The organism is Pseudomonas sp. BN607 (genome assembly GCF_029871175.1).
In the GTDB taxonomy this organism is placed as follows: Bacteria; Pseudomonadota; Gammaproteobacteria; order Pseudomonadales; family Pseudomonadaceae; genus Aquipseudomonas.
Window position 1 is genome coordinate 1 of the sequence record NZ_SSOE01000018.1, and the last position, 55,938, is coordinate 55,938.

51 protein-coding genes and 2 pseudogenes (1 of these 53 only partly in view) are annotated in these 55,938 nt (G+C 61.6%); 25 read left to right on the forward strand and 28 right to left on the reverse strand.

The features are described from left to right. Positions 1-213 precede the first annotated feature (213 nt). From E8E68_RS01330 to mfd, 3 genes are read right to left on the reverse strand one after another with little or no spacing between them, the layout of a single operon-like run. Positions 214-3,531: a DEAD/DEAH box helicase gene (locus tag E8E68_RS01330; protein WP_266030853.1), complete on the reverse strand. Its 3,318-nt coding sequence runs from the start codon at positions 3,529-3,531 to the stop codon at positions 214-216. A gap of 4 nt (positions 3,532-3,535) precedes the next feature. Continuing rightward, the gene (locus tag E8E68_RS01335) at positions 3,536-4,108 is read right to left on the reverse strand and encodes a CsiV family protein (protein WP_266030851.1); all 573 of its coding nucleotides are present in this window, start codon (positions 4,106-4,108) and stop codon (positions 3,536-3,538) included. Between the two features lie 9 nt (positions 4,109-4,117). Continuing rightward, positions 4,118-7,567 (reverse strand): transcription-repair coupling factor, encoded by a 3,450-nt coding sequence (gene mfd, locus E8E68_RS01340; protein WP_280339282.1) that lies wholly within the window; start codon positions 7,565-7,567, stop codon positions 4,118-4,120. A 167-nt stretch (positions 7,568-7,734) separates the two neighbouring features. Here mfd and E8E68_RS01345 point away from each other — a divergent pair, with 167 nt between their 5' ends. From E8E68_RS01345 to sthA, 3 genes are all read left to right on the forward strand, one after another. Then, positions 7,735-9,198: a glyceraldehyde-3-phosphate dehydrogenase gene (locus E8E68_RS01345; protein ID WP_201206559.1), complete on the forward strand. Its 1,464-nt coding sequence runs from the start codon at positions 7,735-7,737 to the stop codon at positions 9,196-9,198. A 157-nt stretch (positions 9,199-9,355) separates the two neighbouring features. After that, a complete protein-coding gene (locus tag E8E68_RS01350) occupies positions 9,356-10,354 on the forward strand; it encodes an FAD:protein FMN transferase (protein ID WP_266030846.1) in 999 nt (332 codons plus the stop codon). A 204-nt stretch (positions 10,355-10,558) separates the two neighbouring features. Beyond that, on the forward strand, positions 10,559-11,953 hold the full coding sequence (gene sthA / locus E8E68_RS01355; RefSeq protein ID WP_110745786.1) for a Si-specific NAD(P)(+) transhydrogenase: 1,395 nt from the start codon (positions 10,559-10,561) through the stop codon (positions 11,951-11,953). 42 nt (positions 11,954-11,995) lie between these two features. Here sthA and E8E68_RS01360 read toward each other — a convergent pair whose 3' ends face one another. Next, the gene (locus tag E8E68_RS01360; RefSeq protein WP_266030843.1) at positions 11,996-12,718 is read right to left on the reverse strand and encodes a glycerophosphodiester phosphodiesterase; all 723 of its coding nucleotides are present in this window, start codon (positions 12,716-12,718) and stop codon (positions 11,996-11,998) included. A gap of 31 nt (positions 12,719-12,749) precedes the next feature. Further along, positions 12,750-13,334 carry a PilZ domain-containing protein gene (locus E8E68_RS01365; RefSeq protein ID WP_266030842.1) on the reverse strand — a complete coding sequence of 195 codons (585 nt, stop codon included), beginning with the start codon at positions 13,332-13,334 and terminating at the stop codon, positions 12,750-12,752. 93 nt (positions 13,335-13,427) lie between these two features. On the opposite strand from E8E68_RS01365, the gene E8E68_RS01370 reads away from it, so the two are divergent. The 3 genes from E8E68_RS01370 to E8E68_RS01380 all read left to right on the forward strand — a co-directional run bounded on the left by E8E68_RS01370 (position 13,428) and on the right by E8E68_RS01380 (position 16,672). Further along, positions 13,428-14,678, forward strand: coding sequence for a lipoprotein-releasing ABC transporter permease subunit (locus tag E8E68_RS01370; RefSeq protein WP_266030840.1), 1,251 nt, complete (start codon positions 13,428-13,430; stop codon positions 14,676-14,678). A gap of 7 nt (positions 14,679-14,685) precedes the next feature. Then, positions 14,686-15,369, forward strand: a complete 684-nt coding sequence (gene lolD / locus E8E68_RS01375; RefSeq protein WP_266030839.1) for a lipoprotein-releasing ABC transporter ATP-binding protein LolD — start codon at positions 14,686-14,688, stop codon at positions 15,367-15,369. Positions 15,370-15,430: 61 nt separating this feature from the next. After that, positions 15,431-16,672 (forward strand): lipoprotein-releasing ABC transporter permease subunit, encoded by a 1,242-nt coding sequence (locus E8E68_RS01380; protein ID WP_266030838.1) that lies wholly within the window; start codon positions 15,431-15,433, stop codon positions 16,670-16,672. Between the two features lie 85 nt (positions 16,673-16,757). Here E8E68_RS01380 and E8E68_RS01385 read toward each other — a convergent pair whose 3' ends face one another. Together E8E68_RS01385 and cinR are read right to left on the reverse strand one after the other, a co-directional pair. Next, complete coding sequence (locus tag E8E68_RS01385) at positions 16,758-18,110, reverse strand: heavy metal sensor histidine kinase (RefSeq protein ID WP_280339290.1); 1,353 nt, start codon at positions 18,108-18,110, stop codon at positions 16,758-16,760. After that, the gene (gene cinR, locus E8E68_RS01390; protein ID WP_266030836.1) at positions 18,107-18,787 is read right to left on the reverse strand and encodes a two-component system response regulator CinR; all 681 of its coding nucleotides are present in this window, start codon (positions 18,785-18,787) and stop codon (positions 18,107-18,109) included. The genes E8E68_RS01385 and cinR overlap by 4 nt, the downstream gene beginning before the upstream one ends. 159 nt (positions 18,788-18,946) lie before the next feature. Between cinR and E8E68_RS01395 the strand changes: the two genes are divergently transcribed. Together E8E68_RS01395 and queF are read left to right on the forward strand one after the other, a co-directional pair. Next, positions 18,947-19,474 (forward strand): cupredoxin family protein, encoded by a 528-nt coding sequence (locus E8E68_RS01395; protein ID WP_280339292.1) that lies wholly within the window; start codon positions 18,947-18,949, stop codon positions 19,472-19,474. 68 nt (positions 19,475-19,542) lie between these two features. After that, positions 19,543-20,373 carry an NADPH-dependent 7-cyano-7-deazaguanine reductase QueF gene (gene queF / locus E8E68_RS01400; RefSeq protein ID WP_266030833.1) on the forward strand — a complete coding sequence of 277 codons (831 nt, stop codon included), beginning with the start codon at positions 19,543-19,545 and terminating at the stop codon, positions 20,371-20,373. Between the two features lie 58 nt (positions 20,374-20,431). Here queF and E8E68_RS01405 read toward each other — a convergent pair whose 3' ends face one another. Next, positions 20,432-20,695: a DUF4404 family protein gene (locus E8E68_RS01405; RefSeq protein WP_019471256.1), complete on the reverse strand. Its 264-nt coding sequence runs from the start codon at positions 20,693-20,695 to the stop codon at positions 20,432-20,434. Between the two features lie 122 nt (positions 20,696-20,817). Then, positions 20,818-21,384 carry a phosphonoacetaldehyde phosphonohydrolase-related protein gene (locus tag E8E68_RS01410; protein WP_266030832.1) on the reverse strand — a complete coding sequence of 189 codons (567 nt, stop codon included), beginning with the start codon at positions 21,382-21,384 and terminating at the stop codon, positions 20,818-20,820. Between the two features lie 200 nt (positions 21,385-21,584). On the opposite strand from E8E68_RS01410, the gene E8E68_RS01415 reads away from it, so the two are divergent. Then, on the forward strand, positions 21,585-22,292 hold the full coding sequence (locus E8E68_RS01415; RefSeq protein ID WP_110748563.1) for a VacJ family lipoprotein: 708 nt from the start codon (positions 21,585-21,587) through the stop codon (positions 22,290-22,292). Between the two features lie 33 nt (positions 22,293-22,325). Here E8E68_RS01415 and E8E68_RS01420 read toward each other — a convergent pair whose 3' ends face one another. Then, positions 22,326-22,625, reverse strand: coding sequence for a PilZ domain-containing protein (locus E8E68_RS01420; RefSeq protein WP_266030831.1), 300 nt, complete (start codon positions 22,623-22,625; stop codon positions 22,326-22,328). A gap of 270 nt (positions 22,626-22,895) precedes the next feature. On the opposite strand from E8E68_RS01420, the gene rssB reads away from it, so the two are divergent. Beyond that, positions 22,896-24,077, forward strand: a complete 1,182-nt coding sequence (gene rssB, locus E8E68_RS01425) for a two-component system response regulator RssB (RefSeq protein WP_110748556.1) — start codon at positions 22,896-22,898, stop codon at positions 24,075-24,077. Next, entirely contained in the window at positions 24,074-24,556 is a 483-nt protein-coding gene (gene rssC, locus E8E68_RS01430; protein ID WP_019096598.1) for an anti-sigma factor antagonist RssC, read from the forward strand. The genes rssB and rssC overlap by 4 nt, the downstream gene beginning before the upstream one ends. A 75-nt stretch (positions 24,557-24,631) precedes the next feature. Here the strand turns inward: rssC and E8E68_RS01435 are convergent, their stop codons facing one another. From E8E68_RS01435 to dusA, 3 genes are all read right to left on the reverse strand, one after another. Next, positions 24,632-26,482: an alkaline phosphatase D family protein gene (locus tag E8E68_RS01435; protein WP_280339301.1), complete on the reverse strand. Its 1,851-nt coding sequence runs from the start codon at positions 26,480-26,482 to the stop codon at positions 24,632-24,634. Between the two features lie 206 nt (positions 26,483-26,688). Next, complete coding sequence (tal, locus tag E8E68_RS01440) at positions 26,689-27,615, reverse strand: transaldolase (RefSeq protein WP_280339303.1); 927 nt, start codon at positions 27,613-27,615, stop codon at positions 26,689-26,691. Positions 27,616-27,816: 201 nt separating this feature from the next. Continuing rightward, on the reverse strand, positions 27,817-28,827 hold the full coding sequence (gene dusA, locus E8E68_RS01445; RefSeq protein ID WP_266030828.1) for a tRNA dihydrouridine(20/20a) synthase DusA: 1,011 nt from the start codon (positions 28,825-28,827) through the stop codon (positions 27,817-27,819). 100 nt (positions 28,828-28,927) lie between these two features. On the opposite strand from dusA, the pseudogene E8E68_RS01450 reads away from it, so the two are divergent. Further along, a pseudogene (locus tag E8E68_RS01450) lies at positions 28,928-29,096 on the forward strand (site-specific integrase); the annotation flags it as partial. Between the two features lie 402 nt (positions 29,097-29,498). Here E8E68_RS01450 and E8E68_RS01455 read toward each other — a convergent pair. Continuing rightward, positions 29,499-29,927, reverse strand: a complete 429-nt coding sequence (locus E8E68_RS01455; RefSeq protein ID WP_259135877.1) for a cupin domain-containing protein — start codon at positions 29,925-29,927, stop codon at positions 29,499-29,501. A gap of 138 nt (positions 29,928-30,065) precedes the next feature. Here E8E68_RS01455 and E8E68_RS01460 point away from each other — a divergent pair, with 138 nt between their 5' ends. After that, a complete protein-coding gene (locus E8E68_RS01460) occupies positions 30,066-30,965 on the forward strand; it encodes a LysR family transcriptional regulator (protein ID WP_280339306.1) in 900 nt (299 codons plus the stop codon). 63 nt (positions 30,966-31,028) lie between these two features. Here the strand turns inward: E8E68_RS01460 and E8E68_RS01465 are convergent, their stop codons facing one another. The 4 genes from E8E68_RS01465 to E8E68_RS01480 all read right to left on the reverse strand — a co-directional run bounded on the left by E8E68_RS01465 (position 31,029) and on the right by E8E68_RS01480 (position 36,053). After that, positions 31,029-31,442, reverse strand: coding sequence for a putative quinol monooxygenase (locus E8E68_RS01465; RefSeq protein ID WP_259135875.1), 414 nt, complete (start codon positions 31,440-31,442; stop codon positions 31,029-31,031). Between the two features lie 59 nt (positions 31,443-31,501). Continuing rightward, positions 31,502-33,880: a membrane-bound PQQ-dependent dehydrogenase, glucose/quinate/shikimate family gene (locus E8E68_RS01470; RefSeq protein ID WP_280339309.1), complete on the reverse strand. Its 2,379-nt coding sequence runs from the start codon at positions 33,878-33,880 to the stop codon at positions 31,502-31,504. Between the two features lie 118 nt (positions 33,881-33,998). Beyond that, positions 33,999-34,784 carry a glucose 1-dehydrogenase gene (locus tag E8E68_RS01475; protein WP_280339311.1) on the reverse strand — a complete coding sequence of 262 codons (786 nt, stop codon included), beginning with the start codon at positions 34,782-34,784 and terminating at the stop codon, positions 33,999-34,001. Positions 34,785-34,805: 21 nt separating this feature from the next. Then, positions 34,806-36,053, reverse strand: coding sequence for a multidrug effflux MFS transporter (locus tag E8E68_RS01480; protein ID WP_266030821.1), 1,248 nt, complete (start codon positions 36,051-36,053; stop codon positions 34,806-34,808). A 323-nt stretch (positions 36,054-36,376) separates the two neighbouring features. Between E8E68_RS01480 and E8E68_RS01485 the strand changes: the two genes are divergently transcribed. The 3 genes from E8E68_RS01485 to E8E68_RS01495 all read left to right on the forward strand — a co-directional run bounded on the left by E8E68_RS01485 (position 36,377) and on the right by E8E68_RS01495 (position 38,869). Further along, the gene (locus tag E8E68_RS01485) at positions 36,377-36,868 is read left to right on the forward strand and encodes a cupin domain-containing protein (RefSeq protein ID WP_259135871.1); all 492 of its coding nucleotides are present in this window, start codon (positions 36,377-36,379) and stop codon (positions 36,866-36,868) included. Further along, a complete protein-coding gene (locus E8E68_RS01490; protein WP_266030819.1) occupies positions 36,865-37,653 on the forward strand; it encodes a carboxymuconolactone decarboxylase family protein in 789 nt (262 codons plus the stop codon). The genes E8E68_RS01485 and E8E68_RS01490 overlap by 4 nt, the downstream gene beginning before the upstream one ends. 217 nt (positions 37,654-37,870) lie before the next feature. Further along, positions 37,871-38,869: an NAD(P)-dependent alcohol dehydrogenase gene (locus E8E68_RS01495; protein WP_280339374.1), complete on the forward strand. Its 999-nt coding sequence runs from the start codon at positions 37,871-37,873 to the stop codon at positions 38,867-38,869. A gap of 30 nt (positions 38,870-38,899) precedes the next feature. On the opposite strand, the gene E8E68_RS01500 is transcribed toward E8E68_RS01495, so the two are convergent. After that, on the reverse strand, positions 38,900-39,817 hold the full coding sequence (locus tag E8E68_RS01500; protein WP_259135869.1) for a LysR family transcriptional regulator: 918 nt from the start codon (positions 39,815-39,817) through the stop codon (positions 38,900-38,902). A 630-nt stretch (positions 39,818-40,447) separates the two neighbouring features. On the opposite strand from E8E68_RS01500, the gene E8E68_RS01505 reads away from it, so the two are divergent. Both E8E68_RS01505 and E8E68_RS01510 read left to right on the forward strand, forming a co-directional pair. Next, complete coding sequence (locus E8E68_RS01505) at positions 40,448-40,921, forward strand: OsmC family protein (RefSeq protein ID WP_280339318.1); 474 nt, start codon at positions 40,448-40,450, stop codon at positions 40,919-40,921. Between the two features lie 458 nt (positions 40,922-41,379). Continuing rightward, positions 41,380-42,417 (forward strand): sensor domain-containing diguanylate cyclase, encoded by a 1,038-nt coding sequence (locus tag E8E68_RS01510; protein WP_266030815.1) that lies wholly within the window; start codon positions 41,380-41,382, stop codon positions 42,415-42,417. A gap of 93 nt (positions 42,418-42,510) precedes the next feature. Here E8E68_RS01510 and arsH read toward each other — a convergent pair whose 3' ends face one another. The 5 genes from arsH to chrA all read right to left on the reverse strand — a co-directional run bounded on the left by arsH (position 42,511) and on the right by chrA (position 46,739). Continuing rightward, positions 42,511-43,212 (reverse strand): arsenical resistance protein ArsH, encoded by a 702-nt coding sequence (arsH, locus tag E8E68_RS01515; RefSeq protein ID WP_110747509.1) that lies wholly within the window; start codon positions 43,210-43,212, stop codon positions 42,511-42,513. 13 nt (positions 43,213-43,225) lie between these two features. Next, positions 43,226-43,696: an arsenate reductase ArsC gene (locus tag E8E68_RS01520; protein ID WP_110747506.1), complete on the reverse strand. Its 471-nt coding sequence runs from the start codon at positions 43,694-43,696 to the stop codon at positions 43,226-43,228. 28 nt (positions 43,697-43,724) lie between these two features. Further along, entirely contained in the window at positions 43,725-45,008 is a 1,284-nt protein-coding gene (locus E8E68_RS01525; protein WP_266030809.1) for an arsenic transporter, read from the reverse strand. Positions 45,009-45,030: 22 nt separating this feature from the next. Continuing rightward, positions 45,031-45,378 carry a metalloregulator ArsR/SmtB family transcription factor gene (locus E8E68_RS01530; protein WP_266030807.1) on the reverse strand — a complete coding sequence of 116 codons (348 nt, stop codon included), beginning with the start codon at positions 45,376-45,378 and terminating at the stop codon, positions 45,031-45,033. 155 nt (positions 45,379-45,533) lie between these two features. Then, positions 45,534-46,739, reverse strand: a complete 1,206-nt coding sequence (gene chrA / locus E8E68_RS01535) for a chromate efflux transporter (RefSeq protein WP_280339376.1) — start codon at positions 46,737-46,739, stop codon at positions 45,534-45,536. Between the two features lie 228 nt (positions 46,740-46,967). Here chrA and E8E68_RS01540 point away from each other — a divergent pair, with 228 nt between their 5' ends. Further along, positions 46,968-47,387: a hypothetical protein gene (locus E8E68_RS01540; RefSeq protein ID WP_280339378.1), complete on the forward strand. Its 420-nt coding sequence runs from the start codon at positions 46,968-46,970 to the stop codon at positions 47,385-47,387. Between the two features lie 151 nt (positions 47,388-47,538). Here E8E68_RS01540 and E8E68_RS01545 read toward each other — a convergent pair whose 3' ends face one another. Next, positions 47,539-47,940, reverse strand: coding sequence for a GFA family protein (locus tag E8E68_RS01545; protein ID WP_110746886.1), 402 nt, complete (start codon positions 47,938-47,940; stop codon positions 47,539-47,541). A gap of 202 nt (positions 47,941-48,142) precedes the next feature. Next, positions 48,143-48,601, reverse strand: a complete 459-nt coding sequence (locus E8E68_RS01550) for a GFA family protein (protein ID WP_110746888.1) — start codon at positions 48,599-48,601, stop codon at positions 48,143-48,145. 106 nt (positions 48,602-48,707) lie between these two features. Between E8E68_RS01550 and E8E68_RS01555 the strand changes: the two genes are divergently transcribed. Continuing rightward, entirely contained in the window at positions 48,708-49,634 is a 927-nt protein-coding gene (locus tag E8E68_RS01555; RefSeq protein WP_280339326.1) for a LysR family transcriptional regulator, read from the forward strand. Positions 49,635-49,660: 26 nt separating this feature from the next. Here E8E68_RS01555 and E8E68_RS01560 read toward each other — a convergent pair whose 3' ends face one another. After that, positions 49,661-50,365, reverse strand: coding sequence for an SDR family oxidoreductase (locus E8E68_RS01560; protein ID WP_266030800.1), 705 nt, complete (start codon positions 50,363-50,365; stop codon positions 49,661-49,663). Between the two features lie 98 nt (positions 50,366-50,463). Next, on the reverse strand, positions 50,464-51,357 hold the full coding sequence (locus E8E68_RS01565; RefSeq protein ID WP_280339328.1) for a LysR substrate-binding domain-containing protein: 894 nt from the start codon (positions 51,355-51,357) through the stop codon (positions 50,464-50,466). A 182-nt stretch (positions 51,358-51,539) separates the two neighbouring features. Here E8E68_RS01565 and E8E68_RS01570 point away from each other — a divergent pair. The 5 genes and pseudogenes from E8E68_RS01570 to E8E68_RS01590 form a co-directional block, all read left to right on the forward strand. Further along, positions 51,540-51,786 (forward strand): annotated as a pseudogene (locus E8E68_RS01570) (helix-turn-helix transcriptional regulator). A gap of 27 nt (positions 51,787-51,813) precedes the next feature. Further along, positions 51,814-53,160: a glutamine synthetase family protein gene (locus E8E68_RS01575; RefSeq protein WP_280339330.1), complete on the forward strand. Its 1,347-nt coding sequence runs from the start codon at positions 51,814-51,816 to the stop codon at positions 53,158-53,160. A 74-nt stretch (positions 53,161-53,234) separates the two neighbouring features. After that, positions 53,235-54,008 (forward strand): gamma-glutamyl-gamma-aminobutyrate hydrolase family protein, encoded by a 774-nt coding sequence (locus E8E68_RS01580; RefSeq protein ID WP_266030794.1) that lies wholly within the window; start codon positions 53,235-53,237, stop codon positions 54,006-54,008. Between the two features lie 69 nt (positions 54,009-54,077). Beyond that, the gene (locus tag E8E68_RS01585) at positions 54,078-55,436 is read left to right on the forward strand and encodes an aspartate aminotransferase family protein (RefSeq protein ID WP_280339333.1); all 1,359 of its coding nucleotides are present in this window, start codon (positions 54,078-54,080) and stop codon (positions 55,434-55,436) included. Positions 55,437-55,575: 139 nt separating this feature from the next. Beyond that, positions 55,576-55,938, forward strand: the 5' portion of a protein-coding gene (locus E8E68_RS01590; RefSeq protein ID WP_110746904.1) for an XRE family transcriptional regulator. The gene runs 192 nt beyond the window's last position; only the first 363 of its 555 coding nucleotides appear in the window; it begins with the start codon at positions 55,576-55,578; its stop codon lies off the right edge, out of view.

Below are 55,938 nucleotides of genomic sequence, written 5' to 3' on the forward strand. Positions count from 1 at the left end.
GGGCTTGCCCCGCGAAGCATCCAACACGGTGGATGGCACGGGCTTCGCCCGTGTTCGCGGGACTAGCCCGCTCCCACAGGGGATTGCGCTAGATTCTAGAAATTGAGCAAAACAGTTGTTTCCCAGGTACTGCATCAGCCTCAGTCTTGCGGGGTACCTGTGGGAGCGGGCTCGCCCGCGAAGAGGCCAGGATAGGCAGGGCAAAAGGCTGAATTACCGCCCGCGTTTGCCTGGCAATGGCGCAAACAAGGCCTCGATCTCTTCATCCCCCATGCGCCACTGCCCAGCCTGGCCGCCATCCAGCAAGCTGGCCGCCAGCGCTGCCTTTTCCTGCTGCAGCAACTGGATCTTTTCTTCCACCGTGCCCCGGGTGATGAGCTTGAACACGAACACCGGCTTGTCCTGGCCAATGCGGTAGGCGCGGTCAGTAGCCTGGTTTTCGCTGGCCGGGTTCCACCATGGGTCGTAGTGGATCACCGTGTCCGCTGCCGTCAGGTTCAGGCCTACGCCCCCGGCCTTGAGGCTGATCAAAAACACCTCGCTGTCACCCTGCTGGAACTGCTGCACCGGTGTACGTCGGTCGCGGGTGTCGCCCGTCAGCAGGCTGTAGCGGATCTGGCGCTTTTCCAGCTCTTGCTCGATCAATGCCAGCATCGAAGTGAACTGCGAAAACAGCAGTACCCGGCGGCCTTCGCTAAGCAGCTCTTCAAGCATTTCCAGCAGCGCGCCGAGCTTGCCCTTGTCGGCCTGGTTGCCCTTGCTTTCCACGCCCTTGACCAGGCGCAGGTCGCAGCAGACCTGGCGCAGCTTGAGGAGTGCGTCGAGGATGACGATCTGGCTGCGCGCGGCGCCATTGCGGGCGATTTCGTCGCGGACCTTCTGGTCCATGGCCACCCGCACGGCTTCATAGGTGTCGCGCTGGGCGTCGCTGAGTTCGACCCAGTGCACCATCTCGGTCTTGGCCGGCAGTTCGGTGGCCACCTGTTCCTTGGTGCGGCGCAACAGGAACGGGCGGATGCGGCTGGCCAGGTGGGCCAGGCGCTCACTGTCGGCATGGCGCTCGATCGGCGTGCGGTAGTCCTGGTTGAAACGCTTGAGGTCACCCAGCCAGCCGGGCATCAGGAAGTGAAAGATCGACCACAGCTCGCCCAGGTTGTTTTCCATCGGGGTGCCGGTCAGGCAGACGCGCTGGGTGGCCTGCAGTTCGCAGATGGCGATGGCCGCCTTGCTGGTGCTGCTCTTGATGTTCTGCGCTTCGTCCAGGACCAGTACGTGCCAGGCGTGGGCGCGCAGGTGTTCGAGATCGCGCGGCATCAGCGCGTAGGTAGTCAGGACCAGATCGTATTCATGCAGCTTGGCAAAGTGCTTGCTGCGCCCCGGCCCGTGCAGGGCCAGCACGCGCAGGGCGGGGGCAAAGCGTTGGGCTTCGTCCAGCCAGTTGGGGATCAGGCTGGTCGGCATCACTGCCAGCGCCGGCGTGGCGAGGCGCCCTGACTCTTTCTCCAGCAGCAGGTGGGCCAAGGCCTGCAGGGTCTTGCCCAGGCCCATGTCGTCGCCGAGGATGCCGCCGGTGCCCATCTCGCGAAGGGCCTGCAGCCAGTTCAGGCCCTGTTGCTGGTAAGGGCGCAAGCTGGCCTGCAACCCGCCGGGTGGCGCCACTTGCAGGTCGCGGGCGTCACGCAGGCGGCGGCCCAGGTCGCGCACATGCTCGCCACCTTCCCAGTGCAGGGGCAGGCCTTCTATTTCGTTCAGGCGCGCAGCATCGGCGCGCTCCATGCGCAGGCTCGGGCCGGCCGTGGCTTCGTGCAGGTACAGTTCGCCCAGGGTGCCCATGACTGCCTTGATGCGGCCATAGGGCAGGGCTACGCGCAGGGCAGGGGCGTCCAGGCGGCCGCGGTTGAGGTCGATCAGCAAGTGCTCGTCGTCACTGCGCCGGGCCAATTCACTGGGGCGCAGCAGTTCCGGGCTGCTGCGCAGCAGTTGTAGCACGATCGGCAGCAGGCTGTGGCGCTGGCCATCGACCACGATCCCCAGCTCCAGGTCGAACCATTCATGGCCGGGGGCTTCGTCGATGGTCGCGTACCAGTCGTCCACCTCCTGCAGGTTGAAGGCGAAGTCACGATGGATGTCGATAGCCCAGCCGGCCTCACGCAGGCGCGGCAGGCCTTCGCGGGCAAAACGCAGCCAGGCTTCGTCGTCAGTCAGTTGAAACATCTCGCCGGCACTGTCGGGCAGGGCCTTGCTCTGCCGGGTGGCGGGCTTGAAACCGAAGTCGCGCAGTGTCTTGCGCAGCGCGTGTTCAGCCTGGGGCTGGCGACGAATGCGCTGGCTGGTACTGCCCATCAGGCGGGTCAATGGCTTGTCATCGCTGCCGCTGGCTTGCAGGCCGTCATAATCGAACGCCAATGCCGCGCGATGTTGCATTTGCCGTTGCATGCGCCCGGTTTTCGGCATGTAAGCGGTGTATTCGAGGCTGCCAAGGGCAAGCAGTGCCTTTGGCTGGACACCCTCGAGCAATTGTTCCTGCACCGGTGTGGGAGTCGGTACCTTGTGGCTCAGGGCATTGAGTTTGTGGCTGAGGGGTACGACCAGGTGTTCCGGGACATCGGGAGCGATGGTCAGTTGCACGGCAACGTGTGGTTCAAGGCTGTGTTCGACCTTGCCCACTTCGCTTGTCAGCGCATCGAAGTAGTACAGCGGCAGCAGAGGGATCACGCAGCGCAGCACTTCCTCGCCGCTGTACCACAGGCCCCTGTAATTACCGTTTTCCAGGCGTACCCAGCGAAACTCGGCATGGCGCACCGGGCCCTCGCGAAGTGGCGGTAAGTCGACATCGAAGAACATGCGCCCGGTTTCAAGGGCGCGCTGGAACAGTTCGCCACCTTCCAACCCCTTGAGTTTGTAGCCGCGGTCCTGGCCGCCCCCCTGATTCAGGGCCGAAAGCAACCGCAGAATGCGGGTATCTTCTTCGGTTACGAAGCGCGGTGGCTCGTAGAGAAAATCGTAAAGTGACTGAACGCGGCTGAAGCGTATACCGTCTTCACTGCGCGTCCCCTTGCGAACCAGTAACGAGCAGCCGGCATCATCGGTCAGTTGCAGCTGATAGCACACCATGCGCCCGCGTTTGTCGTCGGCTGTGCCGGCTTTGGCTGGCGTCTGTTCCAGGCCGCTCAGCCAGTGTTGCAACTCGGCAGACAAGTTGCCTGGGGTGGCCTGCGCCCCCTGAGTGCCCGAGCTGGGGTCGCTGATGCAGAACAGGACGGCGGCGCAGTGCTTGCAGTTCTGCCGTACAGGGCAATCGCACTCGCCCTGCACGTGACAGCGGCCGCCCGCTACATGCAGGTCGATGGTTTGCTGGTAGATGTTGGCGCCGCTCCCGCGGCAACTGGCTGTAATCGTCTGTTGGTAAATACCCTCCAGTTCGACACGGCCTTCCTCGGCATAGTGCTCACCGCGTTGCAGGGTTGCCTTGCTGAACGACTGGGTCCAGTTCGGGTATGTGTTCACCAGCGCGGCGGCATCTTGCGTCATCCGTTTACTGCTCCATCATCTCCGGGTCCATCACTGGCATTTTCGGCGTACCCGGTGGCGTCACCTTCAGCAGTACCGCCAGGTGCCCGCCGTCGAGGAAGGTCAGCTGGCCGCCCTTGACGTTGCTGTTGCTCTGCTTGAACTGCTCGCTTTGCAGCACGCTGCCGTTACCGTCCAGCTGGTTGACCCAGAAGTTGGCCTCGACCGCTATGAAGCGGCCTTCGGCGATGCTCAGGTTGCCTTCGATGGGGAAGTGTCCGAACTGCTCGGTGCCTTCGCCCAGGGCGACGCGGCTGGGTTCGCTGCCAACCTGCTGCTGCCAGGCCTTGTGCATCAGCACGGTGTAGTCGGCAGTGGCCTCCAGCCGGGTGACTTCGTCTTCCAGCCCAAGGCGGCGTTCGGCGTCCTTCTCCAGGCGCGGGGCGCCGGCGCTCCAGTCTTCCGGGGCGAACGGGCTGGTGAAGGCGGGCACGCTGTTCTGCCGCACCAGAATCATTTCTACCTGATACAAGCCTTCGGCGAAGGCGGCCGGGGCGAACAGCGCCAGCAGCAGGGTCAGGCAACGGATGGCACGCATGGATCTTCCTTAGGCAGGCTGTGGGGTCAGGCGCTCGAACAGCGCCTCCAGGGTATTGAATCGTTCGTCGGGGCGTTCCATCGGCACCAGGAAGCGGAACTGGGTCGCGCCTTCGAACTTGTAACGCTTGGGCTGGCCCTGGATCAGCTTGATCAGGGTCAGCGGGTCGACCGGGGTCTCCGCCTCGAACTCGAGCTTGCCGCCATTGGGGCCGGCATCGACCTTCTTGATGCCGAGCTTTTCCGCGTGCAGTTTCAGCGAAGTCAGGCGCATCAGGTTCTTGGTCGGCTCCGGGAGCAGGCCGAACCGGTCGATCATCTCGACCTGCAAGTCTTTCAGGCCCTCTTCGTCGGCGGCCGAGGCAATGCGTTTGTAGAGGATCAGCCGTGCATGCACGTCGGGCAGGTAATCCTCGGGGATCAGCGCCGGCAGGCGCAGGTTGATCTCCGGGCCACCGCCCAGCGGCTGCTCGAGGTTGGGCTGGGTGCCCTTGCGGATCGCCTTGACCGCGCGTTCGAGCATTTCCATGTACAGGGTGAAGCCCACCGCCTGGATCTGCCCGCTCTGGCCTTCGCCCAGCAGCTCGCCGGCACCGCGGATTTCCAGGTCGTTGGTGGCCAGCACGAAGCCGGCGCCAAGGTCCTGGGTGTTGGCAATCGCCTCCAGGCGCTTTTCGGCGTCGGCGCTGACCTTCTGCCGGGTGGGCGTGAGCAGGTAGGCGTAGGCCTGGTGGTGGCTACGGCCAACCCGGCCGCGCAGCTGGTGCAACTGGGCCAGGCCGAACTTGTCGGCGCGCTCGATGACGATGGTGTTGGCGCTGGGAACGTCGATACCGGTTTCGATGATGGTCGAGGCTACCAGCACGTTGAAGCGCTTGTGGTAGAAGTCACTCATCACCTGTTCCAGTTCGCGCTCGCGCATCTGGCCGTGGCCGATGCCGATACGCGCCTCAGGCACCAGCTCGGCAAGGTCGGCGGCACATTTCTCGATGGTTTTCACATCGTTGTGCAGGTAGTACACCTGGCCACCGCGCAGCAGCTCGCGCAGCAGCGCCTCCTTGACCGTGCTCTTGTTCTGCTCCATGACGAAGGTGCGCACCGACAGGCGGCGTGCCGGCGGTGTGGCGATGATCGACAGGTCGCGCATGCCCGCTACCGCCATGTTCAGCGTGCGCGGAATCGGCGTGGCGGTCAGGGTAAGGATGTCGACCTCGCTGCGCAGGGCCTTCAATTGCTCCTTCTGGCGTACGCCGAAGCGGTGCTCTTCGTCGATGATGGCCAGGCCCAGGTCCTTGAAGCGCACATCGTCCTGCAGCAGCTTGTGGGTGCCGATCAGGATGTCGATCTTGCCTTCGGCCAGGTCGGCCGCTGCGGCAGCCACCTCCTTGGCTGACTTGAATCGGCTCATCACTTCCACCGTCACCGGCCAGTCGGCAAAGCGGTCGCGGAAGCTGTTGTAGTGTTGCTGCGCAAGCAGGGTCGTGGGCACCAGTACGGCGACCTGACGGCCGCTGTGCACGGCAATGAACGCCGCGCGCATGGCCACTTCGGTCTTGCCGAAGCCGACGTCACCGCACACCAGGCGGTCCATCGGCTTGGGCGCCAGCATGTCGGCACGCACGGCCTCGATGGCGGCTTGTTGGTCGGGGGTTTCCTCGAACGGGAAGCCGGCGCTGAAGGTGGCGTAGTCGGCGGACGGGTCGGCAAACGCGTAACCCTTGCGCGCCGCGCGGCGGGCATAGATGTCGAGCAGCTCGGCCGCTACGTCGCGCACCTGTTCCGCGGCCTTGCGCTTGGCCTTCTGCCAGGCTTCCGAGCCCAGTCGGTGCAGCGGTGCCAAGGCATCGTCGCTGCCGGTGTAGCGGGCGATCAGGTGCAGGTTGGCCACCGGCACGTACAGCTTGGCGTTCTCGGCGTATTCCAGGGTGAGGAACTCGGCGGCCTGGCCGTCGATTTCCAGCGTGGCCAGGCCCAGGTAGCGCCCTACGCCATGGTCGATGTGCACCACCGGTGCGCCTTCACGCAGTTCGGTGAGGTTCTTGATCACCGCGTCATTGGCAGTTTCGCCACGTTTGTCACGGCGCCGGCGCTGCATCACCCGCTGGCCGAACAACGGGCTTTCGGCGATCAGGGCCAGGCCTGGGTCGTCCAGCAGCAGGCCTTCGTCCAATGGGGCGATGGTGATTGCCAGGCGCTCGCTGCCGGTAACGAAGTCGTACCAACCGTCTACGGTATGCGGGCGCAGTTTCAGCCGTTCAAGCAGCTCCAGCAGCACTTCGCGGCGGCCCGCCGATTCGGCCGTGAACAGCACGCGGCCGGGGAACTGGTCGAGGAAGTTGGCCAGCTCGGCCAGCGGCTGGTTGGCCTTGGCTTCGATAGCCAGGTTGGGCAGGGCGCGGGCGGGGAAGCGCTCGCGGCCCGCGCCGGGGTCCAGGTCTTCGCTGCTGACCACTACCCGCGGCCATTGCTTGAGCCGGGCAAAGCAGTCCTCCACCGGCAGGAACAGCTCGGCCGGCGGCAGCAGCGGGCGGCTGAGATCGCCGCGGCGGTCTTCGTAGCGCCCGCGCACGTCGTTCCAGAAGTGCTCGGCGGCTTGCTCCACACCGGGCAGCGAGAACACCTGGGTGTCCGCCGGCAGGTAGTCGAACAGGGTCGAGGTTTCTTCGAAGAACAGTGGCAGGTAGTACTCGATACCCGCGGGGATGATGCCACTGGCCAGGTCCTGGAAGATCGCGCTGCGGCGGAAGTCGACGTCGAACCGCTCGCGGAAGCGCGCCTTGAAACGGGTGACCTCCTCTTTCTGCATCGGGAACTCGCGCGCCGGCAGCAGGCGCACGGAGTCGACCTTGTCGATCGAGCGCTGGGTCTCGGGGTCGAAGGTGCGCAGGGTCTCGATTTCGTCATCGAACAGGTCGATGCGGTAGGGCAGCTTGCTGCCCATCGGGAACAGGTCGATCAGCGCGCCGCGCACGGCGAATTCACCGTGCTCGTAGACGGTATCGACGCAACGGTAGCCGCTGGCCTCCAGGCGCGTGCGCATCTGCTCCACGTCGATGGTCTGGCCCACATCCAGCACCAGGCTGCTGCCCAGCAAGAAACGCGTGGGTGCCAGGCGGTGCAGGGCGGTGGTGACGGGTACCACGAGGATGCCGTGGCTCAGTTCCGGCAGGCGATACAGGCTGGCGATGCGCTGGGAGATGATGTCCTGGTGCGGCGAGAACAGGTCGTAGGGCAGGGTTTCCCAATCCGGGAACGGCAGCACGGGCAGGTCCGGAGCAAAGAAGCGCAGCTCCTGTTCCAGGCGATCGGCGGCCTGGCTGTCGGCTGTCAGCAACAGGGTGAAGCGGCCAGCGCTGCTGGCGGCCTCGGCGATGGCCAGGCTAAGGGCGGCACCGGGCAGGTTGCCCCAGGTTTGTTTGCCGGCCGTGGCCGACATTTGCGGTAGGCGCAGAACTGACACGGGAGATTGCACTCCAAGCGTTGCGGCAAAGAGACCGATTGTACCGGTGACGGTGCCGGCTGTCAGGCTCGATAGGGCATGAACGCTGGCTTGCGTCGCCGCGACAGGCGCTCATTGCCGGTTCCGCGCTGGGGCGTCATAATGTAGCCCCTTTTTTCTGTCCCTACATGTGGAAGGTTCCCGTGACTCAGAAGCCCGACCAGTGTCTTGGTGAGTGGATTGATCGTGAAGCCCTGGCTGAAGCGATGATCCCGCTTATCGGTCAGCTCTACCGCAACAACAATGTGGTGAGCTCGATCTATGGCCGCAGCCTGATCAACCGTTCGGTTATCTCGATCCTCAAGGCGCACCGCTTTGCGCGTCACCGTCAAACCGACGAAACCGAGCTGTCCGTCCACGAGACATTCCCCCTGCTCAAGGCCATGAGCGAGCTGAAACTGGGCGCCGCTTCGGTCGACCTGGGCAAGCTGGCCAACAAGTTCAAGCAGGAAGGCAATGGCCGCACTGCCGAGCAGTTCGTCCGTGAAGAACTGGCCGAAGTGGTTGGCCAGCAGAACGCTTCGGCGCGCAAAGGCACCGACGTCGTGTTGTACGGCTTTGGCCGCATCGGCCGCCTGCTGGCGCGCATCCTGATCGAGAAGACCGGTGGTGGCGACGGCCTGCGCCTGCGTGCCATCGTCGTGCGCAAAGGCGCCGAGAACGACCTGGTCAAGCGTGCCAGCCTGCTGCGTCGTGACTCGGTACACGGTCCATTCGATGGCACCATCACCATCGACGAAGCCAACAACACCATCACCGCCAACGGCAACCTGATCCAGGTTATCTACGCCAAGAGCCCGAGCGAAGTCGACTACACCCAGTACGGTATCGAAAACGCGCTGATCGTCGACAACACCGGCGTATGGCGTGATGCCGACGGCCTGGGCCAGCACCTGGCCTGCCCGGGCGCTGCCCGCGTGATCCTCACCGCACCTGGCAAGGGCGCGCTGAAGAACATCGTGCACGGTATCAACCACGGCGACATCGCTGCCGATGACAAGATCATCTCGGCGGCTTCCTGCACCACCAACGCCATCGTGCCGGTGCTCAAGGCCATCAACGACCAGTACGGCATCGTCAACGGCCACGTCGAAACCGTTCACTCGTTCACCAACGACCAGAACCTGATCGACAACTTCCACAAGGGCAGCCGCCGTGGCCGTGCCGCACCGCTGAACATGGTCATCACCGAAACCGGCGCCGCTACCGCTGCCGCCAAGGCACTGCCAGTGCTGAAGGGCAAGCTGACCGGTAACGCCATTCGCGTACCGACGCCGAACGTATCGATGGCCATCCTCAACCTGAACCTGGAAAAGGCCACTACTCGCGACGAGATCAACGAGTACCTGCGCCAGACCGCGATGCACTCGGAGCTGCACAAGCAGATCGACTACGTCGCTTCCCAGGAAGTGGTTTCGACCGACTTCGTCGGCTCGCGCCATGCCGGTGTGGTTGACGCTGAAGCGACCATCGCCAACGACAACCGCGTTGTTCTGTACGTCTGGTACGACAACGAGTTCGGTTACAGCTGCCAGGTGGTTCGCGTGATGGAAGACATGGCCGGTGTGAACCCGCCAGCGTTTCCACGCTGATTCGCTTGTAAGGCAATAAAAAAACGGGAACCTTCGGGTTTCCGTTTTTTTTTGCTTGCCGTGGGGTGTGTGGTGCCTATGAGATCGAGCGCCGCCCGTGCGGCGCTCGATATGCGCCATACCACAAAGCCCAAGCCAAGCACCCAGGAACCGAACCTTGCGCACAGCCATACTGTTCCTCCTCCTGCTGCTCACCGCCTGCAATCAAGGCCCCACCCTGGAGCGCCTGGGTGGGCCGACCATGGGCAGTAGCTACAGCATTCAGTATGTCCGTGAACCCGGTGGCCCGGCGCCGGCCCAGGTGCAGGCAGCGGTCGAAACCATCCTTGATGAAATCGACCGGCACTATTCGACCTACCGCGGCGATTCTATCGTCAGCCAATTCAACCAGTTGCCTGCCAACCAGTGCCTGGCCCTGCCGCCCAACATGCTCGAGCTGGTCAACTTCGGCCTGCACCTGGCCGAACAAAGCGACGGTGCTTACGATCTTACCGTCGAGCCGTTGCTCGACCTGTGGGGCTTTGGCCCCCAGGCCCGCCACGAGCAGGTGCCCGACGCGCAGGCCTTGGCCCAGGTTCGGCAGCGCGTGGGCTATCGGCATTTGCACACCGAAGGCCAGGCTCTGTGCAAGGATGCCCCGGTGCAGCTCGACTTCAACAGTGTCGCCGCCGGCCACGCGGTCGACCTGATCGCCGCCCGGCTGCAGGCCATGGGCGTGGCCAGTTTTGTCGCCGAAGCCACCGGCGAGCTGAAAGCGGTTGGCCGCAAGCCCGATGGCAGCGCTTGGCGCATTGCCCTGGAGCTGCCGCGCGAAGACCGCCAGATCGCTCGCCAGATCATCCCGGTCAATGGCCTTTCAGTATCAACCTCGGGTGACTATCGGCATTATTTCGAGGAGAATGGCCGGCGCTATTCGCACACCTTCGATGCCCGCCTCGGGCGCCCGGTCGACCACGACCTTGCTGCCGTCACCGTGCTTGATGCCTCGGCACTGCAGGCCGACGGCTACTCGACGCTGCTGCTGATCCTGGGCCCCGAGCGTGGCTGGGATTTTGCCTTGGCGCATGGCCTGGCCGCAGTTTTGGTGACTCGGGCAGAGGGTGGCTTCGTCTCCCGAGCTACGCCTGCGTTCGAACGGGCGGTGAAAGGCGAGTGAAAGCACAAGCAGGGATGATTGCCGCCAGGGAATGGGTAAAGCATATGTAGTGCGGGCGAAATTGGCCTACGACGCGACCAAGGGTTAATGTGCGCGGCGTTCACGCTTGATTAGACTGCACCCGAATTTTCTCATGACGCCCCGGCGGCATGATCGCGCCCCGCGAGCGACCGTGGCTTGCGGGCCAGTTCTGAAGGAGTACGCATGGCTGTCTACAACTACGACGTAGTGGTGCTGGGTTCCGGCCCGGCCGGTGAAGGCGCGGCAATGAACGCCGCCAAAGCAGGGCGCAAGGTGGCGATGGTCGATAGCCGTCGCCAGGTCGGGGGCAACTGCACCCATCTGGGCACCATCCCGTCCAAGGCACTGCGTCACTCGGTGCGGCAGATCATGCAGTTCAACACCAACCCGATGTTCCGCGCCATCGGTGAGCCGCGCTGGTTCTCGTTCCCGGACGTGCTGAAAAGCGCCGAGAAGGTCATCGCCAAGCAAGTGGCTTCGCGCACCGGCTACTACGCCCGGAACCGCGTTGACCTGTTCTTCGGCACCGGCAGCTTCGCCGACGAGCAGACTGTAGAAGTCGTGTGCCCGAATGGCGTGGTCGAAAAACTCAACGCCAAGCACATCATCATCGCTACCGGCTCGCGCCCGTACCGCCCGGCCGACATCGACTTCCACCACCCGCGGGTCTACGACAGCGACACCATCCTCAGCCTCAGCCACACCCCGCGCAAGCTCATCGTGTACGGCGCCGGTGTGATCGGTTGCGAATACGCGTCGATCTTCAGCGGCCTGGGTGTGCTGGTGGAGCTGGTCGATAACCGTGGCCAGCTGCTGAGCTTCCTCGATTCGGAAATTTCCCAGGCGCTGAGCTACCACTTCAGCAACAACAACATCACCGTGCGCCACAACGAAGAGTATGAGCGCGTCGAAGGCCTGGACAATGGGGTGATCCTGCACCTGAAGTCGGGCAAGAAGATCAAGGCCGACGCCTTGCTGTGGTGCAACGGCCGTACCGGCAACACCGACAAGCTGGGCCTGGAAAACATCGGCATCAAGGTGAACAGCCGTGGCCAGATCGAAGTTGACGAGGCCTACCGCACCAGCGTGCCGAACATCTACGGTGCCGGTGACGTGATCGGCTGGCCGAGCCTGGCCAGTGCCGCCCACGACCAGGGCCGCTCGGCTGCTGGCAGCATCGTCGACAATGGCAGCTGGCGCTTCGTCAACGACGTGCCCACTGGCATCTACACCATTCCGGAAATCAGCTCGATCGGCAAGAACGAGCAGGAGCTGACCCAGGCCAAGGTGCCATACGAAGTGGGCAAGGCCTTCTTCAAGAGCATGGCGCGTGCGCAGATCGCCGGCGAGCCCCAAGGCATGCTGAAGATCCTGTTCCATCGCGAGACGCTGGAAGTGCTGGGCGTGCACTGCTTTGGCTATCAGGCGTCGGAGATCGTTCACATCGGGCAGGCGGTCATGAACCAGCCGGGTGAGCAGAACAACCTGAAGTACTTCGTCAATACCACGTTCAACTACCCGACCATGGCTGAAGCCTATCGGGTAGCTGCCTACGACGGCCTGAACCGGCTTTTTTGAGCGGCTCCGACCGGTGGCCTGAGCCGGTCGGAGAGGCCGATTTCAACCCTGCCCGAGGGTGGTCTTGGCCAAACCGGGAAAGTCTGTAATCAGGCTGTCCACGCCAAAGTCAGCAAGCCGGCGCATCAGTGCCGGCTCGTTGACCGTCCACACCGACACGTGCAAACCCTGGCCCTGCGCTTTCAGCAGGCGCTCGGGGGTGCACAGCGTCCAGTTCAGGGCCAGAAGGTCGCAGCCGTAGTTCTGCGCCACTTTCAGCGGGTCGAGCCAGGCGTATTCGGCTACCAGCCCGCGTTTCACGTCCGGCACCAGCTCCAGGGCGGCACCCAGTACTTCGCGTGAGCTGGAGGTGATCGTCACCTTGTCCAGCAAGCCGTACTGCTGGGCCAGTTCGCGAATCGCCAGCACCGTGGTGGCGGCGCGGGTGCGCGAAGCGCTTTTCACTTCCAGCTGCCAGTGTTCGAACGGGCATTTCTCGAACAGTTCTTCCAGTTTCGGGATCGGGCAGGGCTGTACATGGCCCGGCCCGCCTTTGCGTGCGTCGATCTTCACCAGCTCGGCGGCCGGGTGCTCGACCACTTTGCCGCGCCGGCCAGTGGTGCGCTTGAGGGTGGGGTCGTGGATCACCATCAGCTCGTTGTCGGATGACAGGTGCAGGTCCAGCTCGCAGCGCGTCACGCCGTGGGCCAGGCATTGCTGGAAGCTCTTCAGGGTGTTCTCGGGTGCTTCGCCCTTGGCGCCGCGATGGCCGTAGATCAGGGTCACGTTCGTTCCTTCAAATCAGAGAAATATGGGCTCAAGAGGAGGGGTCGTTCTGTTCCAGCTGCTGACGCCGTTGCTGTTGCTGACGCTGCAGAATGTAGCGGGCCAGCAGTTGCCGTTGGGCGTCGGTCATGTCGATGAACTCGGTGCCAACCTCGTAGCCGCCGTCCGGGCGCGGGTCGCAATGGGTGACCTTACCGCGCAGCAGCAGGCCATGGGCGCGCGGCATCAGCACCATTTTCACTTTTACCCGGGTGTCCGGGGCGATTTGCGTGGGCTGGGCAAACTCGATGCCGCCTTCGGAGATGATCACCGGCTGGGGCTTGCCCACTTCGCCGAGCAGCGATTGCGCAACGACTGTGCTGAGCAGGTCGAGGCGTTTGTTCTGCGCACGCAGGAAGGCCGCGAGGGTACGGTCCTTGTCGCTGAGCTGGCGCAGCAGGTGCTGCGACTCGAAGTCGGACAGGTGCAGCTCGCTGAGCAGGTTGAACAGCGGGGAATCATCTTGCAATACATCTGGCTCAAGGGCTTCGGCCGCGCTGAGGGGGCTTATTTGAAGTGCGATCCGATCTTCGATGCGGTAGTATTCGCGGCGATCTTCTTCGTCTAATGTCGTCATGGCGAACCCAAGGTGGCGGCGGTGGTCCGAGTGTAAAGCCGCCGTAGGCGCCTCGCCACAAGGACGTTCCCTTTCATCCGAACAAGCCCCGACATGTTCAGACCTCTTTTCGCATTTATCGGCACGCGTTATACCCGTGCCAAACGACGCAATCATTTCGTCTCGTTCATTTCCCTGACCTCGATGATCGGCCTCGCCCTGGGCGTGGTGGTGATGATCGTGGTGCTGTCGGTCATGAACGGCTTCGACCACGAGATGCGTACTCGCGTGCTGGGCATGATCCCCCATGCCACGCTGGAGAGCGGCCAGCCCATTGGCGACTGGCAGGCCCTTGCCCAACAAGTAAAGCAGAATCCGCAGGTGCTGGCGGTTGCGCCGTTCACCCAGATGCAGGGCCTGCTGACCCATGACGGCAAGGTGCAGAAAGTACTGCTCAACGGCATCGACCCGGCCCGCGAACGCGAGGTGTCGATCATCGACAACTTCATTCTGCAGGGCCGCCTGGACCAGCTGGCGCCGGGCGAGTGGGGGATCATGATCGGCGACAAGGCGGCGGCCAAGCTGGGCGTGGCCATTGGTGACAAGCTCACCTTCGTCGCCCCCGAGGTCAGCGTGACGCCGGCCGGCATGTTCCCGCGCATGAAGCGCTTCACCGTGGTCGGTACCTTCCACGTGGGTGCAGGCGAGATCGACGGCTACCTGGGGCTGACCAACATCAGCGACCTGTCCCGCCTGCACCGCTGGAAACCCGACCAGGTGCAGGGCCTGCGCCTGAAGTTCGACGACCTGTTCCAGGCCCCGCGAGTGGCCTGGAGCATCGCCCAGCAGTTGGGTGACCAGGAGTACTACAGCCGTGACTGGACCCGTACCCACGGCAACCTGTACCAGGCAATCCGCATGGAAAAGGCCATGATCGGTCTGTTGTTGCTGCTGATCGTGGCGGTGGCGGCGTTCAACATCATTTCCACCCTGGTGATGGTGGTCAACGACAAGCGTGGCGACATCGCGATCTTGCGCACCCTGGGCGCCACGCCCGGGCAGATCATGCTCATCTTCATGGTGCAGGGCACGGTGATCGGGGTGATCGGTACCCTGATCGGCGCGGTGGTCGGCATTCTTGCGGCGCTGAATGTCAGTGCCGCAATTGCCGGCATCGAGACACTGATCGGGCACAAGTTCCTCAACGCCGACGTGTATTTCATCGATTACCTGCCGTCGCAGATCCAGGCACAAGACGTGTACATGGTCTGTGGAGCGGCGCTGGTCCTGAGTTTCTTCGCCACCCTGTACCCGGCCTGGCGTGCGGCGCGCACCCAGCCTGCAGAGGCGCTACGTTATGAGTGAGTCGCGCATGAGTGATAAAGCCGTTCTGAGTTGCCGCAACCTGGGCAAGTCCTACGACGAGGGCCCGGAGTCGGTCCAGGTACTGGCCGGCCTCAACCTTGAACTGCACGCCGGTGAGCGCGTAGCGATCGTCGGTAGCTCAGGCTCCGGCAAGAGCACCTTGCTCAACCTGCTGGGCGGCCTCGATCGGCCGACGCAGGGCAGTGTCTGGCTGGCCGGCGAAGAGCTGTCGGCGCTGGGCGAGCGTGCCCGTGGCCTGCTGCGCAACCGTGAGCTGGGCTTTGTCTACCAGTTCCACCACCTGCTGCCGGAATTCACCGCCATCGAGAACGTGTGCATGCCCCTGCTGATCGGCCGCACGCCCATTCCCGAGGCGCGTGAGCGTGCCCAGGCGCTGCTCAAGCGCGTGGGGCTGGGCCACCGGCTGAATCACAAGCCGGCCGAGCTTTCCGGCGGCGAGCGTCAGCGCGTGGCGATTGCCCGGGCACTGGTCAACCGCCCCGGCCTGGTGATGCTCGACGAGCCGACCGGCAACCTCGATCACCATACCGCCCAAGGCATCCAGGAGCTGATGCAGGAGCTGTCCAGTTCCTCGCGCACGGCGTTCCTGGTGGTCACCCACGACCTGAACCTGGCGCGGCAGATGGACCGTGTATTGAAGCTCGACGACGGCCACCTGGTGGCTATCTGATCGACTGCCCGGGGTGGCACGTGCTGCCCCGTTTTCCTGTTTTTACTGGGTGATTCCGTACATGTTCAGACCCTTGCCCATTTTCATCGGCGCGCGCTACACCCGAGCCAAGCGCCGCAACCACTTCATTTCGTTCATTTCGATGACCTCGATGATCGGCCTGTCGCTGGGCGTGCTGGCGATGATCGTGGTGCTGTCGGTCATGAACGGCTTCCAGCGTGAAATGAGCTCGCGCATTCTTGGCCTGGTGCCGCACGCCGCCATCCTTGGCGTGCAGCCGCTGGACGACTGGCACAAGGTGGCTGACGCGGCCCTGCAGAACCCGGCGGTAATGGCTGCGGCGCCCATTACCGAGATGGAAGGCATGCTCTCGTACAAGGGCGCGATGCAGCCTATTCAGGTGGGCGGTATCGACCCCGCCGAGGAAGGCAAGGTTTCGATTGTCGGCCAGCACATCGTCCAGGGCCGTCTGCAGGACCTGCAGCCGGGTGAGTTCGGCGTGGTCATCGGCGAGCTGACGGCTCGGCGTTTTCGCCTGAACACCGGCGACAAGCTGACCCTGATCGTTCCGGAAATCAGCAAGGAGCCGGGTGGTATCACCCCGCGCATGCAGCGCCTGACAGTGGTGGGTATCTTCAAGGTGGGCGCCGAACTGGACGGTTCGCAGGCCTATATCCATGTGGCCGATGCCGCCGAGATGCAGCGCTGGGCGCCAGGCCAGGTGCAGGGCGTGCGCCTCAAGTTGCACGACCTGTACGCCGCGCCGCAGGTGTCCAAGGCTATCGCCGCCGGTTTGGGCGACGCGTTCCGCGCCGATGACTGGTCGCACACCCAGGGCAGCCTGTTCAGTGCGATGAAGATGGAAAAGACCATGATCGGCCTGCTGTTGATGATGATCATCGCGGTGGCGGCGTTCAACATCATCGCCACCCTGGTGATGGTGGTGAACGACAAGGGGCCGGACATTGCCATTTTGCGCACCCTGGGCGCCACGCCGGCGCAGATCATGGGTACCTTCATGGTCCAGGGCAGCTTGATCGGTATTGTCGGCACGCTGATTGGTGGCGTGCTGGGGGTGATTGCGGCGTTCAATGTCAGCCAGATCGTCGGCTGGCTGGAGCGGGTGAGCGGGCAGCATATCTTCACTTCGGATGTGTACTTCGTCAGCAGCTTGCCGTCGCAGTTGCAGTGGGGTGATGTGGCGATGATCTGCACGGCAGGGCTGGTGATGAGCTTCCTCGCGACCATTTACCCGGCTTATCGGGCGTCGCAGGTGCAGCCGGCGATTGGCCTGGCGGTTTGAGGTAGACCACAGCTACGGCGCGGGCTCTGGGCTTGCGGCCCTGTGGTGGGGTTTGCCGACGATGGGCTGCCGGGCAGCCCCACTTTTACCGATCTTGAGCGAACTCGATCATGAATCGGGTCCACCCACCGTCGCACTCCGCTCGAATGCATCCGCCATGGGCCTGCACGATCGAGCGGGTAATCGCCAAGCCCAACCCCGCATGCTCGCTACTGCCTTCGCGCCGCGCAGGGTCCACGCGGTAGAAGCGGTCGAACAGCCGCGGCAAAGCAGCTGGCGCGATGGGCGGCCCGGTATTGGCCACGCTGATGCTTGGCCCAGGCTTCAGCGTGACCCTTATTTGCCCGCCCGTCGGGGTAAAGCGCAGGGCGTTATCCAGCAGGTTGGACAGCGCCCGGCGCAGCATATGCCGGTCGCCCAGCAACACGGCTTCACCCTCGCGCAGCATTTGGACATGGCTGTCTTCGGCCAGCGGCGCGTAGTACTCCAGCAGGGCATCCACCTCCTCATGCAGCGCCAAAGGTGCTTGGCCAGGTACTAGCAAGCCGTGGTCGGCCTTGGCCAGGAACAGCATGTCGTTGATCATCTGCGCCATCCACTGCAGTTCTTCCAGGTTGCCATGCAGTGCTTCGCGATACTCCTCGAGGCTACGTGGGCGGGTGAGGGTGACCTGGGTATGGGTCAGCAAGTTCGACAGCGGCGTGCGCAGTTCGTGGGCAATGTCGGCGGAAAACGCCGACAGGCGCTGGAAGGCATCGTCCAGGCGCTGCAGCATGGCATTCATGCTGGTGGCCAGCTCGGCCAGCTCCTCGGGCATCTGTGCCACTGGCAGGCGTGTGGTGAGTGAGCGCGCCGACACGCTGGCGGCCACCTGGCCCATCTGCCGTAGCGGGCGCAGGCCGCGGCGTACCGCCCAAGCGCCGAGCAGCGCGGTGACCAGCGCTGAAAGACCGACAGTCAGCCAGATCAGGCGTTGCATGCCCTGCAGGAAGTGCTGGTGGTGGGTGATGTCGAGGTACAACGTCAGCTGCGGCGACTGTGCCGCGCCTTGAGCCAGGTGTACGGCCAGGCTGCGGTAGTCGGTGCCGTGTGCATGCAGGGTGGCCAGCCCGGCGCGGAGCGGTGCCGGTGGCAGCCCAGCGCGGCTTTCGAACCAGGTGGTACCGTCGTTGCCGCTGATGCGCACGGCCAGGTCAGCCTGGTGGCTCAGCTCATCGCGTAAGGCGGGGAGGCGTACCTGCAGCTCGGTTGGGTTGGAAATGCCAGCCAGTTGCGTGCGCAACAGTGAAAGCCGCGAGTCCAGCAGTTGTTGGTCAAGTTCGACGAAGTGCTGCTCGCTGGCCTGGCTGAACAACAGGCCGGCGCCTAGCGAAACGGCGGCGGTGCAGGCGGCGAACAGCAGTGCCAGACGAGTGCCGAGGGAAACCCTGCGCATCATTCGGGGCGCTCTTCCATGACATAGCCCATGCCGCGTACGGTGTGGATCAGCTTGGTGGGGTGCGGGTCGTCGATTTTCAGGCGAAGGCGGCGGATCGCTACCTCGATCACGTTGGTATCGCTGTCGAAGTTCATGTCCCAGACCTGCGAGGCGATCAGCGATTTTGGCAACACTTCGCCCTGGCGGCGCAGTAGCAGTTCGAGCAGGGCGAACTCCTTGGCGGTCAGGTCGATGCGGCTGCCTGCGCGTTCGGCGCGGCGGCGGATAAGGTCCAGGCGCAGGTCGGCCAAGCTCAGGAGGGTGTCCAGGCTGGGGCTGGAGCCCCGGCGTAGCAGGCTGCGTACCCGGGCCAGCAGTTCGGAAAAGGCGAACGGCTTGACCAGGTAATCGTCGGCGCCCAGTTCCAGGCCGTGCACGCGGTCCTCGACAGCGTCGCGGGCGGTCAGGAACAGTACCGGCGTGTCCAGGCCGGCCTGGCGCACGGCCTGGAGAATCTGCCAGCCGTTTCGGCCGGGCAGCATCACGTCGAGGATCAGCAGGTCGTGGTCGCCGGTCAGGGCCAGGAACTGGCCGGTCTCGCCATCGGTGGCCAGCTCGGTGGCAAAGCCGGCTTCGCTCAGGCCCTGGCTCAGGTACTGGCCGGTGCGGGCCTGGTCTTCGACGATCAGCAGTTTCATTGGGTGGCTTGACTCCCACAGGGACCGAGTGATGTTGAAATGATACGTGACGAAGTGCCGGCTCGCCCAAGCTGACAAAGTTGTAATCTTCCCGTCAGGTAGCTGCCAGTCGCCGCTGACTAACGTGGCGTCATCCTGCTGTGTATTACCGGAGTCATCATGAAACGCCTGTTCGTCGCCGCCACCCTTGCCTTGGCCAGCCTGCCGACCTTTGCCGGCGAGGCGCAACCCTTCGCCTTCGGCGAGCCGGCGCCGGCCGCCAAGGCCACCCGCACGGTCAATGTGGTGCTCAAGGACATTGCCTTCGAGCCCAAAAGCCTGCAGGTGAAAGCCGGCGAGACGGTGCGCTTCGTGCTGGTCAACCAAGGCAAGCTGCCACACGAGTTCAACCTTGGCGACAAGGCCATGCATGCCGAGCACCAGAAGGAGATGGTCGCCATGCAGGGCAAGATGTTCACCGAGGGCATGAACCATGAAGGCATGGATCACAGCCAGATGATGAGCCACGGCCACTCGATGGCTCACGGCGGCGGCCATGGCCACGGCGGCGGCAATACCGTGTTGGTCATGCCCGGCCAGCGTGCCGAACTGACCTGGAGCTTCCGCAAGTCGGCACCCATCGAGTTTGCCTGCAACGTGCCGGGGCATTACCAGGCGGGCATGGTCGGGGCGCTGACCATCGAGTGACTGGCCCTGCAAGGCGGGGTGCAAAACCGGTAGACTAGGGGCAATTTCGAACCTCTAGGTCAGTTTCCATGCATCCTGCTGCCGAACACTCGCCGCTGGGCAAATCCAGCGAATACATTGCCACCTACTCCCCGGAGCAACTGTTCCCGATCCCGCGTACCGCCAAGTGGGCCGAGCTGGGCGTCACTGCCCAGACCTTGCCGTGGCAGGGCGTGGATTACTGGAACTGCTTCGAACTCAGCTGGCTGCTGCCGTCGGGCAAGCCGGTGGTGGCGATCGGCGAGTTCGCCATCCCGGCCGACTCGCCGAATATCATCGAGTCCAAGTCGTTCAAGCTGTACCTCAACTCGCTGAACCAGACAGTGTTCGCGTCGCTGGGCGAATTGCAGGGCTGCCTGGAGAAGGACCTGTCTGCCGCCGCCGGCAAGCCGGTTAGCGTGAAGGTGCGTACCTTGGCCGAGGTCGAGGCCCAGGGCGTGGTGGCCTTGCCGGGGCTGTGCATCGATGCGCTGGACGTTGCCATCAGCAACTACGAGCACCCGCAGCCAGAGCTGCTGCGCTGCAACCCGGAGCGAGTGGTGGAAGAAACTTTGCACAGCCACCTGCTGAAGTCCAACTGCCCGGTGACCGGCCAGCCGGACTGGGGCAGCGTAGTGGTCGAGTACAAGGGCAGGGCGCTGGACCACGCCAGCCTGCTGACCTACCTGATCAGCTTCCGCCAGCATGCCGACTTCCATGAGCAGTGTGTAGAGCGCATTTACCTGGACTTGAAGAACCTGCTGCAGCCGGAGCATCTGACGGTGTATGCGCGGTATGTGCGCCGGGGCGGGCTGGATATCAACCCGTACCGCAGTACCCGAGCGATCAACCCGGAGAACAAGCGGCTGGTCCGGCAGTAAGGTGCCAGTGGCCCGCTGTGGGGGGGGTTACCCGCCCCCGCAGCGGGCACCGGACACCTCAGATCCCCATGCTGTGCAGCGAGTTGGCAATGCTGCGCAGGGTGGCGGTGAGGTCGGGGTGGTCGGCCTCGAAGCGTTCGATGGCCAGGTTCACGCCATCCACCAGGTTATTGTCCGGTGTGGCTTCCTCGAGTTTCAGTTGCGCTTCGATCTGGCGCGCTTCTTCGTGCAGCGCAGCCAGTTCGTCTTCCGAAAGCGGTACGTTGCGGTCCAGTTGCTCGCGCAAGCTGTTCAGGCGCTCTTGCAATTCGCGGGCAGGCATTGGCATTTCTCCATCAATGGCTTGGCTAGCCATGGACCTCAGCGAAGCGGCAAAGGTTCTGGCCTGTGTTCAGCGTAATCCACCTGACGTTGCTTTGCATGATCCGCGTCAAGGCTGCTGTTTCAGGGTTTTTCACCTTTGCGCCGGCGCAGGGCGATGTCCTGCAGGCAGGTGTCCAGTGCTTCCAGATGGTCGATTACCGAGTGCACGCCCAGGCTGAACAGCTCCAGGGTCGCCTTGCCACGGGCAAGGTCCTGTTCCTGGGGGCTCAGGGCTTGCCATTGCTGGGAAGTGCGGTCGCAAAACGGGCTGCAGGCGGCCAGCCCCACTGTCCATAAGCCTGCGTTGAGGCCTGACTGCAGCAGACTCGGGTCGCCGCTGACCAGCACGCAGCCATCGAGGCGTTCGCTGTCAAGGCTCATCAATGCCTGCCAGCAGGCGTTTGGTGCCGGCCAGCGGACGCCATTGACCGAGTGGCCGGGCAGCCAGGCTGGCAGCACATGGGCCAGGCGCTTGCTTTGCGTGCTGTTCAGGTCATCCAGCCAGATGCATGGCACCTGGCGCTGGCGCAGGCTGGCGAGGGTGGCCAGGGCGCCGGGGGCGGGCGAGGGGGCGCCACCCGTGGCGGCCTGCACCAGGCAGCCACGCAAGCCGAACAACACAGCAGTGAAGGCGGGTGCAGCGTCCATGGCAACTTCCCCCAAATAGACGGCAGGCTATTCGGTGATTGTTACGGTGCTGTGACACTGCCAATCGTGCAACAGTTGTTCACAAAATATTGAGCAAACGTGTGTAAAGCTGATTATCAGCCCGCAAGGCTCTATACTGCCGCCGTACGGCAGCGCGACCCGTTGCGCTTGCGGCCGAGAATTTCGATGGAGAAACATCTATGCGTAGGATCGGTGCCAGTGTGCTCGAACGAGTCACCCAGGCCTGTGTCTGCGCCAGCATGTTGCTGGCGCCCGTGGCAGCCACCCAGGCTGCCACCGAGGAAGATCCCTGGGAAGCGGTCAACCGCCCGATCTTCCGCTTCAACGATACCCTCGACACCTATGCGCTCAAGCCATTGGCCAAGGGTTACCAAGCTGTTACCCCGCAGTTCCTCGAAGATGGCATCCACAACATCTTCCGCAACCTGGGTGACGTGACCAACCTGGCCAACGACGTGCTGCAGCTCAAGCCCCATGCGGCGGGTGTGGATACTGCGCGGCTGATCGTCAACACCACCTTCGGCCTGGGTGGTTTCTTCGATGTGGGCACCAAGATGGGCCTGCAGCGCAATGACGAGGACTTCGGCCAGACCCTGGGCTACTGGGGTGTGCCCAGCGGCCCGTACGTGGTCATTCCGTTGTTGGGCCCAAGCACCGTGCGTGACGGCGTGGCCAAGTACCCGGACGGCTACACCAAGCCCTACCGCTACATCGACCACGTACCGACCCGTAACTCGATCTTTGCCCTGGACATAGTCGATACCCGGGCCAGCCTGTTGTCGGCCGAAAAGCTGATTCAGGGTGACAAATACATCTTCATCCGCAACGCCTACCTGCAGAACCGCGAATTCAAGGTCAAGGATGGCGAAGTCGAAGACGACTTCTGATTCATCCATCAGGGGCCGCATGCGGCCCCTGCTTCAATGCATCGCCAGAATCCGTAGCCCGAATTTCTGCTGCCCGCCTGGCTGGTCGGCAATCCAGACCACTTCGGTGCTGGCATGCAGCCCCTTCAGTGCCGGGTGGTCGGAGTCGATCTGCACCTCGATCCGGTCCCCTACCTGAAAACGCGCCTGCGCCTGCACCTGCATGCCGCCGCTGGACAGGTCCAGGCATACCGCCGCAATCACCTGGTCTGCGTGCAACAGGCTGACCTCGGTGTCTATGCGCATGCGGATGAAATCGCGTTTCTCGCTGTGACTGGAGGGCGTGTGGGGCATGCTGCATCCTTCCCATCGGGTTGCGCTGATCAACTTTCTTATAACTCCCGGTGATTTGCCCTGTAAAGAGCGGCGAGGTCGACCGTTGCATGCTTGAAACCCCTGGCGGATGGGAGTACCGTCTGCGCCTTACAAGGTACCTCTGACAGTTGCCGGGCAGGTGTTCTTGTCCTACAACTCAAGTAGAGTGTGACCATAGAGAATTCCCGTAGCTGGCCGTCTGCCTTGCCGACACCGCTGCACCAACCTAAATCGGCGCCGTTCGCCCACATGCAGAAAACCAGTGCAACGCTGCTGATCATTGATGACGACGACGTGGTCCGTGCGAGCCTCGCCGCCTATCTTGAAGACAGTGGCTTCAGCGTCCTCCAGGCCGGTAATGGCCAGCAGGGCCTTCAGGTCTTCGAAGAACACCAGCCCGACCTCGTGATCTGCGATCTGCGCATGCCGCAGATGGGCGGCCTCGAACTGATCCGCCAGGTCAGCGAGCGTGCGCCGCAGTTACCGGTGATCGTGGTGTCTGGTGCCGGCGTCATGAGTGATGCGGTGGAAGCGTTGCGCCTGGGCGCCGCTGACTACCTGATCAAGCCGCTGGAAGACCTGGCCGTACTCGAGCATTCGGTACGCCGTGCCCTCGACCGGTCGCGCCTGGTGCTGGAAAACCAGCGCTATCGCGACAAGCTCGAAGCCGCCAACCGTGAGCTGGAGGCCAGCCTGCACCTGTTGCAGGAGGATCAGACCGCCGGTCGCCAGGTGCAGATGAACATGCTGCCGGAAAACCCCTGGGTAGCCGGCGAGTTCGCCTTCGAGCACCAGATCATCCCGTCGTTGTACCTGTCGGGTGATTTTGTCGATTACTTCCGCGTGGACGAACGGCGCATCGCCTTCTACCTCGCTGATGTTTCCGGGCATGGCGCGTCGTCGGCCTTTGTCACCGTGCTGTTGAAATTCATGACCACGCGCCTCATGTTCGAACTCAAGCGCAGCAGAATGCGCGAGTTCAAGCCGTCGGAAGTGCTCAGCCACATCAACCGCGGCCTGATCAACAGCAAGCTGGGCAAGCATGTAACCATGGTTGGCGGGGTGATCGACGAAGAGTCTGGCCTGCTGACCTACGCCGTTGGCGGTCATTTGCCGCTGCCGGTACTGTACACCCCCGAGCATTGCCGCTATCTGGAAGGCCGTGGCCTGCCGGTTGGGCTGTTCGACGAGGCCACCTACCAGGACTTGGTGGTGGAGCTGCCACCCCAGTTCAGTCTCAGCCTGATGTCCGATGGCATTCTGGACCTTTTGCCGGGTGATACGCTCAAAGATAAAGAAGCCGCCTTGCCGGAGATCGTCAAGGCAGCAGGTGGCAGCCTGGATGGGCTGCGTCAACGATTTGGATTGGCTACGCTTGGGGAGATGCCGGATGATATCGCCCTATTGGTGTTGAGCAGGAACCTTCAATGAGTACCGGTAGAATCCAGTTCGCCGAGCAGAGCGGTACCTTCGTACTGAAATTCGTCGGTGAAGTGCGTCTGACCCTGTGTTCGGCGCTGGATGCGACGATCGAGAAGATTTTCACTGCGCTGAACTTCTCGGCGATTGTCATCGACCTCACCGAAACCGAGAGCATCGACAGCACTACCCTGGGCCTGCTGGCCAAGCTGTCGATCTTGTCGCGGCAGAAGGTTGGCCTGCTGCCGACCGTCGTCACCACCAACCCGGACATTTCCCGGTTGTTGCAATCGATGGGCTTCGATCAGGTATTCAACATCGTCGATCGGCCGATTCCGTGCCCGGAATGCCTGACCGACCTGCCGTCGCAGGACCAGAACGAAGATGTCGTGCGTTCCAAGGTGCTGGAGGCGCACAAGATTCTCATGGGCCTGAACGACTCCAACCGTGAAGCCTTCCATGACCTGGTCAGCGCGCTGGAGCGCAGCTGACCTCTAGCCTGCACTGGCCTAGCCGCGGGTTCGCCCGCGAAAGGGCCAGCATGGGCGGCTGATTCTCCAATTCACCTATTGTTTGCCAACGAACTCGGTGGCTTCACTCCCGCCTGCATCCAGCTGATACACCCGCGTCGGCCGCCCCTGTTCATCAAAAAACACCTGCCCCAGCCCCGCGCCATTCCATAACCGTTCCCCCGCCTTGCTATGGCTCGGCGTGCGCGGCACCACTTCCATCTGCCGGCGCTTGGTGAACCAGTTCAGTGGTGAGCGCGGCGCATACAACCAGCGGTTGAGCCGGTCCAGTACATCCAGCAAGCGCCGTGGGAACTCGTTCTTGATCCCGCTACTGGTCACCTGCCACAGATGCGGGCTGCGCTGGCGGTGGCGAATCAGCACCTCATACACGAAGGAGTAATGCACATCTCCCGACAGCACCACGTAGTGCCCCGGGGTGCGCGAGTGGCGGAAGATATTGAGGATGACCTGTGCTGCACCGCGGTGGGCCATCCAGTTCTCGGCATCCACCAGCAGCGGGTAGCCCAGCCAGCTGAACACCTTCTGCACCGTCTCGATCAGCTTCACCCCGAAAATCGGCGCAGGCGACACGATGACCGCGGAGGGATGATCGAGCAGTGCTTGCTGCAATTCACTCAGCGCCTCCCAGTCAAGCAGTCCGGACGGCTTGGCCAGGTTGCTTTCGCTGCGCCAGCGCCGCGTACGGGTGTCCAGGACCAGCAACGGTGGCTCGGTAGGCAGGCTGAACTGCCAGCCCTGGAAACGCAGCAGGTCGCCGATGAGCTCATCGTGGTTGTGACGGGTCAGCGCCTGGCATTGCCCGAGCAGAGGCTTGCAGGTGTCGGGGTCATTACCCCAGGCCTGGCACAGCAGGTAGCCGAGCAGGGCATTGCCGATGATCCGCCGCGAGAACGGGTGGCCGTAGGCGGTTTCTTCCCACTGTGCCGAAAGGTTCCAGTCGTCGGTGATGTCGTGGTCGTCGAAAATCATCAGGCAAGGCAGGTGGGCCATCACCCGCGCCACCTGGCCGAGGTTGTCGGCAAAACCCTGGATCAGTGGCAGCTCCTGCCGGTAACGAGCCTGGTGCTGGTCGTTGAGCCCACTGGGCATGTCCAGGGTCACCAGTTGCCAGGGCACCGGCGACCACACCAGCAGGTACATGGCCATGACTTCGGCAAAGCTCACCAGGTGGTTGTCGGCGTTGCTGGACGAGAATATCGGCTTGCGCTTGCCGCCAAAAAAGCGTTCGCGCAGGGTGTCGTTGCGTTCCAGCGCCGGCAGCAGGTCGGCGCGGTGGTAGTAGCTGGCCGGGTGCTGGTACAGCGCCTGGCTGTCGGCTACCACCGCACCCTCCAGTTGCTCATCGAACAGGCCCAGGCGCGCGATCAGCCCATGGATGGCACGCAGCATCGGGCCTGCGACGTCGTCGGCGTACACCTGGTCGCCGGTCATCAGCAGTACGGCGGGACGATCTTCTGCGCTTGTACAGGCCTGCAGCAGGCGGTCAGCACACAGCAGACCATCGGCAGCGGGGTGGTGCGGCTTGCGGCAGGAACCGTGCAGCAAATGGTCGAGGCGCTCACGCAGTACCAGGCTCGGGCGCAGGGTGCCGGGGTAGAGCAGGTGTGGGGCCCAGCCGGCGATACCTTGGCCGTTGATCAGCAGGTCGTAGTCGAGCAGCTGGTTGCACGGCAGGGGGCTGGTGAAGTGGATGTCCAGCAGGTGGATGTAGGCGTGCCGACCTATCGGCACCACCTGGCAATCGACCTGGGCTTCGCTTGCCGGGCAGATGAATTGGGGTTGCAGTGGTTCTGTGGCGACCAGCCAGATGGCCAGGCGCTGGGGCTCCAGGCGGCGCAGGATTGGGCCGGCGAGTACGAGGGGCAAGGGGGTACAGGAAGTCATCGACAGCTCGGGTGGCTTATCGGGCCTCTTCGCGGGTAAATCCGCTCCCACACGTACAGCGCCAATTTCAGGCCTGTGGGTATGTGTGTGGGAGGGGATTTACCCGCGAAGAGGCCCTGGAATTCAATTCAAAACTGAGGCTTGGCAAAACAAAACGGGCGGAAAATGCTGAACACTTCCCGCCCGTCTGGCAAACCCGAGCTGTATCAGCCCTTTTCAGCCATCAGCTTTTCAAGCTTCTCCTGGTCCCGGGCAAACTGCCGGATACCCTCGGCCAGTTTCTCGGTGCCCATGGCATCTTCGTTCATCGCCCAGCGGAACTGGCTTTCGCTCAGTACGTGCTTGGCCTCGCCCGTATTGCCCGGCTTGAGAATGCGCGGCAGCTCGCCCTGGTCGCTGCTGAGCTTGTCGAGCAGGTCCGGGCTGATGGTCAGGCGGTCGCAACCGGCCAGTTGTTCGATCTGGCCGATATTGCGGAAGCTGGCGCCCATGACCACGGTGTTGTAGCCATTGGCCTTGTAGTAGTTGTAGATGCGCGTGACCGACTGTACGCCTGGGTCCTCGGCGCCCACGTATTCCTGGCCGGTGCTCTTCTTGTACCAGTCGTAGATACGGCCCACGAATGGCGAAATCAGGAACACCCCGGCATCTGCGCAGGCCTGGGCCTGGGCGAAGGAGAACAGCAGGGTCAGGTTGGTCTGGATGCCTTCCTTTTCCAGCTGCTCGGCAGCGCGGATGCCCTCCCAGGTGGAGGCCAGCTTGATCAGCACGCGGTCACGGCCAACACCCGCCTTGTCATAGAGGTTGATCAGCGCGCGCGCCTTGGCCAGCAGGGCCGGTTCGTCGAACGAGAGGCGGGCATCCACTTCGGTGGAGATACGCCCCGGGATGACCTTGAGAATGCCCGAGCCCACAGCGACGGCAAACTGGTCGCAGGCCAGGTCGACATTGCCCTTGGCATCGCCCTTTACCTGCTTGAGCAGGTCGGCGTAGCCTGGGATGGTGGCAGCCTTGAGCAGCAGCGATGGGTTGGTGGTGGCATCGACCGGTTTCAGGCGGGTGATGGCGTCCAGGTCCCCGGTGTCGGCGACCACGGTGGTGAACTGCTTGAGTTGTTCCAGCTTGGAGGTCATGGGCGTGCTCTGTCCTGTGCAATGACTCGACATTACCCGAGCCCCGACAGCCGCTCAAGGGCTGTCGGCGCGGGCTTGCCCGTGAAGGGCGGTGCGAAGGTGAGCATTCGAGTCGCAGGGGCGCGCGAGGTTCCGCAAACACACAAGCCGGCGCCTGCGCGACCCGCCCCCACAAAGATTCCATGACCTGGCTGGGCTGCATTAGCGCCCCTGCAGCAACTCCACCGCCTGGTCGAACACTGCCAACGGCTCGGCCGCCTTGTGAATGTCCGCCGACAGCAACTGGCGGAAGCGGCGCGCGCCCTTGAACCCCTGGGCCAGCCCCAGGATATGCCGGGTAACGTGGTGCATCGCGCCACCACCTTCCATATGCGCCACGATGTAAGGCCGCAACTGCGCCAGCGCCTCGCTGCGGCTGACCACCGGCGCCTCGCTGGCAAACAGCTGCTGGTCCACCTCGGCCAGCAGGTAAGGGTTGTGGTACGCCTCACGCCCCAGCATTACACCATCGAAGGTTTCAAGGTGGGCCTGGCATTCTGCCAAGGTCTTGATCCCGCCGTTCAGCACGATTTCCAGGTCCGGGAAGTCCGCCTTCAGCTGCGCTGCCACGTCATAGCGCAGCGGCGGGATCTCGCGGTTCTCTTTCGGCGAAAGCCCTTCGAGAATGGCGATGCGCGCATGCACGGTAAAGCTGCGGCAGCCGGCCTCGCGCACCTGGCCGACGAAGTCGCACAGCTCGCCATAGCTGTCACGGCCGTTGATGCCAATCCGGTGCTTGACCGTGACCGGGGTGGATACCGCATCGCGCATGGCCTTCACACAATCGGCCACCAGTGCCGGGTGGGCCATGAGGCAGGCGCCGATCATGTTGTTCTGCACCCGGTCGCTCGGGCAGCCGACGTTGAGGTTGACCTCGTCGTAGCCTGCGTCCTCGGCCAGTCGCGCGCAGGCAGCCAGGTCAGCCGGCACGCTCCCGCCCAGTTGCAGCGCCAACGGGTGCTCGGAAACGTCGTGGCGCAGGAAACGGTGGGCGTCGTTGTGCAGCAAGGCGCCGGTAGTGACCATTTCGGTATAGAGCAAGGTGTGGTTGGAGAGCAGGCGCAGGAAGAACCGGCAGTGGCGGTCTGTCCAGTCCATCATGGGGGCAACGCTGAAGCGGCGTGACGGCTCAGGGCGCGTGGTTTGTGGCTTGGAGCCTGATTTTGCGGTCATTTCGTTCAACGTGTTTTGTACCAATTTTTCGGGGGGGGGCGTTTTTACCAAGCGCTTGGTAACAATGTACCAACCGACAGTCGACGTGTACCAATCTCTGATGGCAACGATCAGAACGCGTAAAGAGGCCGATGGCAGCACTGGCTACCTCGTCCAGATCCGCATTAATCGCGTCAAGGTGACAGTCTACCAAGGGAGCCAAACGTTCGCCTGCAAACCAGGCTGCGGTGGCTTGGGCGAAGCGACGGGAAACCGAGTTGGCTGAGCCGCCTATTCGAAATGGATGGGGATGCCCCGCGGGTATCGAGTGTACCCGGTCATTGTGATTGGAACTCCTTGCGGCGTTATACCTATCTCGGGGGCGTGGCGATCCATCTGTCAGGAGTGGCCGCTTTCGACCCAAAGCTGCCCTTCGTGGAGGGCAGCAATCGGCCATTTTCTGCTGGTCATCACCGAACGCTTAGGGTCGATAGCGGTCATTCGCGATCGGCTACTTTCGACCCATGCTGCCCTTCATGGGGGGCAGCTTGCGGCCAGAAGCGGACATTTGTAGACCTCGTGCACGGGCGTAGAACCGCAAACTTGAAAAACTCAGAGGTCGCCGTCAATGAGGCCTATGGGTGTCCCCATTTGATCTGAGAGGAAAAAGGATGGACGATCGAGTCCCCCCATCAATGACTGTGGTCGTGGGGAGTAGAGGTAGGGCCGACGTTGTATTCCTCATCCGTCACCTTCTCCATCCAGACGACGTTCACACCGTCTAAAGCTTCTTGAATGGCGATGTGTGTCATCGACGTGGTCGCTGACGCCCCGTGCCAATGTTTATGGCCAGGCGGACACCAGATCACGTCACCGGCACGAATTTCAACGATCGGCTCGCCTTCGCATTGAGTCCAGCCGCAGCCTGCGGTAACGATGAGCGTTTGCCCCAGCGGATGGGTATGCCAGGCGGAACGGGCACCCGGCTCGAAAGTTACGCTAGCCACCGTCACCCGTGAAGGTTCTGGCGGGAAGTTCAGAGGATCGACGCGCACCGTACCAGTGAACCAGGCTTCCGGGCCTTTCATCGAAGCCTGCGAGCCAACACGTTTGAGTTCCATAAATACCCTCTTTTGATCCGTTAAGTCATTGAAGAACGCCAAGGCAGTCCACCGCTTCAGCCGTGGACTTACTCTAAGATCATTCAGGACCTATGATTAGACGGCAGAATTGGCATGCACTTATGCTCAGGAGCATCAATGCGAGAAAACCTGAATGATTTGTTCGCGTTGCTGACCGTGGCCCGCGAGCGAAACTTCACCCGCGCTGCCGCTCAGCTGGGCATTTCGCAATCGGCACTGAGCCGCACCATCAGTGCCTTGGAAACCCGGATGGGGCTGCGACTACTAACCCGCACCACACGAAGCGTCTCCCCCACCGAGGCGGGAAGGAGAGTGTTGGCCGCGATCACTCCTCGTTTTGAGGAAATCGATGCAGAACTGGAGGCGCTGAGCGACCTTCGCGACAGGCCGACCGGTACAGTCCGAATCACAACCACTGACTACGCAACACAGGCCTATGTCTGGCCGCGTCTGAAATTGCTTCTGCATGAGTACCCGGATATTCGGGTCGAATTGATCAATGATTACGGGCTGGCGAACATCGTCGAGCAAAGCTACGACATCGGGATTCGTCTGGGCGATCAAGTCGAGAAAGACATGATCGCCGCCCGTATCAGCCCGGACCTCACCATGGCTATCGTCGGCGCGCCACATTACCTGGCTGCAAACGGCCCTTGCGTGACACCCCAAGACCTCACCCATCACAACTGCATCAACCTGCGGCTGCCAACCCGGGATTCGCTGATGCCTTGGGAACTGAGCAAAGGGGGGCGCGATTTGCAGGTCAGGGTCGATGGGCAGTGGGTGTTCAACAGTACGTATCAGATGCTGGAGGCCGCACTGGAAGGCTTCGGCTTGGCTTACGTTCCCTTCGACCTGGCAAAGCCTCACGTCGAGACCGGGCAACTGGCCTGGGTACTTGAAGAATGGTTCCCCACCTACCCCGGCTATCACCTTTTCTACCCCAGCAGGCGGCAAACGTCACAGGCGGTCGCCCCTGTGGTACAGGCCTTGAAAGCCGGGAGTTCGGCAACGTAGAAACCGAAGAATTGGCCTATATCCCGCCATACAGCAAAATCTGAGATGAGAGCAGCAGAACCCTCACGGGGCAGTCAATCGCTCGCCAGCGCCAGGCTGCGCATCCAGCATCACCGGTTTGGTTTCGATCAAACGTTTGCTCAGGATCATTGTCTGAGTGACCGCGACATATTTCTGGAAGTGAGGCGAGGCGATGTGGCTGCGGTAGGCCGCGTCGCTGGCGTAGATTTCAAAAAAATGAAGTTGGTTAGGGTGATCCTTGTCGGCCACCGAATAGATGGACACCACACCCGGCTCGACCCGGATCGACTCTGCAATTTCTTCCTTGACCGCACGCTCATAGGCGGCCAGTTGCGCAGGGTCGATCTCAAGCTGGGCGATGCGGATGACCCGGCCTTGCGATTCACCGCTCACCGCCTGTTGTACCGGTAAAACCACCATCGCCATCACTCCCAAGATTGCTTTGACGTTCAACATGACCTCTCCCGTACGTACAGCATCACCAAAAAAACCACTTCACAGCCCCCCTGCCAGGTTCATTGGGGCAGTGCATACGCCACGATGTAATCGCCTTTCTGGGTAGTAGCAGAGTTACCGCCCGCGCTGATGAGCACGAACTGCCTGCCCGTCTTCGGCGAGACATAGGTCATGGGCGTGGCTTCGGCGCCAACCGGCAAGCGCCCTTTCCAGAGTTCATCACCCGTGCGTACATCGAAGGCCCGGATATAGAAATCCTGAGTGCCGGCCATGAACACCAGCCCTGTCGAAGTGGTGATCGGCCCTCCCCGCGTAGGCATGCCAATCGGCATCGGCAAATGGGTCGCGATACCCAGCGGGCCGGTCTGTTCGGTGGTGCCCAACGGCATCGACCACGCCACCTTGCGCGTCGCCAGATCAATGGCCGTGAGAGTGCCGTAAGGCGGCTCCTGGCATGGAATCCCAAGCGGCGACAGGAAGCGGCCTTGCTCGATACCCCAAGGAGTGCCCGCCTGCGGCGCGTTGCCTTCATGGCCGCCGCCACTGAGGGTTTTCTCGTCGTAGGCGGCGCGTGGAATCATGCGATTCCAGATGGCAACGCGGGTGTCGTTGACGATCATGTAGCCAAGGTTCTCAGCGATGGAAACCGAACCCCAGTTCATGCCTCCCAACCAGCTCGGATATTGAATCGTCAGACGCTCGCTCGGCGGCGTGAATTCACCCTCATAGCGCGCCTTGCGAAAATCGATTCGGCATATCAACTGATCTAGCGGCGTGAGGCCCCACATGCGTTTTTCACTGAGCGGCTCGGTGCCAATGGACGGCATGCCCACGGAGTAAGGCTGCGTCGGCTCCGTGTGATCGTCTGCCACGCCGCCCTGTGGAACCGGTCGCTCCTCGACCTGCGCTATCGGGGTGCCGGTGCGACGGTCAAGCATGAAAATCTGGCCGCGCTTGGTGGTCTGGATGAGCGCCGGGAGCACGCCGCCATGGCCATCCGGAACGTCGTAAAGCGCCGGTTGCGAAGGTACATCGTAGTCCCACAGATCATGATGAACGGTCTGGAAACGCCAGCGTTCGCGGCCGGTCGCAATGTCCAGCGCGACGACGGAAGATGAATACCGATCATCGGCTTCGGTGCGATGGCCGCCCCAAAAATCCGGGGTCGCGTTGCCGGTGGGCAGGTAGATCAAACCCAGCGCATCGTCGAAGGCAGGTGTGGACCAGACATTAGGTGTGCCAGGGGTGTAGGTTTGACCTTCTGGCGGCTCACGTGTAATCGCCGGATTACCCAGATCCCAAGCCCAGGCGAGTTGCCCGGTTTGCGCATTGAACGCGCGGACTACGCCAGACGGTTCGCCGGTTTTCTGGTTGTCCCACACCAGCCCGCCGACAACGATCAGATCACGAACCACTGTGGGTGCCGCAGTCGGAAAATACAGGTCCTGATCCTGGCCTCCCATGCCAATGCGCAAACTCACGCTGCCATGGCCGCCAAAATCAGTGCAGGCCTGCCCGGTCTGCGCATCCACTGCGACCAGTCGTGCATCGACGGTGGTGGCGATGATCCGTCGTGTACAGGCTTGTGGGCCTGCAACCGTGGCAGAGGCGGCTTGCTCAGGTGTCGCGTCGTAGTAACCCACGCCGCGACAGCGCGGGTAGGTGTTGTTTGCCTGCACCTTGGGATCGTGATGCCAGATCTCCTTGCCCGTGTCGGCGTCCAGCGCGAACAACTGACTGGACTGGGTGCAGCCGTAGACCATGCCGTTGACATGAAGCGGCGTCACAACATGGCCTTGGCTGCCTGCGGGAATTTCGCCTGTCCGGTAGGTCCACGCCACCTTCAGACCCGATACGTTTTGCGGTGTGATCTGGTCGACCATGGCATGGCGTGTGCCCGATGGTGTGTGGCCGAAATAGCGCCAGTCGGTCTCAGGCTCGACCGTTCCGACTGCCTTGCCCGGCACGGGCGCTGGCGTTCCGTCAGCCATCTGGATGGGCTGCGGTTGCAGCGCGGTGTAAAAGGTCACCCCCAGACCGACCGTCACCCCTGCCGCTGTAAGGTACGCCAGCGGAGCCGGGGCGGGACGTCGGCGGGCCCGCAGATGCGGGGCCGCCATCAGCACGAAAACCAACGCCACGCCCAGCGCGAACAGCCGGGAAAACAGTGGCCAGAATGCCAGACCTACATCCCACACCGACCAGACGACAGACGCCGCGAACACCAGCAGATACACGACCGCACCCGGTAATCGCTGCCGTATCAGAAACAGGCCGCTGACAACCAGTCCCGCTCCCGCCAACGCGAAATACCATGATCCGCCCAGCACGACGAGATACCCGCCCCCCACAAGCAGCGCCAGGCCAACGAGTAAGACGACGATACCGAGGATGATCAGCAGTGCAGTAGTTAACCTGGGAGTGCTCGATGGCGGCATGGATCTGGGTTCCTTTCAGATGATGTTCAGGCAAAGCCTGGCCATGACTTCAACAAAGTTGAAATCTGAAGTCTGGGGTTTTGTCGTGAGGCGTCAGGTGTATGTGGCTGCAATCACATCAGCGCATGATGAATCCGCCGTCCACCGAGATGGACTGGCCAGTGACGTAGCTCGAGGTCGAACTGCTCAGCCAGAGCACGGCATCGGCGATCTCTTCAGGTTTGCCGTGACGCCCCATCGGAATCATCTGGGTCATGCCTGCCAGCGCTTCGCCTTGACCGCTTGCGACCATTTGATCGGCCATCGGCGTCCAGATCAGGCCTGGACACACGGCGTTGACCCGAATGTTGCGAGCGGCGTATTCAAGAGCTGCGCTCTTGGTCAGGCCGATCACGCCATGCTTTGCTGCGTGATAATTGGCACGTTCGGCACCACCCACCAAACCACCCAAAGACGAGCAATTGACAATGGTGCCGCTGCCTTGGCGGCGCATGTGTTCCAGTTCGAACTTCATGCAACTCCAGACGCCGCGCAGGTTGACCGACATGACCTTGTCGTAGTCCTCGACCGTCGCATCGGCGATTTCCGCCAGTTTGTTCTGGATACCGGCGTTGTTGAACGCCGCGTCCAGACGGCCAAAAGCGGCGACGGTTTCCTTGACCATGGCTTCGACCTGATCCATGTCAGATACGTCGCAACGAATCCCGATGGCGCGATGACCTTCGGCGATCAAAGCCTCGGCAGCCGCCTGCGCGGCTTCGCCGTTGACGTCGGCCAATGCCACAGCGGCACCTGCACGGGCAAAGGCCTGCGCAGTTGCCAGACCGATACCGGACGCAGCGCCGGTGACCAGCGCGACCTGATTCTCGAATGAAAAGCTCACGGGTGTGTTCCTCAGTTCCAATGGTTCAAGTTTTAAAATGGTTCAATAATCGTCAGGGGCGCGCAGCACCAATACCGCGCTGATAAGGCACCCCACTCCGCAAACGGCCAGTACCAACCCCATCGGCCAGGGTGTGCCGTCAGCGAAAATAGCTACGAGCGCCGAGCCGAAAATGCCCGCGCCGTATTGCAGAGCACCGGCCAGCGCAGAGGCTGAGCCTGCGAACTGCGGCATACAGCCGAGCGCGCCCGATATCGAGTTCGCCAACACCAGCCCCGTAGCTGATACGAATAAAAGGCAGCCGCAGATCATCAGAGGCAGTCCGCCCAGATCGGCCCACGTATTGATGGCGAGCACCAGTCCGGCCACGCAAGAGACCAACCCGCCCACGGTCATCATCGTGTCGCTGGTGTAGCGGTTGAGCAGCTTGGCGTTGATCTGATTGGTGAGCATCAGCCCGACGATCCCAGCGCCAAACAAGGCGCCATACCATTGGGGGGTGACGTGGTGATAGGTGATGTAGGCAAACGGAGAACCGGCGATGTACGCGAATGTTCCGGCGTAAAAGAACCCACCCGCAGCGACATAACCGATGAATTTGCGGTGGCTTAGCAAACTTCCGTAGCGCATCACGACTGCACGGGGTGATGTAAGCGTTCGACGGTGAGCTGGGAGGGTCTCGGGCAGCCACAGCAGACTGGCCAAGGTCGTCAGCGCAACCAGCACCAACGTCCAGAAGATCGCCTGCCAGGACAACCAGTGCAGAATCTGCCCACCCACAGTCGGACCCGCCAATGGGGCAATTGCCATGATGGTCATCAGCGTCGACATCTTCTGCGCAGCACGCTGGCCTTCGTACAGGTCACGCACCATCGCTCGTGCCAGGACGACATTGGCGCACGCTCCCAATGCCTGAATAACTCGCCAGAAGATGATCGTCGAGCCGTCGGCAGCAAGCGCGCAGCCGCTGGAACCAATGATAAACAGCAGCAACCCCAAGGCGACTGGCAGGCGCCGCCCGAAGCGATCACTGAACGGCCCCCAAAACAGCTGGCCCAGACTGAACCCCGCCAGATAACCGCTGACCGTCAGTTCCATCATGCCGCTGGTGGCATGCAGCGACGTCGCCATGACCGGCATCGCGGGCAGGTAGAGATCAGTGGAAATGGAGGCAAACGCCAGTAACGCACTGAGAATCAGCAGAACCCGCAACCCATGCTCAACAGTATTTGTCGATACTTCGGCCAGCGCGACGTCACCACGCGACGCAATCACCTCCAGTTTGCTCACTGTGTGTTCTCTCGGGGGAAAATACGAATGCTTGCCGCGTGGGATCATTCTCCTGGACCCTTGATCTTCAATGCTGGAAAGGGGCAACGCGACGCCATTGTTCGGTGGGGTTACGGTAATCAACCTCGACTGAGACAAGTACCCGCCTAAAGCGGGATGTTCCTGTGAGTATTACTCATCAATCACCCAAGCAGCGTTGACGTTGTTCGGCTGGCTAATTGATGAGCATTGCTCATCGCTTCATGCAGGATTTGTGGGGTAGTTCTGCCGAAGATGTTCCACTAGCGTTTCAGCTCTTCCGTTTAACGAGCAGGAGCTTACCGATGAGAGCACTCGCCACCCTATCTACGCTGGCCGCGACATTGATGGCCACGATGTCTGGCTACGGCGCCGACATTCCCGCCGAGAAAACCATGAACGTGATTCGCAATGGCGAGCAGGCCTCCATCATGGGTGCACCCGGAAATTTTGTGGGTAGCGCCCGAATTGATCCACTGATCGCGGTACGTGCGCCCTCGAAGGTGTCGGCAGGTGCGGTTACCTTTCAGCCCGGCGCGCGCTCGGTGTGGCACACCCATCCCTTGGGGCAGACGTTGGTCGTCACGGCTGGCATGGGCTGGATACAGCAGGAAAACGGCGAGAAAATCGTCATCAAGCCTGGCGATGTGATCTGGACGCCACCCGGCGTCAAACATTGGCATGGCGCGACTGCAACGACCGGGATGAGCCACATTGCGATCCAGGAATCCCTGGATGGCAAGAATGTGGAGTGGCTGGAGCCTGTCACTGAGGCACAGTACGAGGCCTCACGATGAAGTTGGTGAAGCTAGGACTGGCCTCTCTGTCATTGCTGCTGGCAGCGTGCTCCAACCACACGCCCGGCGACTCGGCTCAAACACCTCCTGTTCCAAGCCTGGATGACATGCGTGCCGTGTCTCCAACGCTGGCACACAACACTGAATCGATGCTGCTCGGGGAAGTGTGGAAACGCCCAGGGTTGTCTCCTCGCGACCGCAGTCTGGTTACCCTCGCAGTGCTGATTTCCAAGCAGCAAACCGTCGAATTGGCGTACCACCTGAACCTGGCCCTGGATAACGGCGTCAAGCCTTCGGAAATTTCCGAAGTCATCAACCATCTGGCCTTCTACACCGGTTGGGGCAATGCCACCGCAACCATTCTGGTGACCAAGCAGGTGTTCGCCCATCGCGGCGTCACAGCGGATCAACTCCCCCCCGTATCCCCCCCGCTGCTACCTATCGACCAAACATCAGAGAAAGTGCGCACGACCTTCGTCGACAAGACAGTCGGTCCGGTATCACCGGGTGTGGTGCATTACACCAGCGCTGCTCTCTTTCACGACTTGTGGCTACGACCCGGGCTCGCTCCACGGGATCGAAGCCTCATAACGGTCAGCGCTTTGATCGCCACCGGGCAGGTCGCACAGCTCGGCGCGCACCTCAACCGAGCCATGGACAACGGGCTGACTCAGGGAGAAGCCTCTGAGGTGCTGACACAACTGGCGTTCTACACCGGATGGCCGAATGTGTTTACCGCAGTGCCCGTAGTCAACGATGTATTTGCTGGCCGCAAGAAAACCTGAGGAGCGAAGTTGCATGAGTGAAGAGAAGACATCCGACGCGACGCCTTCGGCCATGAGTCGGCGCAAAGTATTGATGGCGGGAGCAGGACTGGCGGCTGCTCCCTTGCTGAGCGGAGCAGGCGAGTCAGTAGCCCAGGCTTCGGAACCTGCACAACTCAAAGGTCCGTTCAGCGTCCGTGCCTACGGCACGAAAGGGGTCCGGGCGGGCTTTGCACCAATGCAGATCCAGCGCCGGGCCGTGGACCCCAAAGATGTGTTGATCGATATCGAGTACGCAGGCGTCTGCCACTCGGATATCCACATCGCACACAGCGAATGGTCCGAGACACCCTACCCCTGCGTTCCTGGCCATGAAATTGTCGGTAAAGTCTCAGCCATTGGAGCGCAGGTCACCAAATTCCAGGTGGGTGATTATGCAGGCGTCGGGTGCATGGTGGACGCATGCGGCACCTGCGAAAATTGCCTGGCAGACCGCGAACAGAACTGTCTCAAAGGGACGACATTCACCTACGCATCCCCAGACAAGGTGTTGGGAGGGATGACGTATGGCGGCTACTGCGAACGCATCGTGGTGGCCGAGCATTTTGCGATCCGAATGCCTTCGGGCGCCAACCTGGCAGCCATGACGCCACTGCTTTGCGCGGGCGTCACGACCTTCTCACCGATGCAGCACTGGAACCTCAAACCCGGGCAAAAAGTCGCCGTCATCGGCCTGGGAGGATTAGGACATGTTGCAGTGAAACTGGGTGCCGCTCGGCGAGCCGAGGTGACGGTCTTCACCACCACTGCCAGCAAAGTTCAGGACGCCAAGCGCTTGGGTGCGCGTGAGGCGATCTTGTGGAGCGATGAAGCAGCCTTTGATCGACTCGCCAACCACTTCGACCTGATCATTTCCACGGTGCCGCAGGCCTACCCCATGCAGCGCTTCGTCAACCTGCTGAAACTAGATGCGACCTTCGTTAACGTCGGCGCTCTGGATGACCTGCAAGGATTAAGCGGAATGCTCATGGCGTTTGGACGCAAAACATTCGCCGGTTCCCTGATTGGCGGGATCGCCGAAACTCAAGAAGTCATCGATTACTGTGCGGCACGTAACATCTCCGCGGATATCGAATTGATCAAGCCAGACGAGATTGACCAGGCCTATGCACGAGTTATCGATAAGGATGTGCGCTATCGATTCGTCATCGATATAGCCGCCTCGAAACGAGTCTGAGAAAGCCAGCCGCATCGAGGTCTGATGCGGCTACGGCAGGCACTCCCCCATTGGTTTAAGTTCCCTGATCAGGTCGATCAACAGCGTCAGGCCCATCGGGACCTGCCTGTGGCTCGAAAAGTACATGTGGAATCCCGGTGCCACGCTGGCCCAGTCATCGAGCACCCGGATCACCTCCCCGCGCTCCACCAGAGGAGCAATCGCAGGCTCCGGGGCGTACATCAGACCAGCTCCCTGGCGCACCAGCGAAAGCCCGACGCGTGTCTCGTCGATGGTGATGCAGCCCGGAACAGCAATTGCCAACTGCTCACCGTCCTTTTCGAATTCCCAGTCATACATTGCGCCATTCCCCAGGCGAATGCGCAGGCAACGATGTTGCACAAGATCGTTCGGATGCTGCGGCACGCCGAAACGTTTGAGATAGTCCGGACTGCCTGCCACGACCCAACGGATGTCTGGTGACAGACGCTGGGCGATCATGTCTTCGGGCACCGTGCCGCCGTAACGAATACCAGCATCGTGCCCGCCGCCGATGACGTCTACGATCAAGTTGGTGACTGTCAAATCGACTTGCATGTCCGGGTAGCGGTCGTTAAAGACCGGGAGAACCGGGCCCAGCAAGAGATCGGCAGCGTCACTGAGAAGATTAAGACGAATACGCCCGGTAGGCTCATCCCGATAACGATTCAACGCTTCGGCTGCTTGAGCGATTTCGTCCATAGGCTTGCAGATAAAGCCGTGCAACTCCTCGCCTGCCGCCGTCAGCGTGACACTGCGAGTGGTGCGGTTGAGGAGACGAACGCCGAGACGCGTCTCAAGCCCCTTGATGGCATGGCTCAACGCGGACGCACTGATGCCAACCTCCTTGCCCGCCCGGCTGAAGCTCTGGTGCCGGACAATGGCCAGGAAATAAACGAAATCGGCAAAGTTTGCACGGTTAAGATTCATGTTCCATGGTCCGCTAGTGATGGAGAAGGCCCCATTAGCCATCCAAAGTGGCCGCCATTCTACGGGTGATTGAGCCGCCGACTAATGAGTATTAATCAGTATATAAGCATAAATTTCTCATCAATATCCTTAGGGTCGATGTTGCGCGTGTTATGGGCTCACCTTCACGAATCTGCTTAATGCATTGCGAATCACATGACTAGTCAGTGATCGACATAGGTTCTGATTCGCGAATAGCCGTAACGAACGTCCCAACGATTCCTCTCGAGATTCTGTCGAAGATGAGGGCTTGGTATGTCACCTGGCGGCTAACAACCAGATGTGAGGCGATCTAGGGAACTAACCTAGGGATGACCGCTTTGGGTCGATAGCGGCCGGTCGCGACTACCCGCAATCGACCCATTGCCGACCTTCACAAGTGGATATCTCCGGGTAGAACCACGCCAGCAAGCACTGCCAAGCCAGCCATAAGGCTACCGCTCTGGCCGGCTCATTGCTTTTGCACAACCAGTGCATGCGTCAATGCAAACAAGAGAAGCTGGTTTGGAGCCACACTGAGCGCGCAAGATTACAGTGCTAACGCGAGAGGAGCGGATCATCTTCTGGGCATCTTTCAACACAGGAGTGACGATGAAAGAACACAATTATGCTGTCACCATCAAGTGGACAGGCAACACCGGTGAGGGTACTGCCAGCTATACGGCTTATCAGAGAGACTTCACTGTTGAGTCGCCAGGAAAAGCGTCTATCCCTGGTTCCGCCGACCCTGATTTTCGTGGTAATCCCGAATGCTGGAACCCTGAAGACATGCTGCTGGCATCGATCTCGGCCTGCCACAAGCTCTGGTATCTTCATCTCTGTGCCGTTAACAACGTGTGCGTGCTGGAATACGTCGATCACCCGGTGGGCCTTATGATCGAAGGCGATGGCCAGCGCAAGGGCCATTTCAAGGAAGCTGAGCTAAGACCTCAGATCATCATTAGTAGCCAATCAGATAGCGATCTTGCAATGCGCTTGCATGACGATGCTCACCACGAGTGTTTCATTGCCAACTCGGTCAACTTCCCTATCAAATGCAGGGCTGTTATCAACTATCGAGACTAATCCCTCAAGGGCTCTAGCATCGGTATCGGCCCGGACAACTAAATGTCTGCATGGGGTCGTATTGCGACGGTCATACCTCGGCCGTCGCTATACGCTTTCAAACCTCCGTCTGCTCCGCCATTTCCAATGCGTCAGTGATTGCAGCATTGATCATTGTGGGAGCGGGCTTGTCCCGCGAAGAGGCCGGCCCAAAAAATGGAGATGTCTGCCACGGGCTATGCCCGTGTTCGCGGGGCGAGCCCGCTCCCACAGAGACCTTGCCTGGCCTGTTAATGACAGGGCGAGCCAACCAGCATTTCAGAGACCGCCATGGATCGAAAGTGGTCGCACATTGATCTCCTCGGCCAGCACCTTGCGTAGCGACTGATGGTTTAGATCTTATGCAATCCACTGTCTAGAGTAAGTCCTGTATTTGCGCCTTTCGCAGATACTCCCCACCCATGGACTGGAGAAAAGACATGCCGGCTTGTCCTCTACCGACTGACGAAGCGCTGCGCCAGCGTACCCTCGACGAAATGAATGTGCTGGATACACCGGCTGAGCATTACCTCGATACCCTGGTGCGGCTCACTCAGGAAGTGGCGCACGTGGACACTGTGCTGATCAGCCTGATCGATCACGATCGGCAATGGTTCAAGGCCAGGGTTGGGCTGGACGTAAGCGAGACCCCGCGCAATGTGTCGTTTTGCGGCTACGCCATCTTGGGTGACGACACCCTGCTAGTGGAAAACGCCGAGGACGATTCGCGGTTCTCGGATAATCCGCTGGTCGTTGGTGCACCCTATATCCGTTTCTACGCCGGGCACCCCTTGCGTGCTGGCAATGGCAAAGCGATCGGAACCTTATGCATGTTCGACCCTCGCCCACGCCTGCTGAGTGAGGCCGAACAGGCCACCTTCAGAGACTTGGCCACGCTGGCAGAGGGTTATCTGCAACTGCGCAGTCTGACGCAGGCCAACCACGACTTGCGGCTTGAAATGGACCGTGAGCAACGCAAGGCTTTGGTTGATCCGCTGACTCAGCTCTGGAACCGTGGCGCGTTGGTCGCCTTCAAGGATCGTGAACGCCGTTTGGCTACGGAAAAAGGTCTGTGGCTGGGTGCTCTGTATGCAGACCTTGACCACTTCAAGTCTGTAAACGACAAGTACGGTCATGCTGGCGGCGACCAGGTGCTTTGCGAGTGTGCGCGTCGCCTGCGAGCTGCTCTTCGCCCCGATGATTTGCTGGTACGCCAGGGCGGTGAGGAATTCGTCGCATTGCTGCGTGTAAAGGACGGTGACGAGCTTATGCGAATCGCGGAGCGCGTGCGCCAGCTTATCGGCAGCAGACCGATGGAGCTCCTTAGCGGCCCACTGCGGGTGAGCCTCAGTGTGGGGTGTACGCTAGTCGCCGAAAGCGAGCAAATAGAGGATGCATTGCGGCGCGCCGACAGCGCACTTTACGCCGCAAAAAAGGGAGGGCGAGACCAGGTTGTGTATGCACCGCCGACCTTGTGAGCTTCGCCCTCGGTCATCTCTTACCCGATACCTTCCCTTCGTGAATGCAGCTTCGTGTCATGTTTCTGTTCGGCCAGCCAGGCATCTTTCGATTCAGATCGAACGTTGGTTGACGCGAGCCGATAGCTGTTCAGCGCTTTCTTTGCGCTCCGAATAACGGTCTACCAGGAATTCCTTGCGGTCGCGCAGCAGCAAGGTGAACTTCACCAGCTCCTCCATGACATCAACCAGGCGGTCGTAGTACGGCGACGGTTTCATGCGCCCGGCTTCATCGAACTCCAGGTAGGCCTTGGGTACCGACGACTGGTTCGGCACAGTGAACATCCGCATCCAGCGGCCAAGCACCCGCAACTGGTTGACGACGTTGAACGACTGCGAGCCGCCACACACCTGCATCACCGCCAGGGTTTTACCCTGGGTGGGACGAACGGCGCCTAACGCCAGGGGAATCCAGTCGATCTGTGCCTTGAACACCGCAGACATCGCTCCATGGCGCTCCGGCGAGCACCAGACCTGGCCCTCCGACCATTGCACCAGCTCACGCAACGCCTGCACTTTGGGGTGCTCCACCGGCGCATCGTCAGGCAGCGGCAGGCCTGAAGGGTCGAAGGTACGGGTCTCGGCGCCGAAGTGTTCCAGCAGGCGTGCGGCTTCTTCCACCAGCAAGCGACTGAAGGAGCGTTCGCGGGTGGATCCATACAACAGCAGGATGCGTGGTTTGTGCTCGCTGGCAACGGTGGCCGTCGGTGGCAGGTCGAACAACGCGAGGTCGATGTTAGGGAGATGCTCGGACATTGCTGACTCCTGCTTATTGCGTGCCGATACGATCCAGCTCGTGCTTGAGCTGATCACGGTCGAGGCTAGCGAACGGAAGGGCGAAGAAGGCCCGGCAGCGCGATTCGATGTGGGCCAGCGTGGCGTGGAAAGCCGCGTTGACTTGGGCCTCGTCACCCACCACATCCGATGGGTCTTCCAGCCCCCAGTGCGACTTCAGCGCGGGCCCGAAATACACCGGGCAGGCTTCGCCAGCAGCCTTGTCGCAGACGGTAATGACAATGTCCGGTGGGTTGCCCTCGAATGCGTCGTTGCCCTTGCTGCTCAGGCCAGCAGTCGAAATACCGGCTTGCTCCAGGGTGCTCAGGCTACGGGGCAATACCTGCCCCTTGGGGAAGCTGCCCGAACTGATCGCTTCGAAACCTGCCGGAGCGAGGTGGTTGAACAGGGCCTCGGAAAGGATGCTGCGGCAGCTGTTGGCCGTGCACATGAACAGGACTCGCATGGAAGACTCCTCCGCTTCTTGGTGGATCTTAGAGGCTCAGGCGCAGGGCCAGGGCCGAAAGGGTAATCAGCAAAACCGGCAGGGTCAGCATGATCCCGACTCTGAGGTAGTAGCCCCAGGTGATGCGCATGCCTTTGCGCTCCAGCACGTGTAGCCAGAGCAGCGTGGCGAGGCTGCCGATGGGGGTGATTTTCGGGCCGAGGTCACAGCCAATGACGTTGGCGTAGATCATCGCCTCACGCACCAGCCCCTGCGCCTCGCTGGCCTGGATTGACAACGCGCCAACCAGCACGGTGGGCATGTTGTTCATGACCGAGGACAGCAGCGCGGAGATCAACCCTGTGCCAATAGTGGCGCTCCACAGTCCCTGTTCGGCCAGCCGGTCGAGCAGGTGGGTGAGCGTGTCCGTGAGGCCGGCGTTCTTCAGCCCGTACACCACCAGGTACATGCCGAGGGAGAAGATCACCACCTGCCACGGCGCTTCCCGCAGCACTCGGCGGGTTGAGATGCGGTGGCCGCGAGCGGCAACGGCGAAGAGAATTGCTGCACAGACGGCAGCCACCGCACTGATGGGGATACCCATAGGCTCCAGTGCGAACAGGCCTGTCAGCAACCCCACCAGTACCCACCAACCGACTTTGAAGGTGGCGGGGTCATGAATCGCCTCGCTCGGTTCCTTCAGCGCATCGAGCGCGTAATGTTTCGGGATATCACGGCGGAAAAACAGCAAAAGGACCAGCAGGGTGGCCGCCACGCTGGCGATATTCACCGGCACCATCACCGACGCGTATTCAGCGAAACCCAGGCCGAAGTAATCGACCGACACAATGTTGACCAGGTTGGAGACCACCAGCGGCAGGCTTGCGGTGTCGGCAATAAAGCCCGCGGCCATGACAAAGGCGAGTGTCGCAGCAGGCGAGAAACGTAGCGCGAGCAGCATCGACATGACGATGGGGGTCAGGATCAGCGCCGCACCATCGTTTGCAAACAGCGCCGATACCGCGGCGCCGAGCAGCACGCAAAAGGCGAACAGGCGGTAGCCGCTGCCGTTCGCCCAGCGTGCCACGTGCAGCGCGGCCCACTCAAAGAACCCGGCCTCGTCCAACAGCAAGCTGATGATGATGACCGCGATGAAGGTCGCGGTGGCATTCCAGACGATGGCCCACACGGTTGGAATGTCTTGCAGCGAAACGGCGCCGACAATCAACGCGATAATGGCACCTAGCGCAGCACTCCATCCGACGCCCAGGCCCTTGGGCTGCCAGATAACCAGAACGAGTGTGAAAACAAAGACGGCAATTGCGACCAGCATGAGAAATCTCGCTTGGTGAAAATTAGCAGCAGGCGAGATCACGGACGGGGCGGCCGTCCATGTTCTTCAGCCGAAGGGAGTTGTCTGCCAGCCACTGCGAGTTGGCCAGCAAGGTCACCTGCAACATGTCGTGCACCCACGCAGGCAGATCCGGGTTGAGGCGGTAATACACCCATTGCCCCTGACGACGGTCCAGCAGCATGCCACTGCTGCGCAGTTGTGCGAGGTGGCGGCTGATCTTGGGTTGGCTATCGTCCAGTGCGCACATCAGTTCACAGACGCACAGCTCTCCCAGGCTGAAGATCAGCAGGGTGGCGCGAGCGCGGGTCTCATCAGACAGGCTCTTGAAGACATCAGGTGGAGAGATCATGGCGGCACCAAGATATATGGAAAATCGAATATACGTATTTCCATATGTTTCGTGCAAGCACGTCTGCGCAATAAACGGCTATCTGGAGCCGGTCAGGTATTGGGTCACTGCCTGTGCGAGGCTAATGGTAAAGGCAGCCAGCTGACCTCATGGTTTCACGGAGCGCTATTCAACAGCGCCCCCAGCACGCCGCTGCCGAGCACGACCAACCACGCTGGTAGCTTCCAGAACAGCAGGGCGATCAGTGCAATCAACGCCAGGCCAAAGTCTTGTGGAGCGTGAATTGCACGCGTCCAGACCGGTTGATAGAGCGCGGCGAGCAATAAACCTACGACAGCAGCATTGATGCCCTGCAGGGCCGCTTGAGTACGTGCATTGCGGCGTAAATGCTCCCAAAACGGCAAGGCGCCGGCCACCAGAAAAAATGAAGGCGCGAAAATCGCCAGTAGGCAGATCAGCCCTCCTGACCAGGCATTGGGCGCCTGGTTCATAGAGGCGCCAAGAAAGGCCGCGAAGGTGAATAGTGGCCCCGGAACAGCCTGCGCGGCCCCATAGCCAGCCAGGAAGGCATCGTTATCGACCCAGCCAGAAGGCACAACTTCCGCCTGCAACAACGGCAGCACTACATGCCCGCCACCGAAAACCAGCGATCCGGCGCGGTAGAAGGCATCGATCATCGACACTAACGGGGATGTATGCCAACCCGCCAGGATCGGCAAACCCAACAGCAACGCAAAGAACAGGCAAAGCCAGAAAACACCGACGCCACGCCGAATGCCAATGGGCAGTGGCTCATGAGCGCCACATGACTGCGGTTTGAACAGCAACAGCCCCGTTGCTGCGGCCATAACAATGACCCCGACTTGCGCCAAGGCCGAGGGGAACAGCAGCATGAAGCAGGTCGCCACTGCCATGAGCGTGATACGAGGCGCATCCGGACACAGGCTGCGCGCCATACCCCACACCGCCTGAGCGACGACCGCCACGGCCACAACTTTCAAACCGTGCAGTGCGCCAGCAGGCAGGGCGTCGCCATGGTTGGCGATACCCTGCGCGAAGAGTATCAGTGCGACCGCGGAAGGTAATGTGAACCCCACCCATGCAGCCAGTGCGCCGCCGTAGCCTGCACGCGCCAGCCCAACCGCGATGCCAACCTGACTACTGGCGGGGCCCGGTAGAAACTGGCAAAGGGCGACCAAATCGGCATAGCAGCGCTCGCTTAGCCACTGTCGACGTACCACGAATTCATCCCGGAAATAGCCGAGGTGGGCGATTGGGCCGCCGAAGGATGTCAGCCCCAGGCGCAAAAAAATCAGGAACACTGCCCAGGCGCTGCGGCTGGTCTGGAGGGAAACGGACATGCTCATGGGCTCACCATTGGATGCGGCCGTCCGCCGCCCGACTTGCACGTTACAGCTTCTGCCATTCGGCTGAGACTATCAATCGGGTACGTGATGCGGCACCTCATGTTTTACGCCTGTAGTTGTTTTCACGAGCAATAAGCATTCTGTCGGGATGCCAGAACTTAAATGCTTGCCTCAGGTCAGAATGCGACGCTGTATATCCCCGCGCCTTTGGAGCCGAATAAATTGAGAAAACCCTTGGTTGCTGTCTTTGCTTGTGCACTGGCACTTGGGCTGACGGCATTCTTGCCTGCCGATATCTCCCCAATCAGTTCAGCCTATGCCAAAGGTGGTGGCGGTGGCGGTCATGGCGGAGGTAACGGCGGTGGGCACGGAGGAGGCAAGGGCGGACATAGCGGAAATGGTAAAGGCCTCGCAAGCGATCACGCTGGAAAGGCGACACGCGATCATGGCGTAAGCGGCAATCGGTACGGCAGCTCGCGCAACAGCGACAACGGTCATGGAACCACCACCTCGGGTATCGCTCACTCCAAGGATACTCGCGGTTTGTCCAAATCCACGGCCATCTCTGGCACGACTCCAGGCGATCATAATGCAAAAGGTCTCAGCAACGCTGTCGGCTCATCTTCAAAGAATGATCGATGATTTGAAAGCCTTTATGCGGTACCCGCTTTAGTGTGCAGAAAGCCCAGCGTGTGCTGGGCTTTTTTGTGCCCGCGATGGCCTGGCGTCGACTGCGAATAGACAGGGCCCGATCATCAAAGGTGCACGGGCCACACGAGGGGGCTTTGCACTGTCAGCCAGGCTGAAGGGCAGGGCTGCAGGGGGTATGCCATGGGGCAGCGGAATCGAGGTGTATATGTTTCTGCTTCCTGGGCAGGAACGGTGTATCAAGCGTACCCAGCGCTATGGAAACCCAGCCGGCAAACTCACCTTGGGAGCGTGACCAGAACAAGCTAGAGCCGCACGCTGTGCAGAACTCGCGCACGACTGCTGGTGAAGAGGCAAAGCGCTTGATGCTGGTGGCACCGCGCACAATGCGCAGCATGTTGCGCGGTACGCTGCCGTACGAGGCGAACGCGGCTCCGTGGCTTTTGCGGCACTGGCTGCAATGGCAATGGCTCACTGCTTTGGGTGGGGTGAGTAACAGGTAACCGACCGCTGCGCACAGGCAGCTTCCTTGGTATGTCTCGCTCATTGGCGCTTCCGTGCAGGAGGGAAGGGCCAGCGTAGCTGACCTGGCTTGGGTAGTCGACTGGCTGCTCGCGAGCCAGGGGAAGTTGCGGGCAAAAGAAAGCCCGCTGCTAGGCGGGCAAGGTCTATCACACGTAGGGGATGTAGCTAATGTCTCGCACAGCGTGTGAAAAAAGGGTCAAAAATGTGCAAACAGCTTATCAACGTCATGATGCGTGGGTATGGCGAGGCTGAGACCCCAGTGCGGCGGCGAATGCCTCGGGCGTCGGGCTTTCCTCCCATTGCGCAGTGGCTGGCGGCAACACCAGCCACGGTTGCTTGCGTCGTGTCCAGATGTGCGCAACCGGCTCGAAATGCTCTGACCCCTCCAGCATCCCGGCCCGCACCACACGCATGCCGGGCGCTGCTGTGGTCTCATTGAACAGCCGGGTGTGACACACGCCACAGGCATGCTGCCTGGACGTGTGCCCTTGGTGCTCACGCACGTAGGTCGCCGTTTCGCCCGCCACCCCCACTGCTGACGCTGCGCATAGCATATGCAAGGCGAATGAACTGCCGCTCCAGCGCTGACAGTTGAGGCAATGGCAGGCATACAGCGCGGGCAGTTGCTGCGCTGCGATTTCGACCTTGACGAGCCCACATTGGCATTGACCGGTGAATCTCATGCGTCGACTCCTTACAATGGCGCACGGAAAAGTACAGGGCACATGATCCCCTGTTCACACGCTTGGGCAGAAGCGCAAAAAAGGAGCAACCGTTGGTCAGGAATGTATGAACACCCTTGAATGGGAAAGCCAGCAGGTGTTCCTCGCGGTGTTGCGCTCCGGCAGCCTGAGCGGTGCTGCGAAGCTGTTGGGGATAGCACAAGCGACGGCTCGCCGACGCCTCGACAACCTTGAGCAGGCTCTGGGTTTTAGCCTGTTTACCCGCACGCCCACGGGCTTGACAGCCACCAGCGGGGCGCGGCGCCTTATTGACCATGCCGAAGCCATGGATCTCGCTGCGCAAGCCTTCAACCGCGCGGCCAGCGCTGAAACATCGATGGACCACGGCACGGTAAGGCTGACCTGTGGCGAATTGCTGGGGGTAGAGGTGCTGCCCGCTCTACTGCAAAGCTTCCACTACAGCCACCCGGGGCTGAAGCTTGAGCTAAGCATTGGGGACGCACTGGAAGACATCGCCAGGCTGCAGTCGGATATAGCCGTACGCCTGATGCGCCCTGTAGAAGCGGATATCGTGGCTCGGCGCGTCGGCAGCTTGCGGGTCGGTATTCATGCCAGTGCTGCCTGCCTGGCGCGTTACGGCGACCCCGAGAGCCTGATGTCGTTGCGCCAGCGGCCGCTGATCGGGCCGGACAGACGCTCAGCCGACCTTCGCCGCCTGGTGGATGCCGGGCTGTGTGAAGCCGGCCAGCATTTCGTGATTGCCACCGATCACCACCTCGCGCAACTGGCTGCGCTGAAGGCGGGGTTGGGCTTCGGTCTGTGCCCGGCGCCCATCGCCCGAAGCCACGGGTTGGTACACGTACTGCCAGACAGTTTCGGCTTTGACGTCGATGTGTGGATCGCGATGCACAGTGACCTTCGCAAGATAAAACGGATCGTCAAAGCGTTCGAAGTGTTGGGTGACAAACTGCATCACTATCTGGAAGCAGATAGTCGCGGGAGCAAGCTCGCTTCCGGCTTGACTACCAGGTAATAGCGACGCCCTGCGCTCCCGTTCAATCAGACGCTGCGTGTTACGCCGCCATCGACCTTGATGTTCTGCCCGGTGATGTAGGCAGCACCTTCGCTGGCCAGAAATGCGATGGTGGCAGCGATTTCGTCGCTGGTGCCGTAGCGCTTGAGCGGCACGCTGTCACGCCGTTGGTCGGTGGCCGGCAGGCTATCGATCCAGCCGGGGAGGATGTTGTTGATGCGCACGTTGTCCGCTGCGAAGTTGTCGGCGAAGATCTTGCTGAATGCGGCCAGGCCTGAGCGGAACACCGCCGAAGTCGGGAACAGTTCGCTCGGCTCGAACGCCCAGGCGGTGGAAATATTGATGATCACACCGCCCTTCTGGCGTTGCATGTACGGCGTTACCAGACGCGTCGGGCGAATGACATTGAGCAGGTAGGTCTCCATGCCCTTGTGCCAGTCCTCGTCGCTGATCTCCAGGATGGGGGCGCGTGGACCGTGGCCGGCACTGTTGACCAGCACGTCGATACGGCCCCATTTTTCCACCACGGCCTCGACCAGGCGCTGCAAGTCTGCAACCGACTGGTTGCTGCCGGTTACCCCAATGCCGCCAAGCTCGGCAGCCAATGCCTCGCCTTTGCCGGAAGATGAGAGGATGCCAACCTTGAACCCGTCGGCGGCCAGGCGGCGGGCTGCCGCTGCGCCCATGCCGCTGCCACCGGCGGTGATGATCGCTACTTTTTCTACTGACATGCTGCCTCCCAAAAATTGAATGCCGTTACGTGAGTGCATTCACATTAGCAGTAGCTCTTGCAGCGAGGGAGGTAGCTGAAATTGTCCGTGGCAGTAGATTAACTATCGGCAACTTGCTGTTTCAGCCACCGCTGTACCACGGTCAACGAATCTGGCTGCTGCATCTTGCGTGGCCATACCAGGTAGAACGACTTGTCGAGCCTCATCTGCTCAGTGAAGACCTGGGTCAGCCTGCCCGCGGCGATGTCATCACGGACGAATGCCAGGCTGGCCAGGGCAATGCCCTGGCCACCGATGGCTGCATCGATGGCCAATGAGGTCTGGTTGAACCGCAGATGCCTGGCTGTCGGTTGAGCATGCTGCGTAAACAGCTGTGCAAGGAACCTAGGCCAGAAATCATGGGCATCGTGAAGCATGACGAAGTCCTGCAGTTGCTCGAAGCTGACGGGACCTTCGTGCCTTTCAAGCAACCTGGGGCTGGCCACGGCAACGATGCACTGTTCCATCAGGAGCTCGCTGTTCAGGCCCGCTCCAACTTCGGGCTGGCCATAGCGTACAGCGATGTCCACGCCATCGGTGTTGAAGTGGGAAAGCCTGTCCGTGGCCAGCACACGCAGATCGATGTCCGGGTGGCTCTGGGCAAAGTTGCCCAGCCTGGGAATGAGCCATTTCGAGGCAAAGGTCGGGGTAACGCTGACCGTAAGGTGCGCAGCTTGCGGCCTTAGCAGGCGGGTTGCCTCATCGATCATGGCCAAGGCACTGCGAATGCTGCCGCTGTAGCCCACACCCGCATCGGTCAACGCCAGACCGCGGGGCAGGCGCTGGAACAAACGAAGCGCCAAACTCGCTTCCAGCCCTCTTATCTGTTGGGCGACAGCTGCCTGGGTCACCCCCAGTTCCTCGGCAGCAAGGCGGAAGTTGAGGTGGCGGGCAACCACTTCAAACACACGGAGTGCATTGAGCGAAGGCAGTGCTGGGAAACCGTTTGGCATGACGATGGAGGGCCGGGCTGGGAAGTCTCACCGGCGAGGCTACTCCTTGAAACGCTGTAAAGAAACCCGTGTCGGCCCCCGGTTCGGGTGTGCGCATTTCAGGTGGGCGGCTTGACTAGTGAAATTTTCCGTGTAATTTTTCATGAAAAATAACTCTAAAAATTTCACGGCAGTCCGAAGCGATGAAGATGCACGAAGAGGTCGAAGCCCTCGCGATCCTTTTTCTGTCCCAGGTCGAACGCGCAGTGTCGCGCCCGACCGTTGCCGACCTGACTGCGATCAGCGAAGCGCTCGGCGTATCGACCGCCTACTTCTACAACCTGAGCAAACCCCGCAGCATCCGACTGCTTCCAGCTGCAACCCCACGCGCAGTTCCGTTACGCCAACCTGACGGCAAAGCCCACCCGCGTGCTCTGGGTCTTCAATTGAATTCGTTCACCTCACAAGGATAAGAAGATGAGTGTCATCTTTCCGGATCTGCTGACTGAAGTGCGTTCGTTCCGGGCGCAGCACCCGGCGATACGCTATGTCGACCTGATTGCGCTGGACATTCCCGGGCACTTCTACGGCAAGCGTTATCCCATGGACATGCTGGAAAAAGTCGCAGCCGGCGCGCCGCTGAAGCTGCCGCAAAACTGCGTGCTGCTGGGGACCCAGGGTGGCCTCTACCCGATCGGTGACTACTGCTTCGCCGATGGCGACCCGGATGCCGCGCGGCGACTGGTCCCAGGTACTTTGAAGCCGGTGCGCTGGGAGAAGGAAGTGGTCGCCCAGATGCTGATCACCTCCGATGGCACCGCCGAGCCGATCGAGTTCGAGCCCCGTGAGGTGCTGGCCCGCGTGCTACAGCGCCTGGCCCGGCGCGGGATCCACCCGGTAGTGGCGTTCGAACTGGAGTTCTACCTGTTTGACCGCAAGCTGGACAACGGCCTGCCACAGTACCCCCGCGACACGGCGACCGGCGACGAAGACGACCAGCCGAACATGCACATCGAGCGCCTGTCGCGATTCTCGTCGGTGCTGCACGAAATGGTCGATGGCGCCAACGAGCAGGGCGTGCCGGCCAACGTCATCACCGCCGAACTGGGCCCAGGCCAGTTCGAGATCAACTTCTCGCACAGTGAAGATGCCCTCAGTGCGGCGGACTGGTCAGCGCTGTTCTGCCGCAGTACCCGCGGTATCGCGATGAAGCACGGCTATCGCGCCAGCTTCATGAGCAAGCCGTATCTGGATGCACCGGGCAGCGGCATGCACGTGCATGTCAGCCTGTATGACAGCGAAGGCAACAACATCCTGGCGAGCGCAGAACAACGCAAGCTGCGCCATGCGGTGGCGGGTTGCCTGGAGCTGCTGCCGCACTGCATGCCGATCTTTGCCCCCAACCACAATGCCTACCGCCGCTATGGGGCCATGGTCAATGCGGCAAGCAAGGCCAGTTGGGGCTTCGAGGATCGCGATGCGTGCATTCGCATCCCCGAGTCCGACCCGCGGAACCTGCGTATCGAACATCGCCTGGCCGGCGCGGACGCCAACCCGTACCTGGTGCTGGCGGCCATCCTGACCGGGATGGAGCACGGCCTGGACCGCGGCGTCGAACCCATTGCGCCACTGAATGACAACCGCCAGAGCGGCATCGATTTCCCCAAGGATGCCCTCAGTGCCTTGGCCGCGATGCGCCACCACCCGGTGCTCAACCAAGGCCTGGGCAGTGAGTTCGTGATGGTCTATTGCGAGAACAAATACCAGGAGCAACTGGACTTCATGCGCCACATCGATGCCCGCGAATACCGCTGGTTCCTGTAGCTGCAGCGTTCGGACGACACCGTCAACCCCACGTTTTCAACACCACGCGCAATACCGATTTGCCGGAGGAAGATATGCCACGTGTGCCCGTTATTGGCATTACCGCATGCACCAGCATGATTGAGCAGCATGCCACCCAGACCATCGCCGAGAAGTACGCGCGCGCGGCAGCCAAGGCAGCGTGTGGCCTGCCCATCGTAATACCCAGCCTGGGCGAACTGATGGACAGCGCCGATATCCTCGACGTAGTGGACGGGCTGATCTTCACCGGTTCGCCGTCCAACATCGAGCCGTTTCACTACAACGGTCCGACCAGTGCCGAGGGTACCCGGCACGACCCGCTGCGAGATGCCACCACGTTGCCGCTGATGCGTGCGGCTATCGCCGCCGGCGTGCCGGTACTGGGCATTTGCCGAGGTTTTCAGGAAATGAACGTGGCGCTGGGGGGCACCCTGCACCAGAAAGTTCACGAGGCTGGCGTGTTCATGGACCACCGCGAAGGCAAGGGCGAGCCGATCGAAAAGCAATATGGCCCTCGCCATACCATGCACGTACAGCCTGGCGGCCTGCTTGACCGCATGGGTTTGCCGGCGATCTTCGACGTCAATTCCATCCACGGCCAAGGCATTGATGTACTGGCCCCTGGGCTGAGGGTGGAAGCGTTGGCGCCGGACGGCCTGGTAGAGGCCATTTCGGTCGACAACGCCAAGGGCTTTGCCTTGGCCGTGCAGTGGCACCCCGAGTTCCAGGTCATGGATAACCCGCAGTACCTGACCCTCTTCCAGTCGTTTGGCAAGGCCTGTCGGCAGCGCTCGGTGCTGCGCCAGCGGCTGTTGCTGAGCGCCTGAGCCGCGGCATTTCCAACCACAAGAAAGTACCCGCGTAGCACGGCTGCGCAAACTGATGGAGTGAAGACAATGAGTGAACAGAATTCGCAGACCCAGGCCTGGCAGGCGCTGAGCCGTGACCATCACCTGGCCCCCTTCAGTGATGTGAAACAGCTGGCCAAGAAGGGCCCGCGCATCATCACCTCGGCCAAGGGCGTGTACCTCTGGGACAGCGAAGGCAACAAGATTCTCGACGGCATGGCTGGGCTGTGGTGCGTGGCGGTCGGCTATGGCCGCGATGAGCTGGCCGAGGTTGCCAGCCAGCAGATGAAGCAGTTGCCTTACTACAACCTGTTTTTCCAGACCGCGCACCCTCCTGCGCTGGAGCTGGCCAAGGCAATTGCCGACGTGGCCCCGCAAGGCATGCGGCATGTGTTCTTCACCGGTTCCGGCTCCGAAGGCAATGACACCGTACTGCGTATGGTCCGGCATTACTGGGCACTGAAGGGGCAGGGCAGCAAGAAGGTGATCATTGGCCGTGTCAACGGCTACCACGGCTCCACCGTGGCAGGCGCCGCGCTGGGTGGCATGAGCGGCATGCACCAGCAAGGCGGGGTGATCCCGGATATCGTGCACATCCCGCAGCCTTACTGGTTCGGTGAGGGCGGCGACATGACCGAGGCCGAGTTCGGTGTGTGGGCAGCCGAGCAGCTGGAGAAGAAGATCCTCGAAGTGGGCGAAGACAACATCGCTGCCTTCATAGCCGAACCGATCCAGGGCGCCGGCGGCGTGATCATTCCGCCGCACAGCTACTGGCCGAAGGTGAAGGAGATCCTCGCCAGGTACGACATCCTGTTCGTTGCCGACGAAGTGATCTGCGGCTTCGGCCGTACCGGCAAGTGGTTCGGTAGCGACTACTATGACCTCAAGCCTGACCTGATGACCATCGCCAAGGGCCTGACTTCTGGCTATATCCCCATGGGCGGGGTGATCGTGGGTGACGAGGTGGCCAAGGTCATCAGCGAGGGTGGCGACTTCAACCACGGCTTCACCTATTCCGGCCACCCGGTGGCGGCGGCAGTGGCGCTGGAAAACCTGCGCATCCTGCGTGACGAGCAGATCATTGCGCAGGTACAAGAGAAGACCGCGCCCTATCTGCAGCAGCGCTTGCGCGAACTGGCCGACCACCCGCTGGTCGGCGAAGTGCGCGGGCTTGGTATGCTCGGTGCGATCGAACTGGTGAAAGACAAGGCCACCCGCACCCGCCATGAAGGCAAAGGCGTGGGCATGATCTGCCGCCAGCACTGCTTCGACAACGGCCTGATCATGCGCGCGGTGGGCGACACCATGATCATCGCGCCGCCACTGGTGATCAGCACCGAAGAGATCGACGAATTGGTGGAAAAGGCGCGTAAGTGCCTGGACCTGACCTACGAGGCTGTTCGCTAAGGACGGGCCTATCGTCCAGCCCCCGCGCGGCCGCTCCGGCGGGCGACCGCGTCGAGTGCTGTGTGAAGCACTTGCTTTGCGAATTGAATCCTGTACTTTTCAGGGCATTATTTTCCCGTCCGAAAGTCGCGATTCAACTATGAAAGTGCACGAAGAGATCGAAGGCCTGGCCGTACTGATTCGCGACCTGCGCAAGTTCAAGGGCCTGACCTTGGGCGAGCTGGCTCAGCGCATCGGCCGGTCGGTGGGCTTTCTGTCCCAGGTCGAGCGCGGAGTATCGCGCCCGACCGTGGCAGACCTGACGGCAATCAGCGAGGAGCTCGGCGTCTCCACGGCCTATTTCTACAAGCTGGACAAGCCCCGCGAACTCGACTGGGTCACCCGCCCTCACGAACGCCGTACCCTGCACCTGGCGGGTGGCATCACCGATGTACTGGCATCCCCCACGATCAGTGGCGCGTTCTCCATGCTCGACAGCCACCTCGACCCGGGGGCGAGCAGC

What these genes read in the sequence shown, in the direction of transcription:
- E8E68_RS01330 (WP_266030853.1), bottom strand. Translation starts at nt 3,531, where the DNA reads ATGACGCAAGATGCCGCCGCGCTGGTGAACACATACCCGAACTGGACC.
- E8E68_RS01335 (WP_266030851.1), bottom strand. Translation starts at nt 4,108, where the DNA reads ATGCGTGCCATCCGTTGCCTGACCCTGCTGCTGGCGCTGTTCGCCCCG.
- E8E68_RS01345 (WP_201206559.1), top strand. Translation starts at nt 7,735, where the DNA reads ATGTGGAAGGTTCCCGTGACTCAGAAGCCCGACCAGTGTCTTGGTGAG.
- sthA (WP_110745786.1), top strand. Translation starts at nt 10,559, where the DNA reads ATGGCTGTCTACAACTACGACGTAGTGGTGCTGGGTTCCGGCCCGGCC.
- E8E68_RS01365 (WP_266030842.1), bottom strand. Translation starts at nt 13,334, where the DNA reads ATGACGACATTAGACGAAGAAGATCGCCGCGAATACTACCGCATCGAA.
- E8E68_RS01370 (WP_266030840.1), top strand. Translation starts at nt 13,428, where the DNA reads ATGTTCAGACCTCTTTTCGCATTTATCGGCACGCGTTATACCCGTGCC.
- lolD (WP_266030839.1), top strand. Translation starts at nt 14,686, where the DNA reads ATGAGTGATAAAGCCGTTCTGAGTTGCCGCAACCTGGGCAAGTCCTAC.
- E8E68_RS01380 (WP_266030838.1), top strand. Translation starts at nt 15,431, where the DNA reads ATGTTCAGACCCTTGCCCATTTTCATCGGCGCGCGCTACACCCGAGCC.
- E8E68_RS01385 (WP_280339290.1), bottom strand. Translation starts at nt 18,110, where the DNA reads ATGATGCGCAGGGTTTCCCTCGGCACTCGTCTGGCACTGCTGTTCGCC.
- cinR (WP_266030836.1), bottom strand. Translation starts at nt 18,787, where the DNA reads ATGAAACTGCTGATCGTCGAAGACCAGGCCCGCACCGGCCAGTACCTG.
- E8E68_RS01395 (WP_280339292.1), top strand. Translation starts at nt 18,947, where the DNA reads ATGAAACGCCTGTTCGTCGCCGCCACCCTTGCCTTGGCCAGCCTGCCG.
- queF (WP_266030833.1), top strand. Translation starts at nt 19,543, where the DNA reads ATGCATCCTGCTGCCGAACACTCGCCGCTGGGCAAATCCAGCGAATAC.
- E8E68_RS01405 (WP_019471256.1), bottom strand. Translation starts at nt 20,695, where the DNA reads ATGCCTGCCCGCGAATTGCAAGAGCGCCTGAACAGCTTGCGCGAGCAA.
- E8E68_RS01410 (WP_266030832.1), bottom strand. Translation starts at nt 21,384, where the DNA reads ATGGACGCTGCACCCGCCTTCACTGCTGTGTTGTTCGGCTTGCGTGGC.
- E8E68_RS01415 (WP_110748563.1), top strand. Translation starts at nt 21,585, where the DNA reads ATGCGTAGGATCGGTGCCAGTGTGCTCGAACGAGTCACCCAGGCCTGT.
- E8E68_RS01420 (WP_266030831.1), bottom strand. Translation starts at nt 22,625, where the DNA reads ATGCCCCACACGCCCTCCAGTCACAGCGAGAAACGCGATTTCATCCGC.
- rssB (WP_110748556.1), top strand. Translation starts at nt 22,896, where the DNA reads ATGCAGAAAACCAGTGCAACGCTGCTGATCATTGATGACGACGACGTG.
- rssC (WP_019096598.1), top strand. Translation starts at nt 24,074, where the DNA reads ATGAGTACCGGTAGAATCCAGTTCGCCGAGCAGAGCGGTACCTTCGTA.
- E8E68_RS01435 (WP_280339301.1), bottom strand. Translation starts at nt 26,482, where the DNA reads ATGACTTCCTGTACCCCCTTGCCCCTCGTACTCGCCGGCCCAATCCTG.
- tal (WP_280339303.1), bottom strand. Translation starts at nt 27,615, where the DNA reads ATGACCTCCAAGCTGGAACAACTCAAGCAGTTCACCACCGTGGTCGCC.
- dusA (WP_266030828.1), bottom strand. Translation starts at nt 28,827, where the DNA reads ATGACCGCAAAATCAGGCTCCAAGCCACAAACCACGCGCCCTGAGCCG.
- E8E68_RS01455 (WP_259135877.1), bottom strand. Translation starts at nt 29,927, where the DNA reads ATGGAACTCAAACGTGTTGGCTCGCAGGCTTCGATGAAAGGCCCGGAA.
- E8E68_RS01460 (WP_280339306.1), top strand. Translation starts at nt 30,066, where the DNA reads ATGCGAGAAAACCTGAATGATTTGTTCGCGTTGCTGACCGTGGCCCGC.
- E8E68_RS01465 (WP_259135875.1), bottom strand. Translation starts at nt 31,442, where the DNA reads ATGTTGAACGTCAAAGCAATCTTGGGAGTGATGGCGATGGTGGTTTTA.
- E8E68_RS01470 (WP_280339309.1), bottom strand. Translation starts at nt 33,880, where the DNA reads ATGCCGCCATCGAGCACTCCCAGGTTAACTACTGCACTGCTGATCATC.
- E8E68_RS01485 (WP_259135871.1), top strand. Translation starts at nt 36,377, where the DNA reads ATGAGAGCACTCGCCACCCTATCTACGCTGGCCGCGACATTGATGGCC.
- E8E68_RS01490 (WP_266030819.1), top strand. Translation starts at nt 36,865, where the DNA reads ATGAAGTTGGTGAAGCTAGGACTGGCCTCTCTGTCATTGCTGCTGGCA.
- E8E68_RS01495 (WP_280339374.1), top strand. Translation starts at nt 37,871, where the DNA reads ATGCAGATCCAGCGCCGGGCCGTGGACCCCAAAGATGTGTTGATCGAT.
- E8E68_RS01500 (WP_259135869.1), bottom strand. Translation starts at nt 39,817, where the DNA reads ATGAATCTTAACCGTGCAAACTTTGCCGATTTCGTTTATTTCCTGGCC.
- E8E68_RS01505 (WP_280339318.1), top strand. Translation starts at nt 40,448, where the DNA reads ATGAAAGAACACAATTATGCTGTCACCATCAAGTGGACAGGCAACACC.
- E8E68_RS01510 (WP_266030815.1), top strand. Translation starts at nt 41,380, where the DNA reads ATGCCGGCTTGTCCTCTACCGACTGACGAAGCGCTGCGCCAGCGTACC.
- arsH (WP_110747509.1), bottom strand. Translation starts at nt 43,212, where the DNA reads ATGTCCGAGCATCTCCCTAACATCGACCTCGCGTTGTTCGACCTGCCA.
- E8E68_RS01520 (WP_110747506.1), bottom strand. Translation starts at nt 43,696, where the DNA reads ATGCGAGTCCTGTTCATGTGCACGGCCAACAGCTGCCGCAGCATCCTT.
- E8E68_RS01525 (WP_266030809.1), bottom strand. Translation starts at nt 45,008, where the DNA reads ATGCTGGTCGCAATTGCCGTCTTTGTTTTCACACTCGTTCTGGTTATC.
- E8E68_RS01530 (WP_266030807.1), bottom strand. Translation starts at nt 45,378, where the DNA reads ATGATCTCTCCACCTGATGTCTTCAAGAGCCTGTCTGATGAGACCCGC.
- chrA (WP_280339376.1), bottom strand. Translation starts at nt 46,739, where the DNA reads ATGTCCGTTTCCCTCCAGACCAGCCGCAGCGCCTGGGCAGTGTTCCTG.
- E8E68_RS01545 (WP_110746886.1), bottom strand. Translation starts at nt 47,940, where the DNA reads ATGAGCGAGACATACCAAGGAAGCTGCCTGTGCGCAGCGGTCGGTTAC.
- E8E68_RS01550 (WP_110746888.1), bottom strand. Translation starts at nt 48,601, where the DNA reads ATGAGATTCACCGGTCAATGCCAATGTGGGCTCGTCAAGGTCGAAATC.
- E8E68_RS01555 (WP_280339326.1), top strand. Translation starts at nt 48,708, where the DNA reads ATGAACACCCTTGAATGGGAAAGCCAGCAGGTGTTCCTCGCGGTGTTG.
- E8E68_RS01560 (WP_266030800.1), bottom strand. Translation starts at nt 50,365, where the DNA reads ATGTCAGTAGAAAAAGTAGCGATCATCACCGCCGGTGGCAGCGGCATG.
- E8E68_RS01565 (WP_280339328.1), bottom strand. Translation starts at nt 51,357, where the DNA reads ATGCCAAACGGTTTCCCAGCACTGCCTTCGCTCAATGCACTCCGTGTG.
- E8E68_RS01575 (WP_280339330.1), top strand. Translation starts at nt 51,814, where the DNA reads ATGAGTGTCATCTTTCCGGATCTGCTGACTGAAGTGCGTTCGTTCCGG.
- E8E68_RS01580 (WP_266030794.1), top strand. Translation starts at nt 53,235, where the DNA reads ATGCCACGTGTGCCCGTTATTGGCATTACCGCATGCACCAGCATGATT.
- E8E68_RS01585 (WP_280339333.1), top strand. Translation starts at nt 54,078, where the DNA reads ATGAGTGAACAGAATTCGCAGACCCAGGCCTGGCAGGCGCTGAGCCGT.